Source organism: Pseudoclavibacter helvolus (assembly GCF_049707175.1).
Taxonomy (GTDB): Bacteria; Actinomycetota; Actinomycetes; order Actinomycetales; family Microbacteriaceae; genus Pseudoclavibacter; species Pseudoclavibacter helvolus_A.
Genome location: NZ_JBNAFM010000002.1, coordinates 171,534 through 227,306 on the forward strand (window position 1 = coordinate 171,534; position 55,773 = coordinate 227,306).

The following is a 55,773-nucleotide window of genomic DNA, read 5'->3' on the forward strand; positions in this document are numbered from 1 at the left end:
TCGAGCTCTGGAACAAGTCCTGCAGCTCGGCAACAGTTGCTTCCTTGGTCGCCATGGCACTCCTCTCTCTCTTGCACGTGCATGACGTTTGTCACGCGCGCACCGCAGGCGCATCTTTGATGCACAACACACAAAAAAGCTCCGGCCGCAGGCGGACCGGAGCTGAGGGGATGCGCTTGCGCGCAGAGCAGATCTGCTTCGTTCACCTGCGCGGGACGTTCTTGCGAACCTTCGTTCGTGTACGTTCTCACGCACAACGAAGACCTGCGGTCTTGGGCTTCCGAAAGAGTACATGCTCGCGCGCGGTACGTCAACGCGGGTGTCTCGGCGGTCAGCTCGGGGCGCGGAGCGCGTCGATGAGGAGACGAGAACTCGGGTGCCCTCGCTGACGCTCGACGGCATGGAGCTCGGTGCTCGGCGAGCCGAGGAGCGGCCTCGTGACGAGCCCTGGCATCTGGAAACGTGCCACCGAGGCGGGCAGGATGGAAGCTCCGACTCCGGCCGCGACGAGGCCAAGCACGGTCTCCTGATGGATGACGCTCTGCACGATGCGAGGCACGGCCTGCGCTCCCCCGAGCCAGGTCATGACGTTCGAGACGAACCCGGGCATCAACTCGAACGGAAACAGCACCACGTCTTTGCCGTGGAAGCTCTCCGGGGCGACCGTTGTCGCATCCGCCTGCGCACCTCCGGCAGGGAGGACCGCGACCAGGTCTTCGCTCTCGAGCAGCGTCGTCCGCAGGCCGGGCACGGCGAGCGGGTCACGGAGGATCCCGACGTCGAGCTCCCCCTCGAGGAGGAGGGTGAGCTGTTCAGCGCTCGTGAGCGAGCGAGGCTCGAGGCGGATGCGCGGCCTGCGTTCCTGGAATGCCTGCAGTCCGCGGGGCAGCACGGTGTAGCTCGCCGAGCTCACGAACCCGACGCGCAGCTTGCCAGCTCTGCCTGCTGCGACGTCTTCGAGCTCGGCGACGGCCGCATCCAGATCATCGAGGATCGCGATCGCTCGCTGACGAAACATCCGGCCAGCGGCGGTGAGCGAGACACTGCGGGTCGTGCGCTCGAGCAGGGCGACGCCGAGTTCTTCTTCGAGTTTGCGGACGGCGACCGTGAGGGGCGGCTGCGTCATGTGGAGTTGCTCGGCGGCGCGGCCAAAGTGGAGTTCGTCTGCGACGGCCACGAAGTATCTGAGCTGGCGGAGCTCCATGTTATCCATTCGCGAGGGCTATCAATGGTGAGAGAAATGATATTGGACTCGCTCGCGTATTGGTGCGGTAATCGACTGGGAACACCACCCAACAGCCACGGCAGGGAGCGGATATGACCGACACCATCATCATCGGCGCGGGCCTCGCCGGCGCTTCGGCGGCCTGGCACCTCGCCGAGCGTGGGCACGAGGTGACCCTGCTCGAGCGTACTGTCCCCGCCAACGAGCACGGCAGCTCGCACGGCTCGGCCCGCATCTTCCGCTACGCCTACCCGGAACAGACCTACACCGACCTCGTCGTCAGGTCGAAAGCAGGCTGGGACGAGCTGCAGCGGGTGAGCGGAACCCAGCTCATCCGCCCGACAGGCGCCCTCGATCACGGCGACATCCGCGACCCTGCGGGGCTCGCGACCGTGCTGGAGTCCGCGGGCGTCGATCACGAACTCCTCAGCCCCGCCTCGGCGCAGGAGCGGTGGCCGCAGTTCCGGTTCGAGACCGACGTGCTGTGGCACGCTGGCGCAGGCGTGCTCGACGCAGGCGCAACTGTCGACGCAATGCTGGCCACCGCATCCGCGACGGGCAGGCTCGAGCTGCGCACCGCATGGCCGGTCACACGAGTCGAGCGCACCGCGACCGGGTACCGCGTGCACTCAACGACAGGCGAGGCCGTCGAGGCCGACGGCATCGTCGTCGCTGCCGGAGGGTGGCTCCCGGCCCTCCTCGGGGACCTCTCGCTGCCGGCAGCCTTCCTCGCTCAGTTCCCCAGCCTCGAGGTGCGGCAGGAGCAGGCCTACCACTTCCCCTACCTCGACGAGCGAGACTCAGGAGCAGACGCCGACCCCTGGCCGACGTTCATCTACAAGTCGCAGGCGCTGCAGACCTACGGTCTGCCAGGCGGCCGCGACGCCGACTGGCGCGGTCAGAAGGTCGCCCAGTTCAACGGCGGCAAGATCATCGACTCGGCGCTCGAGCAGGACGGCATCGTGGACGCAGCCAACAGGCGCGCCCTCATGGCCTACGCCGAGACGTTCCTCCCCGGGGTCGATCCGGCCCCCTACGCTGAGACGACCTGCCTCTTCACGACGACACCGACGGAGGACTTCGTCATCGACCGCGTCGACAACCTGGTCGTCCTGTCCGCCTGCTCAGGCCACGGCGGGAAGTTCGCGCCGCTCCTCGGCGAGCTCGCAGCCGACCTGCTCATGGGAACCGGCACGGTGCCCGACGAGTTCCGAGTAGCCGCGACGTCTGGAGCATCCGCGTGACCCCCGTCACCCCCAGCCACGGCCGACCGAGCTCGGTCTCCTCCCTCATGCGAGAGATCGAGCATCTCGGGAGGGACCGCACGCGCGGCGGCTACAGCAGGCCGGTCTACTCCCGCCCCGAGCTCGAGCTCCGCGAGTGGTTCCTCGCCGCAGCCAGAGCCCGCGGGCTCGACATCGAGATCGACCCGAACGGCATCATCTGGGCGTGGTGGGACCGGGCAGACGGCGACCGCACCGGCGCGCTCATCACGGGCAGCCACCTCGACTCGGTGCCCGGTGGCGGCGCGTTCGACGGCCCCCTCGGCGTGACGGCGGCCCTCGCGGCCGTCGATCTGCTGCGGAGCGAGGGGCGCGAACCGAGCGTGGCGGTGGCGATCGCGGTCTTCCCCGAAGAAGAGGGCTCTCGTTTCGGCGTCGCCTGCCTCGGGTCACGACTGCTCACTGGCGCCATCGACCCAGACCGGGCGCGTGCGCTGCGGGATGCGGAGGGCACGACCTTCGCGGAGGCGTCGGCAGCTGCTGGCCTCGACCCTGCGCACCTCGGGGCTGATCCCGCACGTGTCGCGCAGTTCAGCGCCTTCATCGAGCTGCACGTCGAGCAAGGGCGCGGGCTCGTCGATCTCGCCGGCCCAGTCGCCATCGGCTCCTCGATCCTGGGCCACGGCCGTTGGCGTGCGAGCTTCACCGGCCAGGGCAACCACGCGGGCACGACGCTCATGGCCGACCGGCGAGACCCGATGGTCGCAGCGGCCCGACTCATCATCGGCGTCGAGGAGATCGCGCGCTCCGTGCCGCACGCTCGCGCGACGGTCGGCCGACTCGAGCCGGTTCCCGGTGGCACAAACGTCATCGCATCCCGTGTCGACGCCTGGCTCGACGTGCGGCACCCGGACGACGACGTGACGGCATCCCTCGTCGAGCGCATCCGCGCCCGGGCCACCGAGATCGCCGCCGAACAGGGGTGCGAAGCGGCGCTCATCGAGGAGTCGCTCTCCCTGACCGTGACCTTCGACGCGACGCTCAGGAACGAGCTCCAGCTCGCGCTGCCGGATGCGCCCGTGCTCGACACCGGGGCAGGTCACGATGCCGGCGTGCTCGCCGCGCACCTGCCGACCGCCATGCTCTTCATCCGCAACCCGAGCGGCATCTCCCACTCACCCGAGGAGTATGTCGAAGACGTGGATGCGGACCACGGGGCACGCGCGCTCGCCACGGCGATCATGGCCGTCGGCGCGGGGGCAGCCGAGCGACCCTGAGCCGGACACAAACTTCCGGCAGACCGGCGCTTGGTACCGACTCTGTCGGTGGTGTGGGAAAGAATGGGCAGATGGTCATGTTCCGCCCGAGCCACGACGTCGACGAGACGTCCTGGCTCGGCGAACCTCAAGCAGCGCCCAGGTCAGGGCGCCGCGACCGCGAGCTCTACGGTCCCGCAGCGCTCATGGACTACGCGTCCGCGCCCGCCAAGCACGAGCATCCGACGACCGACCCCGCCAGATCCCCGAGACGCCTCGAAGCCCTGCCACGCTTCTACACCTCGGAGACCAGGCCGGCCCCGGCGACGACTCCGCTGTCGGCCAGCGAAGTCGGCGTCTGGCGTGCACACAGCCCGTCGGGCGAGACCAGCTCCATAGAACTGCCCGCGACACCCGAAGTCGAGGCCATGAGCGCGCACCTGCTTCGCGTGCTCGCCGACTCTAACGACCGGGCAGCCTGGCTGAAGGCCCGAGCCGACGGTGTCACGGCGACCGATGCGGCGCGACTCGCGACACCGGCCTCCGTGAAGCAGGTCGTCAAAGACAAGGTCATGGGTACCTCGTTCAGCGGCAACGCCTACACCGACTTCGGGCGACAGCGAGAACCCGAGATCGCCAGATGGGTCATGGAGCGCCACGGCATTCCAGCGAGCGGACTCCTCTTCCACGCCGAAGCCTCGAAGAGCCACCTCGCAACGCCAGACGGACTGCACTGCGACGAAGAGGGCCGCATCCTCCTCGCCGAAATCAAAACCACCAACAAGGTGTGGAAGCGCATCCCTCGCTCGTACCTGCGCCAGATCTGGTGGCAGCAGTACGTGCTCGGCGCCGAACGCACCCTCATGGTGTGGGAGCGGCACCAGGACTTCGTGGTCGTCGACCGCGAGCCCAAGTTCGTCTGGGTCGACCGCGACGAGGCGGAGATCGCGAAGCTCGTGACACTCGCCGACGAAGTGCTCAGAGACGTCGAAAAGTACCGGGGCGAGTTCGCGCACTACGCCACCGGCGCCTACGGCAACACCCACAGCACGAACGACTACACCCAGTCGTTCTACGACGCCGAGACCTACGCGTAGCCAACGCCGCTCCACGACGCGTCGCCCTCGACGGGAGACAATGGGCCCATGACTGACGCCTCAGATCTCCAGCCGACCTCAGACACCATGCGCGCCGCCCTGCTCACGGGCATCGGCGGACCCGAGATGATGCAGCTCGGCGAGACTGCCGTTCCCCTCACCCTCAATTCGGACACGCTCGTGCGGGTCAAAGCAGCTGGCGTGAACCCGATCGACGGAAAGACCCGCTCGGGAGCCGGGGCCGCGAAGGCCATCTCGAGCTTCCCCTCGACCCTCGGCGGCGAGTTCTCCGGAGTCGTCGTCCGCGCCTCCTACGAGCTCGCGCCGTTCCAGCCGGGCGACGAGGTGTACGGAATGCTGCTGTTCCCCCGCTACTCGGGTGCCTACGCCGAGTTCGTCTCGATTCCGTTCATGAGCCTCGCCAAGAAGCCGAAGAACCTGTCGTTCATCGAAGCGGGTGGGGTGCCACTCGCGGTGCTCACCGCCTGGGCCGCCGTCGTGGAAGCCGGAGGCGTCTACACGGGGCAGCGTGTCCTCATCCACGCGGGCGCCGGCGGGGTCGGGCACTTCGCCGTGCAGCTCGCCTCCTACTACGGCGCACACGTCATCACGACCGCCTCCGAACGCAACCACGAGTGGCTCCGCGAGCTCGGTGCCGACCAGGTCATCGACTATCGCAACGAACGCTTCGAAGACGTCATCACCGAGCCCGTCGATGTCGTCATCGACCTCATCGGCAACGTGAAAGACCAGACCGGCACGCGTTCGCTGCGAGTGCTCCGCGACGGGGGCGCCCTCATCAACGTGCCGACCGGCAGCTACCCGGAGCTGTTCGACGAGGCCGCCGCCGAACACCGCGGCATCGTCGCCTCCACCCTCAAGCTCTCACCGGAGGGACGCATCCTGCAGACCATCACGCAGCTCTTCGAGCAGGGCGCCCTGCAGACGCACGTCGATCGCGTCTTCCCCCTCGCCGAGGCCGGTGCCGCTCAGCAGCTCGTCGCCGAAGGCCACGTGCGAGGCAAGGTCGTCCTCGACATCGACGCGTAGGGGGGCCGGCGCGCGCTCCCTCGCCGCTCCCCCGCCTGGCTGCATCCGCATGAGCGAAGCGGCATCCACACGAGAGAAGCAGGTTCGTTGGTCGACGAAGATGCATCTCCCGCATGTTTCCGGCTCCGCGGCGGGTATGAGGGGATGGGAGGGAGCGCGGATGCTGGGGCCAAGACAGAACAAGAACGGCCCAGTCCGAGGACTGGGCCGTTCTTGGTGGCGGATGCGCGCATCCACCTGAGCTATGTAGCTCGCGACAGACTAGATCGCGTTGACGTCCAGCGGGATGCCGGGGCCGAAGGTCGTCGAGACGACAGCCTTCTGGATGTAGCGGCCCTTCGAGCTCGACGGCTTGAGGCGGACGACCTCGTCAAGGGCTGCGCGGAGGTTCTCCCCGAGCTGCTCAGACGAGAACGACGACTTACCGACGATGAAGTGCACGTTGGAGTGCTTGTCGACGCGGAACTCGATCTTTCCGCCCTTGATCTCGGTGACAGCCTTGGCCGGGTCGGTCGTGACCGTTCCGGTCTTCGGGTTCGGCATGAGGCCGCGGGGTCCGAGGACCTTTCCGAGGCGTCCGACCTTGCCCATGAGGTCAGGGGTGGCGACTGCGGAGTCGAAGTCGGTCCAGCCGTCTGCAACGCGAGCGATGAGCTCGTCGCCGCCGACCTCGTCGGCGCCGGCAGCGATGGCTGCCTCAGCCTTGTCACCGGTCGCGAAGACGATGACCTTGGCCGTCTTGCCGGTGCCGTTGGGCAGGCTGACGGTGCCGCGAACCATCTGGTCCGCCTTGCGCGGGTCGACACCCAGGCGAAGCGCGACCTCAACGGTGCTGTTGAACTTGGACGAGCCGGTCTCGCGTGCGAGCTCGACGGCCTCGGCGAGACCGTAGAACTTGTCCTCGCCGATCTTCTCTGCCGCGGCACGGTATGCCTTGGACTTAGCCATGTTGTTCTCCTTCAAGAGTTGCGGTTACGAGCCTGGCCGGCTCTCCCGCGATGTTCAGTACCGCGCCCATGGCGCGACGTGTGGTGTTGGGAGCGGGAAGGACTAGCCCTCGACCGTGATTCCCATGGAGCGAGCCGTGCCAGCGATGATCTTCGACGCCTGGTCGAGGTCGTTCGCGTTGAGGTCGGACTGCTTCTGCTCGGCGATCTCACGGACCTGGGCGGCGGTGAGCTTGCCGACCTTCGCCGTGTGAGGCGTCGGCGAGCCCTTCTTGACGCCGGCAGCCTTCTTGATGAGCTCGGCAGCAGGAGGGGTCTTCAGGATGAAGGTGAACGAACGGTCTTCGTACACGGTGATCTCGACGGGGATCACGTTGCCACGCTGCGACTCGGTAGCCGCGTTGTAGGCCTTGCAGAACTCCATGATGTTGACGCCGTGCTGACCGAGCGCGGGGCCGATAGGAGGAGCCGGGTTAGCGGCGCCAGCCTGAATCTGAAGCTTGATCAGACCCGAGACCTTCTTCTTGGGTGCCATGTCTTTTCCTTCTTTCGATTCGAACTCCGCGCAACTGCGCGGTGCTCTCCCGGTGGCCCGGCGGATCCGGACTCCGGTGGTTTGGGGGCAATCGCCCTGCGGGGGCGAGTGCTAGAGCTTGGTGACCTGGTCGAAGCTGAGCTCGACCGGGGTCTCGCGCTCGAAGAGCGACACGAGCACGGTGAGCTTGCCGCTCTCGGGCTTGATCTCGCTGATCGAACCGGTGAGCCCCTCGAAGGAGCCCTCCTTGATCGTGATGGTCTCGCCGATCTCGAAGTCGATCTCTGCGATGGGCTGACGCTTCTGAGCACCAGCCTGGCCGGAAGCGTTCGCCTTCGCGGGCGCCTCAGCGACTTCAACCAGACTCTTCAGCATCTCAAATGCCTCGTTGAAGCGCAACGGGGTCGGGTTGTGGGCGTTGCCCACGAAGCCCGTCACACCCGGGGTGTGGCGCACAACCGACCAGGAGTCTTCGTTGAGCATGAGGCGCACGAGCACATAGCCCGGAATGCGCACACGGGTGACCATCTTGCGCTGGCCGTTCTTGATCTCGACCACGTCTTCCATGGGGACTTCCACCTGGTAGATGAAGTCGCTCATGTTCATGGACTCGGTGCGCTGGTGCAGGTTCTGCTTCACGCGGCGCTCGAAGCCGGCATAGGTGTGGATGACGTACCACTTGCCCGGCTTGAGGCGCAGTTCGCGCTTGAAGGTCTCGTAGGGGTCAACGTCAGGGTCTTCCTCACGCGCCTCGACCTCTTCGTCTTCGGTCGCGGCAGCTGCTGCTGCCTCTTCCTCGCTCGTGTCGATCTCGAGCACGTCGTTGACGATCGCGTCGACCTCGGGGTCGACGACGTCTGCGCCTTCACCGTCGTCGAGGTCTTCCTCGGTGACGACCTCGTCGGACTCTTCGATCTCGTGGGCCGCTTCGAGCTCTGCGTCGATGTCGCGGTCACCCTCCTGAGCCTCTACGACTTCGGAGTCCTGCTCCAGTGCGGTCTCGTAAAGACCGTTCGGGTCGGCGACGTTCGGGTCTGACACGATTCCTCATCTCGATTCTGTGGTGCTGGGCAACTCGCCCGTTGTCGGTGGAGGCTTGTGAGCCGGAGCGCTGCGGCTATTCCGTCGGAACCGGCGTCGCCGCCGGCTCGCTCGGGAAGAGCGAGCTTCCCTGGCCAAAGACCCACGATGCGCCCCACCCGAACAGCAGGTCGAGCAGCGTGACGAGCGCCATCATGAAGATGACGAAGACGAGCACGACGCCGGTGAACTTGAAGAGCTCGGCGCGGGTCGGGGTGACGACCTTCTTGAGCTCACCCATGACCTGGCGGAAGAAGAGAGCGATACGGCCAACGAGGCCGCGTTTGGGCTCTGAGCCTCGCTTTGACTCTGCGACGTCGGTCGCTTCGTCGGACTTGCTTGGACTCACGCGCTCTCCCTTTCGATGGTTGAGACCTTCGATGGTGGGCCCCGTAGTGGGTGCGTTCAGCACCGAAATGCAGGGCGGACAGGACTCGAACCTGCAACCTGCGGTTTTGGAGACCGCTGCTCTACCAATTGAGCCACCGCCCTTTGCGTGAACACCGGATGCGTGCATCCGTTCACCCTGATACCGTCTGCAGCTGCTCCATAGGGAACAGTTTCAGGCGCGGTTCAGTATGTCGCTTTCGGCAACTAGGAAAGCATACGACAGGTGCGCGCCGGAAGTCCAACGGAGGCGCAACTCGCGGACGGCGACGCCCCCGCGGACCTAGACTCTTGGCCATGGTTTCCGACTCACGTCTCTCTCCTCGCATCGCCGCGATCGCCGAATCTGCAACGCTCAAGGTCGACGCCAAGGCCAAAGCCCTCAAGGCGGCTGGCCGGCCCGTCATCAGCTACGCCGCGGGCGAGCCCGACTTCACCACCCCGCAGCACGTCGTCGAGGCCGCGCTCGTCGCGGTCAGCGACCCGAAGAACCACCGGTACACGCCGGCGGCCGGCCTGCCGGAGCTTCGCGAAGCGATTGCCGAGAAGACGAAGCGAGACTCGGGCTGGGATGTGCCCGCCTCGCAGGTCATCGTCACGAACGGCGGCAAGCAGGCCGTCTACCAGGCGATCAACACGGTCGTCGGCGCGGGCGACGAGGTCCTCCTCCCCGCTCCCTACTGGACCACGTACCCCGAGGTCATCCAGCTCGCTGGCGGCACGACCGTTCCCGTCTTCGCGGGCGCCGACCAGGAGTACAAGGTCACGGTCGACCAACTCGAAGCCGCGCGCACGCCAGCCACGAAGGCGATGCTCTTCGTGTCCCCGTCGAACCCGACAGGTGCTGTCTACTCGGAAGACGAGACGCGCGCCATCGGCGAGTGGGCTGCAGAGCACGGCATCTGGGTCATCGCCGACGAGATCTACCAGAACCTGACCTACGACGGAGTCCGCGCGGTCTCGATCGTCGAGGCTGCCCCCGCGGTCGCCGACCGCACGATCCTTGTCAACGGCGTCGCGAAGTCGTTCGCGATGACCGGATGGCGCGTCGGGTGGATGGTGGGCCCCGTCGACGCCATCAAGGGCGCGGGCAACCTGCAGTCGCACCTGTCCAGCAACGTCAACAACATCGCGCAGCGCGCCGCGGTCGCGGCCCTCACGGGCCCCACCGAGCCAGTGGAGGAGATGCGCCTCGCCTTCGACCGTCGCCGCAAGACGATGGTGGAGGAGCTCAGCAAGGTCAACGGCTTCCGCGTCCCGACACCCGAGGGCGCCTTCTACGTGTACGCCGACGTGCAGCAGCTCATCGGCAAGGAGATCGAGGGGCGCACGATCACCTCATCGCTCGACCTCGCCGACCTCATCCTCGACGTCGCCGAAGTCGCGGTCGTCCCTGGCGAGGCGTTCGGCCCGTCCGGCTACCTGCGCCTCAGCTACGCGCTCGGCGACGAGGCTCTCCTCGAAGGCGTCCAGCGCCTGCAGAAGCTCTTCGCTGGCGTCGAGCTCTAGGCGGGGCGTCAGCGCACAGCAACGAGGCCGGCCCGGGCCTGCCAGCCAAGCCGGCGGGCCCGGGCCGGCCTCTTCGCCGTCGCCGAGGAGCAATGATCCACGGCCGCATCGACGCCGCGCTCGCCCCTACGGTGTCGTGAAGCTGATCTCGGCGACCTTCTGCGAGATGCGGGAATTCGGGTCGTCGAGCTCTCCGCCCCAGGCGTTCGCGAGAATCGTGATCTTCGTGCCCGTGGATGGCATGTAGCGGGTCGCCATCATGCCTTCGGAGCCGTCCGACCAGCGGAGTCGCTGCGCGAGCAGCTCGAGCTCGTACCCGCCTTGACCCTGGATCACGAGGGGAACAGGGTCGCCGACCGGCTCAGGTTTCGCAGTGAACTGCAGCGACGCAGAGTTCAGCTCCGATCGAGTCATGTCCTCGTCGCGATACTCGCTCTGGTGCAGGTTCTCCTGTGCGACCGAGAAGTACGCGCCGGACTGCGGGTCGCTGAGGATGTAGAGGTTCGGCTGCCGCTCGGAGATGTCCTGCTCCCATCCGCCGAGTGGCGGGTTGACGACGGTGATGCCGTTCGGGAAGACCACATCGGTGGTGATCGGGATGTACCCGGGGGCCGCTTCCTGGGGAGCGGCGGGCATGAGCGTGCTCGTCGGGATGGGCGTCGAGGCCGGGCCCTGCGGGTCGGCGCCGCCGACGGGGATCGTCGGGTCGCTCGGTGTGTTGAACGCAGCGAAGAGACCGATGACCAGGGCGATGATGGCGAGGCCGCTCACGCCGATGCCGACGAGGAGGCCGATGGGACGCTTGCGCTGCTTCTGGAGCTCGGGGTCTTCGCCGAGCTCTCGTCGCTTCACCTGTGGGGCCGCCTGCGGTTGGGGGATGTAGCGAGGCGGCGGCACGCCCGGTGGGAGATTCGGCGGCGGCCCCTGCACGAACGGCCTCTGGCCGGGTGCGCCCGGAGGTGGTGGGCCTTGGAGCTGCCCTGGATGCGACGCGTGGCCGGTCACGGGCGCTTGGCCGTGCGGTGCGTGCTGGCCAAAGTTCTGCGCCGGCGGGTACTGTCCCGGCGGCACCACCTGCCCGCCGGCGGGCGGCTGCTGGGGCTGCCGCCGCGGGTCCGGTCCGCCATGCTGACCTGGCGGTGGGGTGATGGGCGGTTGCGTCATGCCTGCGAGAGTACCGCCCGCGTCAGGCAGCTGCCTTGACGCGGGCGGCCCGCGGACGCCCCTGAAGGGTCAGTCGAAGATCCGCCGGATCAGGTTCGTGTCAGCGAGGTCGAGCAGCTCGTCCCCACGACCGGACAGCACGGTGCGGAGCGCGTAGAGGGTGAAGCCCTTCACCTGCTCGGCGGAGATGGTCGGCGGGATCGACAGCTCCTGCCTCGCGGTGACGACGTCGACGAGGGCCGGCCCGTCATGCGCGAATGCCTCGCGAAGCGCGCGCTCGAGATCGTTCGGGTTCTCCACACGCTGCCCGTGGATACCGATCGCCTTCGCGACCTCCGCGAAGTTCGGGTTCTCGAGGTCGGTGCCGTAGTTGACGAAGCCCGCGGCTTTCATCTCGACCTCGACGAAGTTGAGCGACGAGTTGTTGAACACGACGATCTTCACCGGGAGCTTGCTCTGCCGGAGCGTCAACAGCTCGCCGAGCAGCATCGCGAGGCCGCCGTCGCCCGCGAGCGCGACGACCTGCCGCTCCGGGAACGCTGACTGCGCGCCGATGGCCTGCGGCACGGCGTTGGCCATCGTGCCGTGGCTGAACGAGCCGATAAGTCTCCGCTGCCCGTTCATCTCGAGGTAGCGGGCTGCCCACACGACCGGCGAGCCCACATCCGGAATGAACACCGCATCCTGCGTCGCGAGCTCGCTCACGAGTCTGGCGACGTATTGCGGGTGGATGGGGGTGCGCCCGTGGTCGTTGTCGGCGAGCGAGTCCAGCTCCTTGCGGGCCTTTCGGTAGTGCTTCACGGACGCTTCGAGGTGCTTGCTGCTCTTGTTGCCCTCGAGCAGCGGGATGAGCGCGTCGAGCGTGTCTCCGACGTCGCCCACGAGGCCCAGATCGAGCGGTGTCCGCTTACCGAGTTGCTCGCCACGGATGTCGACCTGGATGATCTTCGCCTTCGAGGGGAAGAACTGCTGGTAGGGGAAGTCGGTCCCGAGCATGAGGAGCGCGTCGCAGTCCTCGATGGCACGGTAGCCGGACGAGAAGCCGAGCAGCCCGGTCATGCCCACGTCGTAGGGGTTCTCGTACTCGATGAACTCCTTGCCTCTGAGCGCGTGCACGATCGGCGCCTGGAGCGCCTCGGCTGCGGCGATGAGCTGCGGGTGCGCCCCCTGGGTGCCGGCGCCTCCGAGGATGGTCACCTTCTTGGCGGTGTTGAGGATCGCAGCGGCACGCGCGAGCTCGTCGTCGGTGGGGCGGACGACCGTCTTGGCGGGGAGGATGGGCGCCGACTTGCGCCGCCCGGCGCTCTCCTTGAGGAAGATCTCACCGGGGATCACCACGACCGCGACGCCCCGCTTCTCCACTGCGGCCCGCATGGCGATCTCGAGCACTCGGGGAAGCTGCTCGGGCACCCCGACCATCTCGCAGTACACGCTGCTCTCGCGGAACAGCTCCTGTGGGTGGGTCTCTTGGAAGTAGCCGCTACCGATCTCGGCTGACGGGATGTGCGCGGCGATCGCGAGGACCGGCACGCGGCTGCGGTTGGCGTCGTAGAGGCCGTTGATGAGGTGCAGGTTGCCTGGGCCGCAGCTGCCTGCGCAGACGGCCAGGTTGCCGGTCAGTGCGGCGTCGGCGGATGCGGCGAACGCGGCGGCCTCTTCGTGGCGCACGTGCGACCACTGGACGGCGCCGTTTCGGCGGATGGCGTCGGTGAAACCGTTGAGCGAGTCTCCGGGGAGGCCGTAGACGCGCTCGACACCGGCGTCGTGGAGGATATCGACGATCGTGTCAGCGACTGTAGTCATAGCGTGATCTTCCGCCTCGAATCGGGGAGCAGCTCCGGCAATGCCCAGGAAAGCTCGGAGCGCTCGTGCTAGATCGCGCATCGCCTCGATGTTCACGCCTGTACCGAGGCTGACTGCCTCCCCCGATCGGGGGAGGCGAATCCGCCGATCGGCGTCTGCCGGGCGCCGCCGGCGGGCTGTTCGATAGGAGCATGAGCACAGCACCAGCCATCGAGGTCACCGACCTCGTCAAACGCTACGGGGACCGCGACGTCGTCGACTCGCTCTCCTTAGAGGTCCGCCCCGGTGAGACCTTCGCCCTGCTCGGCCCGAACGGCGCGGGGAAGAGCACCACGATCGAGATACTCGAGGGCTTCCGCACGGCGACGTCAGGCAGCGCGCGGGTGCTCGGGCATGACCCTGCGCGTGGCGATGCCGAATGGCGCGGCCGCATCGGCGTCGTCAGCCAGTCGAGCGCCGACATCGAGCGGTACTCGGCACGCGAGGTGCTGCGGCACTTCGCGAGCCTCTACCGTGAGCCTCGAGCGGTCGACGAGACCATCGAGCGCTGCGGCATCGCTCCGTTCGCGGCTCAACGGGTCGGTCGCCTCTCCGGGGGCCAGAAGCGGCGCGTCGACGTCGCGCTCGGCATCATCGGCAACCCGGAGGTGCTGTTCCTCGACGAGCCGACGACCGGCTTCGACCCGAACGCGCGCCGCGAGTTCTGGGGGCTCATCCAGCAGCTGAAGGCCGAGGGCATGACGATGGTGCTCACCACGCACTACCTCGACGAAGCAGAGCACCTCGGCGATCGCGCCGGCATCATCGCCGCCGGGAAGCTCGTCGAGATCGGCGACATCACCACCATCGGCGGTCCGGCGTCCCGCACACCACGGGTGCGTTGGCAGGAAGCCGACGGGGCGTGGTGCGAGGAGAAGACGGATGCGCCCGCGCAGCTCGTGGCGAGCTTGGCCGACCGCGCCGGCGGGGAGCCCGCAGGGCTCACCGTCACCCGCCCCTCGCTCGAAGACGTGTACCTCGAGATCATCGGCGAGCATCCCACCCCATCGCTGGCCACCCCAGCGGACCCCCCTCACACAGCCCGCGCTGCCGCAGTCGTCGGAGGCACCCCATGACCCAGATCGCCGTTCCCACAGGCGCAGGCACCAAGCACCATCTTCCCGCCGCTTCGGGCGGGCCGACGAAGCCCAGGTCGACGATCGGCAACGGCCTACGACGCATCTCGTTCGAGCTGCGCGGCTACTTCCGCCAGACCGACCAGGTGTTCTTCGTTTTCCTGTTCCCCTTGGTGATGTTCGCCCTCTTCGCGTCGATCTTCGGCGGCGAGACGGTCGTAGACGACCCTCGCTTCGCCGACGTGACGATGTCGCAGTACTACCTCACGGGCATGCTCGCGATGGCGATCCTGCTCTCCGGCATGCAGTTCCTGGGCATCGACATTGCCACGGAGAAACACGAGGGCGGACTCGCCCGCCTCGGCGCCACCCCGCTCAGTCCCGTCTCGTTCTTCATCGGCAAGATCGGGCTCGTGCTCATCACCTGCACGCTTCAGTTGGCCCTCGTCCTCGGCCTCGCCGTGGCGGCCTTCGGCATCGAGCTGCCGGAGTCGCCGGAGCTGTGGCTGCGGTTCGGGTGGCTTTCGCTGCTCGGCATCCTCTGCTTCGCGTCCCTTGGCATCGCGATCTCGGCGATCCCCCGCTCCGCGCGGTCAGCATCCGCCATCGTGCTGCCGCTGGTGCTCGTGCCGCAGTTCCTGTCCGGCATCTACGTGCAGTTCAGCGTGCTGCCGGAGTGGATGCAACAGGTCGCGAATCTCTTCCCGCTCGCCGGGCTCGTGCGAGGGATGCGCAGCGTGTTCCTGCCGGATGACTTCGCGGCCGCGGAGGTGGGAGGCACGTGGGGCCTGGGGGTCGCCGCGATCACGCTCGGCGTCTGGACCGTCATCGGCCTCGTCGCGAGCCTGCTCACGTTCCGCTGGAGCCGCGGGCGGTCGTAGTGCGGCCCCGCACTCAAATGTCGGTGGGGCGCGAGAGGATCGCTGCAACGCGAGAGGATGGGGCGTGATGGACTTCCTGGTTCGAAACGGGCGCTGGTGGCACCTGCTCATCGTGGGCACGGCGCTTGCGAACGCGCTCATCGCGGGCTGGCTCGCCGCCACCGCTCCGACCAGCGGGGAGCGATTGCAGGCCCTGGTCGCGCTTGGCGCGCTGCTCCTGGTCCCAATCGTGTGGCTGCTCTTCGGGGTTCGGTCGCTCGCAGACCGGCGCCGCGGCGTGGCGCTCGTCGCAATCGTCACGACGCTCGTGGCGGTCGCGATCGTGCTCGTCCCGTGGACCGGCTTCGTTCAGACACTGGTGTACCCGCTCGTGTGGTGCGTGTTCCTGAGTCCGAAGCGCAGCATCCTCATCTCGATCGGCATCGCGTTCGGTATCGGTGCGCTGTCGGCGCTCTACAACGGGGTCGAGGCGATTCCCGACATCCTCCCGGGCCAACTCTTCAGCGTCGCCGCCACGTGCGGCATCGGACTGTCGATCTCCTACGCCTGGCGGGTCGCAGACGAACGCCGCGAGCTGCTCGAGCAGCTCACCGCCTCGCAGGAACACGTGCGCGAGCTCTCGCGCCTAAGCGGCGCATCGGTGGAGCGCGAACGCATCTCTCGAGACCTGCACGACACGCTCGCTCAGACGCTCGCGGGCCTCGCGATGCTGGCCGACCGGAGCGCGAAGGAGATCGGCCGCATGCGGGATGACGACGCGGCGGCCGAGCCTGAGGCGCAGGCGGCGCTGCTCGCGCAGGAGGAGCGCGCCGACCTCATCGCGACGCTCGCGCGAGATGCGCTCGCCGAGGCGCGCGGGCTGATTGCCGAGAACGCACCCGTGCGGTCGGCCGACCCGGCGGATGCCGCCGACCCCGCCGCGGTGACGTTCGCCGCCGCGCTCGGACGCCTCGTCGAACGGTTCCGTCGTGAGACTGGCGTGGGCGCCGAGTCGAGCATCGAAGTCGAACCGCGGTCGCTGACACGCGAGAGCGAAGTGGTGCTGCTTCGATGCGCGCAGGAGGCGCTCTCCAACGCCCGACGGCACGCTCACGCCTCGGAGGTGCGTCTCTCTGTGGGTACACACGGCGAGTGGGTCGTGCTTGAAGTCGAGGACAACGGGCTCGGGTTCGCGGTCGACGAGGCGTCGCCGGGCTTCGGCCTCGCGAGTCTGCGCGATCGGGCGAGCGCGATCGGCGGCGACGTGGACATCGCCAGCGAAGCCGGGCGTGGCACGATCGTGACCGTGAAGATTCCGGCGAAGGTGGGGAGCGAGGCATGATCCGCATCCTGGTCGCCGACGACCACCCCATCGTCCGTGCGGGCCTGGTCGGCATCTTCGACGACGAGCCCGACATTGAGGTCGCCGCGGAGGCTGCCGACGGGGCCGAGGCAATCGCACGCGCGATCGCGACGACTCCAGACGTCGCCGTCATGGATCTGCGGATGCCCGGCACCGACGGCGTCGAGGCGGCCCGGCGCATCCTGGAGGCCCTTCCAGAGACTCGGGTGCTGGTCGTCACGACCTACGACAGCGACGACGCGATCATCGGCGCCATCGAGGCGGGCGCGAGCGGCTACCTGCTCAAGACGGCGAGCAGTGCGGAGCTCGTCGAAGCCGTGCGCCGCGTGGCTGCCGGGGAGCTGGCCCTCGCGCCATCGGTCACCGCGAAGCTCGTCGCGCAGACCCGCGCGGCGGGCGCTGCCTCAACCGCGGCTGGGGGCGACGCGTCCGGCACGACGCATCCGCACCCCGGCGCGGGGCCCGCGACCCCCGCGCTGAGCGCACGCGAGCTGCAGGTGCTGCAGCTTGTGGCCGATGGACTGTCGAACCCCGAGATCGCGCTTCGGCTCCGCATCGGCGAGGCGACGGTGAAGACGCACCTCGGCAAGGTCTTCACGAAGCTTGAGGTCAACTCGCGCGTCCGCGCCGTCACGCGCGGCCTCGACCTGGGCCTCCTCTCGCGTAACTGATCACCGAGCCTCCAGACGCCAGCTCTAGGCTGGCAAGATGAAGTCCGCGCGCGCCCTCCCCCTGCTTGCTCTGCCTCTGCTCGCCGTCGCCGCACTCGGGTTGAGCGGATGCGCATCCGACACCCCTCCCACGAGCGTCGCGACGAACAACTACGGCGGACTACCGACGGGCCAACCCGACGACGCCCCGGTCGACATGGAGGGCCCGCTCGTGCAGTGGCTCGACGAGGGCACGTCGATCTCGGTGACCACGTGGGGCAGCTCCGGGTGTCCGGCGATCCTCACCGAGGTCAACGCGGTCGACGCGCAGACGCTCGACCTGCAGTATCTCGACGCCACCGCCTACCCAGACCAGATGTGCACCGCCGACTACGCACCGCACACGAGCGAGATTGACCTACCCGCGGACGTGACTGGAGCGCCGCTCACGGTCACCGTCAGCTTCGACGGCGAAGCACCACGCGCCACCGTCACCCTCGACTGAGCGCCCACCGAATGACCAGCGGCACCTGCGCGTCGTCCGCCGCGCAGGCAGGTTCGCCTCACTCGACAGCGATTGACCCGTCGAACCTCAGTCGCTACAGTCGAGCACAGTCCGAGAGCAGAGAGGAGCACCGATGATGCGTACGTTCACATTCAGCAACCAGCCGTTGGTGATGCTCCCCCTCGGCGGCCACATCTCCTGAGCTCCGTGTCGCGGGTGAAGTCTGTCCCCGCCCACCACGGCCACGCCGCGGCATAGCCGCCGCCGCATCCGTCGACTGCTCGGCAGTCACGTCGCTCACGCCGCGTTCCCGCGGCCCCGCTCCTCCGAGCGCCCCTTCTTGCATGCCTTCTGCTGGAGAGACACCTCTCATGAATCACGTCCTGACCACCCACTCGACCACCGATCCGAGCACCCTGCTCGTGACCATCACCCCAACGTCCACGTCCACCCCAACGGGGAAGCCGTCGCTGCTGCACCGCGTCGAGCTGCGCGTCGCGCTGTGGCTGCTGCTGCGCAGCGCGCGACGTCAAGCAGCGAACGTGGGGCACGCAGAACAGCACCGACGCCGCCACAACGACGCGGAACGCGCCCGCCGCGAGCAGGATGCACTCCGCGCGTGGTGCACACGCTGCATGCACCACTGACGCACAGCCGGTGACACCACCAGCTCCACCGAGACGGAAGCCCCGAAGCACCACTGGTGCTTCGGGGCTTCCGTCTCGGCCCTTCGAACTGGCCCTAGATTGTGAGCCCGACCAGCACCGGTTCGTTGACGAGCCGAACACCAAACTCAGCCTCGACCCGGGCGCGCACGTAGCGGGCGAGCTCGACGATCTGCTCGGCCGTCGCTCCCCCACGGTTCGTGATCGCAAGCGTGTGCTTCGACGAGATCGCCGCGTTCGAGCCGGGCAGCGAGAAGCCCTTCTTCACGCCGGCGTGGTCGATGAGCCACGCCGCGCTGAGCTTCGCGAGCGGCGCCCCGTCTTCGTCCGTGCCCGCGTCAAACTTCGGCATCTCGGGCAGTTCCGCCGCGAACGAGGAGCGGACGATTGGGTTCACGAAGAACGACCCCGACGAGACGGAATCCTGGTCGTGCGGGTTGAGCACCATGCCCTTCGATGCGCGAAGGCGGATGACGGCGTCGCGCACGACGTGCACGGGCATCCGCTCACCCAGTGGCACGCCGAGGGCGCGCGCGAGCTGGTCGTAACGCACCGGCTCGCTCTGCCCTTCCGGCATCTCGACGAGGTCGAGCTCGACGCGGGTCACGATACCGCGGAGCTCGCCCCGCTTGATCGCCGAGGTTCGGTAGCCGAGACCGAGGTCGGCAGCGCTGATCCAGCGCACGTCATCGAGGTCTGCGTCGTAGAACTCGATGCGCGCGAGCACATCGGACAACTCCTGCCCATACGCGCCGATGTTCTGCACGGGAGTTGCGCCGACCGAGCCAGGGATGCCCGCGAGCGCCTCGATGCCGCTCCAGTTGCGGGCGACCGCGTAGTCGACGAGTGCGCTCCACGACTCACCGGCGTCGATGCGCACACGTGCCTGACCGACCTTGTCGACGGGGCCATCGAGCTGGTGGATGCCCTTGGTGACGACGTGGAGCACGGGCTCATCGATGCGCTCGTCGGTCGCGATCGTGTTCGATCCGCCGCCGAGCACGAGCGGCTGCTCGAAGCCCGCGAACAGCTCTTCTGCTGCTGCAATGAGCTCGGTTCTGGTGGCCGGGGCGACAAGATTCGTCGCCTCGCCGCCAACCTGCGTGGTCGTGAGCTCGGAGAGCCTCGTCACGCGGTGGCCTCTGCCGGCAGGGTCGCGGGCGCGTCGCCCTGGAAGTCGGCGCGAACCTGCGACTTGGCAAGCACCGTCTGACCGCCGAAGGACACGACGAGGTCGATTCGCCCGACGCCGTCGTCGCCCGCGAGCTGGCCGATCTTCGCGACGATCGACACCTCGGCACCGCTCTGCGGGTCCACGACGACGGGGCGGGTGAAGCGCACCTGGTAGTCGACGACTCGGCCCGGGTCGCCGAGAGCGTCGACGACGGGCTGCAGCGCGACGCCCATGGTGAGCATCCCGTGCGCGAGCACGCCGGGCAGGCCGACAGCTTCGGCGACGTCGTCGCGGTAGTGGATGGGGTTGAAGTCGCCGGATGCGCCGGCGTAGCGCACGAGGTTGTCGCGGGTGAGCGTCACGGTGCGCTCGGCGATGACGGTACCGGTCTCGAGGCCCGTGAAGTCGGGGCGAGGGAGGACAGCTATGGCAGTCGTGTCGGTCATGCGGTTACTCGCTCTCATCTGGCGTTGCACGGACAACGAGGGTTGCCGACGCGGTCACGACCTGCTCGCCCGCCGCATCCGTCAGCACCGTCTCGGCGCTGATCATGGAGTTGCCGCCGAGCGACTTGACGCTTTTCACCTCGAGGGCAGCGCGCAGTTCGTCGCCGGCGACGATGGGGCGCACGTACGTGAACCGCTCGTCGCCGTGCACGATGTGCGACAGCTCGATCTGCGCCTCGGGATCGGAGAGCAGCAGCTGCAGCCCCGCGTCTTGCAGCACGGCGGGGAAGGTGGCTGGCGCGACGAGGTCGGCGTACCCGGCGGCCTGAGCCGCGGCGACGTCGAAGTGCGTCGGGTGCGAAGCCAGCACGGCCTTCGCGAACGAGCGGATGTGCTCTCGGCCCACGAGGTACGGCTCGGGGAGCTCGTACCGGCGGCCGGCAAGTTCAGGGTTCACAGACACGGCCGCCAGTCTACGGGGCGGCACCGACACGGCGACGATGTCTGCGTGCATCCACGGATGATCTCGTACTCGCGTGGGAACCCGGCGCAAACTCCGGAGCATCCGTGCCCGCGGTCTCGGGATGGAGGCCGAGCCGGGCCGAGCGGCGGGGAGGCGGCGCGAGGACCGCGCCGCGCCGCACGGCCGTGAGATCTTCCTCATGAACGGGTCATGAACGGTTTATGAACGGCGACCAAGGTCGATCTCATGCCGCAGCGACTGGCGCCGCGGCCTGAGGAGGTCGACGAAGATGACACAGGTTCCAGGGCGCATTTTGGTAGCCCCAAGCGGTTTCAAGGAGAGTCTCTCGGCGGAGCAGGTCGCCGATGCCATCGCATCCGGAGTTCGACGGGTACTGCCCGGCGCGGTCATCGACCGCGTGCCGGTGGTGGATGGAGGCGAGGGCTCAGCGAGGACGCTGGCTGCCGCGACTGGTGGTCGGCTCGTCGAGCGCACCGTGACCGGCCCGGTCGGTGAGCCGGTGACCGCGGTGCTCGCGATGCTCGGCGGCGACGCGACGGGCACGGCCGTCGTGGAGGTGGCGGAGGCCGCCGGGTTGCGACTCGTACCTCGCGGCCTGCGGGACCCGGGTGCGACCTCGACGCGTGGCGTGGGCCAGCTCATCCGCGCGGCACTGGATGAGGGTGCCAAGCGCATCCTCGTCGGCTGCGGCGACTCCGGCACCTGCGACGGGGGCGCGGGGGCGTTGCAGGCACTGGGAGCCCGCATCACCGACTCCGACGGTGCCGAGATCGGAGCCGGCGGCAACGCTCTCGCGGATGTTGCGGCGCTCGATCTCTCCGGTCTCGACGGAAGACTCTCGGGGGTCGACGTCTTTGTCGCCTGCAACCCGCACAACCTGCTCACGGGTGCCCGCGGTGTGGCCCGCATCTTCGGTCCCCAGAAGGGCGCAACCCCCGAGCAGGTCGACACCCTCGACGCGGCGCTCGAACGATGGGCGGCCGTGCTGAGCCGCGACGGCGTGCAGCCGAAGTCGTACGACTTTGCCACCGGCAGCTGCACTGGCGCCTCCGGCGGGCTCGGCGCCGGCCTCGCGGGCGGCATCGGCGCGCGCCTCATGCCCCGTTTCGAGGTGATGCTCGATCACGTCGATCTGGATGCCCTCGTCCGACAGGCAGACCTCGTGATCACCGCTGAGGGGTCGATCGACGAGCAGACACCCCACGGCAAGGTGCCCGCCGAGGTCGCGCGGCGCGCGAAGGAGCAGGGCAAGCCGGTGTTTGCACTCGCCGGGACCATCGGCCACCACGCGAGGGACGTGCACGACATCGGCATCGACGCGATCGTCTCGATCGTGCCGCTCCCGCTGACCCTCGAGGAGTCGATCGCCCGCTCACCACAGCTGCTCACCGACGCCGCCGAGCGCTCGATGCGCCTCATGATGATCGGCTGCCAGCTCGGTCAGGTCGAACACCACGAGCCGGTGCCCCTGCTGCGGAGCGTGTCGTGAGCACGCGCATCGCGGCCGAGCCAGCGGAGAAGCCGTCGGTCGCGAACCGGGTGTCGGCCCGCGCGCTGCGAGGCCTCCCGGGCCGCACGCGCTGTGCGATGGTGCTCCTCGCGGCGCTCGCCGCCCTCGCCTGCATCCCGGGTGATCTCCCCGCGGACGCCCGGCTTGCCCTGTTCGCGTTCGCCGCCGCCACGGTGCTGTGGACGCTGACCGACCTGGAGCCCGGCTACGTCGCCCTCGGCGCCGGCCTGCTGGCGTGCATCCCGACCGGACGTCAGGAGGAGTTCTTCGCGGCCCTCGGCAACGACGTCGTGTGGCTCATCGTGGGCGCGTTCATCATCGGCGGTGCCACGGCAGGCTCGGGGCTCGCCGCTCGGCTGACGAGCGCGATCATCGGGCGGGCGAGGTCGGTGCGTGGCCTTCTATGGCTCGTGACGGCCGCCGTCGTTCCTCTCTCCTTCCTCGTCCCGTCGACCTCTGGCCGCGCGGCAGTGCTGCTGCCCGTCTACCGTTCCCTGGCGGAACGGCTCGGCGACCCGCGCGTCTCGAAGGCGCTGGCACTGCTCATGCCGACCGTGGTGCTCGTTTCGACGACGGCAACACTGGTGGGGGCGACCTCGCACCTGGTCGCGGTCGACCTGCTCAGGCAGGCGACCGGCGACACCATCTCGTACGCGCAGTGGGCGCTGTGGGGTGCACCGTTCGGGATCGCCGCCAGCGTCGTGGTGTGTGTGGCCGTGCAAGCAATGTTCCTCCGCCGGGAGGAGCGACGTCGGCCGATCGTCCAGGCGGTGCCGCCCGCAGACGGCGCCCGTTCCCGGCTCACGCGCCCGGAGCGCACGGTGGCGCTTGTCGTGGGGCTGGCCCTCGTCGGCTGGCTGACCGAACCGGTGCACGGGTTCGGCATCGCGACGGTCACCATCATCGCCGCGGTCGTCCTGTGCGCGCCCGGCATTGGCGTGATGCGTTGGAAGGAGGGCGTGGCCTCCGTGTCGTGGCCGCTTGTGCTGTTCGTGGCCGGCGCCCTCGCCCTCGGCGGCGCGCTCGTCGAGACGGGTGCCGGCGACTGGATCGTCTCGAGCCTCTTCTCGCTCAGCGGCATCGACGCGCTCACGTCGACCCTCGCCCTGGTGAGCATCATCGCCGTGCTCTCAGTGACGGCGCACCTCTACGTCACCTCGCACACGGTCAGGGCGATCGCGCTCATTCCGCCGTTCCTGGCGTTGGCGGCGACCACCGACCTGTCGCCGGTCGCGCTCGTGTTCATCGTGAGCATCGGCCTCGACTACTGCCTGACGCTGCCTGTCAGCTCGAAGGCACTGCTCGTGTTCACGGATGCGGATGGCCGTGGCGAGGGCCTCGCACCGCGCGATCTGCTGCGGCTGTCGCTGGTGCTGCTCCCCGCCTACCTGGTGCTGATGGTCGTGACCTACGAGCTGTGGTGGAAGCACACGGGCCTGGCCCTCTAGGCCCGGCCCGTTCATCCATCCTGCGCCAGGAGGCGCGGCTGTCGGGTCAGACTGCGACGAGGCGCGGCTGCGAGGGTGCAGACACCGATGCGGTGACACCCGACCCTGTCGCACGGGCCTCGGCGGCGTTTGAGAAGAGCGCGCGCTGCGTGAAGTCGAGCGAGGCGAGGTCGACACGCGAGATGGTGTCCTCGGGAACCGAGGTCCAGCCTGCCGTGTCGATGCCGGTCGACGAGAAAACCGTGGTGCCGTCGGCGGCGCGGAGCATGCTCAGCCGGTAGTACTCGTCGGTGTGCCCGTTGGGCAGGGTGGATGCGTCGATGCCGTAGCGCGCGAACGTCTCCTCGGTGACGTGGGCGGTGCTTGAGGCGTGGACGACGACGAGCTCATCGCCGGAGAGGATGGTGGCGTTGAGGCTCGATTCGGGGAACTCGCCGCGCAGTACGCGCACGGCAGCGGCCGCCGCGTCTTCGAGGGCGAGCCCGTCGCGGACATTCTGTCGGACGAGGCCGAAGTAAAGCTCGCTGTCGGTGTCGCCCGCGACGGTCGCGCGGATCTCGGGGCGAAGGAGGTCGTCGAAGCGCCATGTTGGGACGATGGAGCCGTTGTGGGCGAAGGCCAGTCCGTCAGCAACGAACGGGTGCGTGTTGACTTTGGTTCGCTTGAAGTCGTCGGTGGCGAGGCGCAGGTGCACGATGCGCGCGTTCGAGGGCGCATCCGCGAGCAGGGTCGAGAGCAGCGGGTCGTTCTGGCCTGGTGTTGAGATGCGAAGTGACTCGATCTCGCGCTCGGTCTCGCCGAAGCCGGCGGCGAGCCACGCGGTGCCCCAGCCATCGTTGTGCACGCTGGTCATGCGCTGGAAGGCGTCGCTGTTCATGTCTCCGATCACCTTCGTGACGGTGGTGTCACGTGGGGCTGCGTAGGCAAGCAGACGGCACATGTGCGAACTCCTTCCAGTGTTGTCGAGCGGCTGTTGTGAGTTGTTCGGAGCCGAGAGGCTCACGAGCATCTGACCATCCTGTGACAGTGGCGTCGCCCGGTCCACCTTCGCGACGCTGTGTGACGGACGATTTCGGTGGCCTACGGCGCGCGGTATCGCGGTGCCTGTCCACTACGAGTGCAATTTCGGGCAGATTCGAGCTCAAACCGTCCGAATGGGCCGACATTGCACTTTCATTGGTCAGGGCTCGGCTCGCTCAGCCCTCGCGAACGCGCGGCGCAGGGCGCTCGCCTTAAGCTCGACCTCGAGGGTCTCCGCCTCTGGGTCGCTGGCGAGCACGATCGCGCCGCCCGCCCCGATCGACCAGCCCCGCGCATCCCGCACGGCCGTGCGGATGACGATACTCAGCTCGGTCGAGCCGTCGGCGCCGAGCATGCCGAGGGCACCCGAGTAGACGCCGCGGTCGCGGCCCTCGATGTCGCGCAGCAGCTCGACGCTGCGCAGCTTCGGCGCGCCGGTCATGGAACCGCCGGGGAACAGCGCGCGTACGACGTCGAGGGGCGCGACGCCCGGTGCCGACCCGCGCACCGTGGTCACGAGCTGATGCACGGTCGCGTACGACTCGACGGCCATGAGGCTGGGCACGTGCACGGACCCCGGCGCGCAGACCCTGCCGAGGTCGTTGCGCAGCAGGTCGACGATCATGAGGTTCTCGGCGAACACCTTCGGGTCATTCGCGAGCTCGCGCGCGGCGGAGGCGTCGAGGAGCGGGTCGGATGCGCGCGCCGCGGTGCCCTTGATGGGCTTCGTCTCATAGTCCCCGGCGGGGGTGCCGCGCAGGAATCGCTCGGGCGATGCGCTGACGACCGCGCCCCCGTCGAACTCGAGCAGTGCCGCGTAGGGCGCGGGGTCGGTGGCGCGGAGTTCGAGGAACAGCGCCAGGGCGTCTGGGTCGGCGTCTGGCCTGAACTCGTTCGTGAGGCACAGCTCGTAGGAGTCGCCAGCGAGGAGCCGCTCGCGGCACTGCGCGATGTCGGCGGCGTACTGCTCGCGTGACGTGTGCCAGGTGCCGTCGACGAGGCCGGATGCGCGGCTCGTGTCGGGCCGACCACCACGAGGGGTGCGCGCGTCGCCGCTCAGGGCGTCGCGGACCTCGGCCGCAAAGCCGTCGGCGGCCGCTTCCGCGAGCGCGGAGTCTGAGGCGGTCACGGCGACGGTGACCGCCCCGGTCGCCCGATCGACGAGCACGAACCGCCTCGGGTCGAGCCACCAGGCGTCGGGCAGCGTGCGCTCGCCGCCGGTGGCGGCGTGCGTCGGCGGCTCGACGCCGAGCATCCGCACCCCGAGTTCGTAGCCGAAGTAGCCGAGCAACCCGCCCCGGAACGCGAGCCCCTCGCCGCCCACCGGGCACATCCCTTCGACCGCCCGGCGCACGGCCTCGAAGCTGTCGTCACCGAACAGCCGTAGCACTCGGGCTGGCTCGCTGGTCGAGTGCCCGTCGGAGACAGGCGCGTCGTCGGCGAGAATGCTCCACTGTGCTTGCCTGCCTGTCTCGTCCGGCACGTCAACCCAGACGCTCGCGGCAGCCTGCCGGAGCAGGTCGCGATAGATGCGCGTCGCCGCGGACTCGGCGGCCACGCGCCCGTCGGCCTGCGGGCCGCACACGTCGCGGCTCGCGACGAAGAAAGCCGCGGCGTCGGCAACTGGCGACGCTGCGGGCACCTCGCCGAGGCGCTGGGTTCTCGGCCCCGCGCCGGCGCGACCCTCCGAGCCCCCTGCATCCGCCGCATCCACCGCCGCCACGAAGTTCGCAACGACCTGCCGCCCGTGCTCGCTCGCGATCGATTCCGGGTGGAACTGCACGCCCCACGCGGGCCGCCCCTCGACCTCGAGTCCCTGCACGACCCCGTCTTCGCTGCGCGCGGTGACGCGGAGGCCGGCGGGCAGCGGTTCCCGAACGGCGAGCGAGTGGTAGCGAGTGACCAGGGTGCCATGCGGGATTCCGGCGAAGGGGCCGGTGCCGTCGTGCTCGAGCGGGGAGCGCCAGCCGTGTTTCGCCTCGGGCGCGGCACCGACCTCACCCCCGAAGTGGAGGGCGATGCCCTGGTGCCCGAGGCAGACCCCGAGGACGGGAATGGTCGAGGCTGGCGCGAGTGCCGCATCCAGCACCCTGGCCGAGCCGCCGAAGTCGACCGGGTTGGCCGGATGCCCGGGGCCGGGTGAGACGACGATCCCCGCGACGAGGCCGGCGGAGATCCAGCTGAGGCAGCCGTCGATCGCGCCAGGGTCGCCGGCGTCGACGACCCGCACCTCGTGTGTGCTGAGCTCGAGCAGCAGCTGCACGAGGTTGTAGGTGTAGGAGTCCCGGTTGTCGACGACGACGATCACGCGGGACGCCCGTCCGGCGACGGCCCGTCGAGCAGCGGCACCGCGCTCGCGGCTTCAAGGCGCGGCCGCCACCGGCGCACGCGCGCCACGTCGAGGCCGAGGCGCGTGCCGTTGAGCATCGACACGGGGCTGATGCCGTGGAGCGTGTTGAGATACCAGAGCTCGTCCCAACCACGGTCGGCGGATGCGGCGAGCGGGTCGGCGAGCAGCTCGCCTTCGACTCGCGGCACCCCGGCCGTGGCGAGCAGCTGCTCGAGCACACCGAGCGTTGTGCCTGGCACACGACGCCCCGTGGGTGGGATGACGAGGGTCTCGCCGAGCCAACCCACCACTGATCCATGTGCCGCCTCGGTGATTGAGCCGCGTTCATCGACGAGGAGCGCATCCGCCGCGCCTTCCTCGTGTGCGCTCATGCGGAGCGTCGCGAGGTAGGGGAAGTCCGGCCCCTTGAGCGTGGGCCAACGGCGTTCATCGAGGCGCGTCACGAGCTTGGTCAGGGGCCTCGCTTCGGGGGCGGGCCGCACGGTGAGCTCGACGAGCACTCGGTCGCCGTCGAGGTGGGCGGAGAGTCGCGGGAACCACTCGTCGGCGAGCGGCATGCTCTCGGACACGTCGGCCCAGATGCGCGACCAGTCGGCGTCGACGGGGTTGGTACCTGCTGAGTTGCCGGCCCAGGCGAGCGGATGCGCGGCAACCGCTTCACCGAACAGCGCTGTGACAGAGCGCTCGAAGCGCTCCCGGTGGGCGGCGTAGGCGACGACTCGGCCAGACTCGACGCGCCACGACTCGACGACGCTCACGGCTGCATTCGAGTTGTCCGCGGCATCCTCGTCGCGTCCACCTGCATCTAGACCCTGCATCGCCCCATTCTGCCCCAGGTGCCATGCGGGGCATCACTACGGTAGTGCCTCGGCCGCGACGCGTGCACGCGTTTCGTCCGATCGCTCCTCCCCGCTACCCGGGTGGCGGAGAATGCTGGCATGAGCACCCCAAGCACACCAAACACCCCAACGAGCGTCGTCTTCGTCTGCAAGAAGAACGGCGGCAAGTCGCAGCTGGCCGCCGCCCTCCTTCGAGCGATCGGCGATGAGTCGATTTCCGTGACCTCTGCGGGGACGTCGCCGGGTGGCTCGCTCAACGCCGAGTCGGTGGAGTCGCTCGCCGAGCTCGGCATCGACGTGGGCGACGAGCACCCGAAGCCGCTCACGCAGGCGATGCTCGACGCCGCCGACCTCGTAGTGCTGCTCGGCGACGAGGCGCAGCTGCCGGAGGGCGTCACTGCGCCTGTCGAGCAGTGGATCACCGACGAGCCGTCAACGCGGGGCATCGTCGGCATGGAGCGGATGCGGCTCGTGCGCGACGACATCCGCGCCCGCGTCGCGGAGCTGCACTCGCGGCTCCGCGACGCGTGACGGACGGGCCGCCGCGGACGGTTCAGGCGAGCCGTGCTTTCGGATCCCTCCAGCTCCTAGAGAATTCTCGTCGAAAAGGAGGATTCGACACCCCTGATTCGGGTTCGCATGACTAGCACATGGAGTTCTAACGGAGCGAAACCGCTCCCGACCGGATTGAAGCTCGGTTTACCCCATTTGAGACCGGAGAATCGAGGTAAATTACTCGCGTGCAAAGGATCAAAAGAGACAGGACACCCAAGGCGCCTCTCCTCCAGAACGCCAAGCATCTGGCAAGAGTCAACTGGTTTCTCAGCGAACAAGCCGGAACGCACCCGGTTTCAGATCAAGACGAAACTCGCATTGCGCATCTTGCTTGGCACACTCGAGAATTAGATCTATCCTTCGTCGGTCTATCACTTGGAACTGGCACTCTCACCCTTCCTATAGCCGTCATGACGATCACAGACGCCCCCCTTGTCCTCGTCCTTGCATTTGTCGCCCTTGCAATCCTCTTGGTGGCAACCGGCGTAGGTGTGGCGCGAGACTCGTGTACAGCCACGGCTGCGTGCGCCGTAATGGAGCATCGCCGGACGACTGTCTCTGTATCTACTTATCACGACCAGAGACTAGAGAAACTCCTGACCGACGCTTCAAAATCAACACGCATGCAATCGGTCGTGATGGTCACAGTCGGTATTGCTTTTCTGGCAAAAGCGGCGAGTCGACGGCACCGTTAGGTTTTCGGATCACCGACGAGCCGTCAACGCGGGGCATCGTCGGCATGGAGCGGATGCGGCTCGTGCGCGACGACATCCGCGCCCGCGTCGCGGAGCTGCACTCGCGGCTCCGCGACGCGTGACGGACGGGCCGCCCGTTCCCCGATCAGCCGACTGCAGCGGCGTCGCCCGAGAAGCTCGCGAGCCTCGCCACGCGCCTGGCGAGGATGTCGGTCTCCACGTTCACCCGGTTGCCCACGGCAAGCGCTCCGAGCGTCGTCCCGCTGAGCGTCTCAGGGATGAGCGACACCTCGAACCAGTTGCGGTCGCCCGCCGTGGCACCTGGCCCGTCCGCGCCGACGGCGCTGACCGTGAGCGAGACGCCGTCCACTGCCACCGAGCCCTTGTCGACGAGCAGCCTGGCGTGCGCTGGGTCGACGGCGAAGCGGATGCGACGCCACGCGTCGAACCGTTCAACCTCGAGCACCTCGCTGGTCGTGTCGACGTGCCCCTGCACGATGTGCCCGCCGAGCCGGTCGCCGACGCGCATGGCGCGCTCGAGGTTCACGGCGTCGCCTTCCGACCGGTCCCCGAGGGCGGAGGCGCGCAGCGTCTCCCCCATGACGTCGGCCGTAAAGCTGTCGCCGTGCAGCTTGGCGACGGTGAGGCACACGCCGTCGACGCAGATGGAATCGCCGACCCGGGCGTCGCTCACGCTCAGGGGGCCTCGGACCGTAAGCCGCGGATCCGAGTCATGCCTGACGATGCCAGTGATCTGCCCGAGCTCCTCGATAATGCCCGTGAACACGGTCACGCACCTCCCTGCTGAGATGGGCTCGTCTGCTGGGACGGACTCGTCTGCTGGGACGGACTCGTCTGCTGGGACGGGAAGGCGAAGTCGCGGAGGGCCGAGGCCGTGGCGATCGAGGCGAGCGCCGCATCCGCCCCCTTGTCCTCGAAGCTGCCAGGCAGCCCGATGCGCGCTTGCACCTGCTCCTCGGTGTCGCAGGTGAGCACGCCGAAGCCGATGGGGATGCCCGTACGGACGGCGACGTCGGTGAGCCCGTGTGTCGCGGCCGAGCACACGTACTCGAAGTGCGGGGTGCCGCCGCGGATGACGACGCCGAGGGCGACGATCGCGTCGGGCTTGCTCACCGCGATCCGGCTCGCGGCGACGGGCAGCTCGAACGAGCCCGGAACCCGCACGAGCTCGACGTCGGTGACGCCCGACGATGCGAGCGCCCGGTTGGCACCGTCGACCAGCGCCGCCATCGCGGTCTCGTGCCACCGCGCCGCGACGATCACGACCCGCATTCCGGTGCCGTCTGCCTGCACCGCTGGTGCTCCCTGTCCGCTCATCGTCGTGCCCTTCTCGTCAGCGCCTCAGCGGCGCGCGTGCTGGTGTTGTTGTGGTTCTTCAGCGGTGCGTCGGCCGCCGGGAAGCCGGGGAACTGCCGTCGGAACTCGACGATGTCGTCGACGTGCAGCAGCGCGAGGCCGGTGTCGTCCGCGAGCTCAGTGGCCTCGCCGAACGAGAGCATCTCGCCGTTGTCGCGGACCAGCTCGGCGATCACGCCAACCTCGCCGGTACCAGCGAGGCGCATGAGGTCGACAGCCGCCTCGGTATGCCCTGGCCGCTCGAGCACGCCGCCGTCGACGGCGCGCAGCGGCAGCACGTGCCCGGGGCGGATCAGGTCGCGCGGGGATCCGTCGGCGGCCGCGAGCGCCCGCACGGTCGTCGCTCGATCGCTCGCCGAGATCCCCGTGGTGACGCCAATGGCCGCGTCGACGGTGACCGTGTAGGCGGTGCCGCGGGCGTCCTCGCTGCGTTCGACCATGATGGGCAGCTCGAGATGGTCCGCGAGCCTGGCGGGCAGAGGCGCACACAGGAGCCCAGATGAGTGCCGAATGACCCAGCCGATCCACTCGGGCGTTGCCCTGTTCGCGGCGAGGATCGCATCGACCTCGTTCTCGCGCGAAGAGGCATCGGCGACCAGCACGGGTCGTCCGGCGCGCAGGGCCTCGAGCGCGTGGAACAGCGCGGCGCTCATGCCGCCACCCCGAACGTCGCGGCTGCGGCCGGCTGCTCTGCAGCGCCAGGTCCGCGAACGAGGCGGATGAACGTGTCCTGACCGAGCGGATGCACGGCCTGGGTCACCCAGCGGCGTGCGTCGCGCAGGCTCCCGATGTCGAGTGAGGAGACCGAGTTTGCGCCGTCTCCCAGCAGGATGGGTGCGAGGTAGGCGTCGATCTCGTCGACGAGTCCCGCGCGTAGGAAGGCCGCCGAGATGGACGGGCCGCCCTCGACGATCAGGTGGCGGACGCCGCGGTCCGCCAGTGCGTCAATGGCACGGGCAGGGTCTCGGGTTTCGAGGTGCACGAACAGCTCAGGTGTTGCCCGAACGGCGGCGCCGGCGGCGACCTCCCGCAGGCCCATGACCGCGCGGAGCGGCTGCGCGCCGAGGTCGGCGGCGGGTCCACGGACGGAGAGCGACGGATCGTCCGCCCGCTGCGTGCCCGTCCCGACGAGGATCGCGCAGGCCTCGCTGCGCCGTCCGTGCGCGTGCGCCCTGGCCTGCTCCGACGTGATCCACTGGCTCGACCCGTCCGCGGCGGCGACCTTGCCGTCGAGCGTGGACGCGAGCTTGAGCGTCACGAACGGCCGTCGCTCCGTGACGTTGGTGAGCCAGACACGCACGAGACCCTCGCCCGCAGCGGCGAGCACGCCTTCGACCACGCGCACGCCAGCGGCGCGCAGCCGCGCCGCTCCCCCGGATGCGACCGGGTTCGGGTCGGCGACCGCGAACACGACCTCCGCCACGCCCGCCGCGAGCAGCGCGTCGGCGCAGGAGGGTGTCCTGCCGGTGTGGGCGCACGGTTCGAGGGTGACGACGGCCGTCGCGCCCCGCGCATCCTCGCCTGATGCACGCGCATCGGCGAGCGCGGCCGCCTCGGCGTGCGGAGTTCCTGCGCCGCGGTGGAACCCGCGACCGAGGATGCGGCGGGGCCCACCACCCGCAGCGGGCGGCGCGAGGAGCACGCAGCCGACCCGTGGGTTGGGGTCTCGGGCAGGCCCTTCGGCCGCGAGGGAAAGCGCCACTTGCATGGCGGCGTCGACAGTGTCGACGCGGTTGGGGTGTTGGATCGGCATCGCCGGTGACCTCCGCGTATCGCGTGCCACGGGGCCATGTCCCGGTGCCGGCGCAGCCGGGGATTCCGGCAGCCGACGCCAACGGAAGCCCTCGTCGAAACGAGCGCCTCCCATGCACCTACCATCCGGACTTTCACCGTCGGTCCTGGAATTTCACCAAGTCAACCGCTCGCGGACGAGCGGGTCGCGGACTCTCACCGCCGGTTCGGACTTTCACCGACCCCGGAGCATGTTGCACGGCGAGCCTAAACGAGCGCCCTGCGCGATGACAGAGTGTGACGCCGCAGAACGCTGCCGCTCGGGGCGACCGGTGAGGTCGGGCCTACGCGACGACCTCCCGCAGCCCGATCGCGAGGTGCACATCCTGCCGCTGCCCGCCGGAGTGCACCAGACCAACACCATCAGCGTCGACCGTCAGCTGCGTGCGGTGACTGCGGAGCGCGGCGACAACCGCCGCCCGATGCCGCTCGAGCTCGTACCATTCGAGGTCGCCGATCTCGGCCGCGAGATCGCGCTCACTCTGCTCGACGAGCTCCGCGAAGCGCACGCCGGCGCCCCGCGCCGCAGCGAGGCTCGCTTCGCGCGCCCGAACGTGATCGGGGTGCCCGTACCCGCCCGTCGCGTCGTAGCTGATGACCAGGTCTGGGCCGTCGTGCGCGATGACGGCGGCGAGGTCGCCGATGACCTCCTCGACCGGTGCGACGCTCAGCGCGCGCAGGTTGGTCTCATCGGCGGGCCCCGCAAGCCCCGGCCGCAGCCAGCGCATCCCGGAGTCGCGGTACTCGCGCGGCTCGAGGCCCTCCGCCCGGGCCGGCGCGGTTCCGAGCCAGCGGTGCTCATCGATGCCGAGCGCATCCAGCGAACCGCGCAGCTCGCGCTCGCGCACTGCCGCAAGCTCCGCGACGGACGTGTCGGCGGCGAGCACGCCCTCGACGATCTCGCCGAGCTCGCCGCGCGTGCAGGTCACCAGGGTGACGCGAGCGCCGCGCTCGTGCAGCTCGCGGAGCAGGGCTCCGCCGGCCAGGGCTTCGTCGTCTGGATGCGCATGCACGACAAGTGCGTGGCGCACCGAGTCGAGCAGACTCGACCTCGCCTCAGGCACGAGCCGAGCCCGCTTCCCGCTCGGCGAGGAGCTCGCGGAACACGGCCAGCAGCCCCTCAGCGCTGAGGTCCCACGAGTGGGCCAGCGCGTGCTCGCGGGCGGCGGCGCTCATGCGCTCAGCGAGTGCGGGATCGCGCAGGATGCTCGCGATGGCCGCGGCCCAGTCGGCCGGTTCGCGAGACTCGAGCAGCGTGCCGGTGACGCCGTCGACGACGGCCTCGCGCAGCCCGCCTGCCGCGGCGGCGACGACGGGCACGCCGGACGCCGCCGCCTCGAGCGCGACCAGGCCGTACGTCTCGGAGTGCGAAGGAATCAACACCACGTCGACGGCCCGAAGCTGCGCCGCGAGAGCGTGCCTGCTGAGCGAGCCGATGTACTGCACGTGCCCGCCGAGCCCGTGCAGATCGACCGCGGCGTGCAGCTTCGCCTCGTAGTCGCGTCCGTCTTGGTCCGGCGGGGCCGCGCCCACGAGCACGTAGTCGGGGCGGACGTCGTCGTGGATGTCGGCGATCGCGTCGAGTGCCAGGTCGAAGCCCTTGAGCGGATGCAGGCGCCCGGCCGACAGGGCGCGCTTGGGTCGCGGCTCGCGTGCGGCTGGCTCGGCCCGCGCGTCCCAGGCCGGGAAGAACAGGTCGGCATCGACGCCCGGGGGCACGATGTGCGTGATCTCGGGGTTGCCGCCGAGTCGCGAGAGGACCGTCTCCCGCTCGGCCTTGCTCACGACGACGATCGCGTCGACGGACTTCGCGAGCATCGCCTCGCCCGCAAGACGACCAGGCGACTCGGCGCGTTCCCCGTCGGCGAGCGGCGTCGAGCTGTCGGCAGCGATGGAGTGGAAGCTCTGCACGAGGGGAATCCCCAGCTCGCGCGCGACCGGGAGCGCGGCGACGCCGGAGAACCAGTGCTGCGCGTGCAGCACGTCGACGGACAGTTCGCTCAGAAGTCGCGCGAGCGCATCCCGGAACTCATCGATAACGTATTCGTGCTCGCCCTTCGCGATGAGCCGAGCGGGGCCCGCGTCAAGGTTGTGGAGCCGCAGGTTCTCGCCGAGCGACGCGGTGGGGGGCGAATCGGGGTCACTGCGCCTCGTGACGAGTTCGACCTGATGTCCGCGGGCGGCGAGCGCCTGGGCCTGTGCCAGTACGACGACGTTCATGCCGCCCGCGTCCTTCGTGCCCGGCTCGTCGAGGGGGGAGGTGTGGAGCACGACAAACGCGATGCGGAGGGGGCGCTCATCGGGGAGGACGTCAGGCATGCCTCTGACCGTAGAGCTAGCGGCCGCAGTTCGCCATTCGGGATGCGCCGGGTTACGTGTCGTCGTCGCCACCATGCGACGTCCAGATGCGCCTCTGTAGCCTTCCACCTCATGAGCCGCCCACTCCCCTTCGACGTCGCTCCCTGGAGCCTCGGCCTTTCCGACCTCGATGTCGACGACGATCAGCTCGCGCACCTCGAATCGGTGTTCGCGCTGTCGAACGGGCACATTGGCTGGCGAGCGAACTTGGACGAAGGCGAACCGCACGCGGTGCTCGGCACCTACGTCAACGGGGTCTTCGAGGACCACCCGATGCCGTACGCCGAGGACGGGTACGGCTACCCGGAGACGGGGCAGAGCGTCGTGAACGTGCAGAACGGCCAGGTGCTTCGCCTCTTCGTGGACGACGAGCCGCTGGACCTCCGTCGTGGCACGGTCATCTGCCACGAGCAGCGCCTCGATTTCCGGGCGGGGACGCTGCGACGCGACGTGGAGTGGACGTCGCCCGCGGGACGCACGGTGAAGATCACGAGCATCCGCTTGGTCTCGCTCACTCACCGCTCAATCGCGGCCGTGCGATACGAGGTTCAGGCCGTCGGCGGTGCGATGCACGTGAGCGTGCAGTCGGAGATTGTGGCGAACGAGCACATGCCGGATGTGCATCCCGACGAGAGGGTCAACGATCAGCTCGACGAGCCCTTCGAGGGGCTCGGCCATCACGCGCTCGGCAACGCCGCGACGCTCGTGCATCGCACGCTTCGCAGCGGCATCAGCATTGCCGTGACCATGGACAACGTCGTGACGGGCACGGGAGTCGAAACCCCGAGCGTCGAGACGGAGACCTCGCAGGACCTCGCTCGCACGACAGTGAGCGTGCGCCTGGCCGACGGTGAAGCCGTGGCGGTCACAAAGTACGTCGGCCACGAGTTCTCCTCATCTCTGTCACCGGAAGCGCTGCGGGACCGGGCGGAAGGGGCCGTCGACGACGCCCGCCGCGCCGGCTGGGAGCAGGTGCTCGCCGACCAGCGCGCCCACCTCGACGACTTCTGGGCGTGCGCAGATGTCGAGATCGACGGGTCTCCTCGTCTGCAGCAAGCCGCGCGCTTCGCGCTCTTCCACGTCTATCAGTCGGCGGCGAGGCTCGAGGTGCGCTCCGTGCCGGGCAAGGGGCTCACGGGCGCTGGGTACCAGGGGCACACGTTCTGGGACTTCGAGGGGTACGTGCTCCCGGTGCTCTCGGCGACCGCGCCGGCCGCCGCCGAGCAGGCACTGCGCTGGCGGCACTCGACCTTGGACTACGCGCGCGAACGCGCGAAGCAGCTGAGCCTCGAGGGAGCAGCCTTCGCGTGGCGCACCATCGACGGGCGCGAGAGCTCCGGGTATTGGCCGGCGAGCACCGCCGCCTTCCACGTCAATGCCGACATCGCGGCCGCCATGGTGCACCACATCCGCACCACCGGCGACGAGCGTTTCGAACGCGAGGTCGCCGTGGACGTCCTCGTGGAGACGGCCCGCCTGTGGTGTTCGCTCGGACGCTGGGACGACGACGGCGGCTTCCACGTTGATGGCGTCACCGGACCGGACGAGTATTCCGCGCTCGTCGACGACAACACGTACACGAACCTGATGGCGCGGCTCAACCTGCGCGCTGCGGCGGCGGTCGCTGAACGTCACCACGCGGAGGCTGCGGCGCTGGGCGTCGACGACGACGAGATCACGCGATGGGTCGGCACCGCAGACGCCATCGTCGTGCCGTTCGACGAGCGTCGCGGCGTGCATCCGCACGCGGCCGGGTCGACCGACCTGGAAGCATGGGATTTCCCTGCCACCGCCGCCAACCAGTACCCGCTGCAGGAGCACTTCCCCTACTTCCAGCTGTACCGCAAGCAGGTCATCAAGCAGGCTGACCTCGTGCTCGCCCTGTACTTCGCGCACGACACGTTCACCCACGAGCAGAAGAAGCGCGCGTTCGAGTACTCGGAAGGGCTGACGGTGCGCGACTCCTCGCTGTCGGCATCGGTCCAGTCGATCCTGGCCGCCGAGGTCGGCCACCTGCAGCTCGCGGCCGACTACCTGGCAGAGGCCGCGACGCTCGACCTCGACGACCTGCGCGACAACACGTCGCAGGGCCTGCACCTCGCCTCACTCGCCGGGATCTGGACGGCCGTCACCGCTGGACTCGGCGGGCTCCGCGAGAGCGACGCGGGGCTCAAGTTCGCGCCTCGCCTCCCCGAGCAGCTCACGCGCATCCGGTTCGGGATGCTCGTACAGGGGCGACGACTGCACGTCGAGATCCGTCCCGAGTCGACGACCTACCTGCTGAGCGCCGGCGACCCGCTGCGCGTGCGTCACTTCGATGCGGAGCTCGAACTGACGGCTGGCCACGCGGTCACGGCCGACACCCCGTCGCTGGCCGCCCCTGGCCCCGCCCCAGCGCAGCCGGAGCATCGTGCTCCGCGACCATTCGCGGAGGCCATGCGGGAACAGTGACCGCCGTCGGCGTCACTCCTCGATAGCGCCTCCGAGGCCGCGCAGGTGCTCGCGGAAGCCGATGCCACGCTCGGCGCGCGCACGCAGGTAGTCGCCGAAGTGCACCTGCTGGCGCAGCGACGTCCCCTCGTGCATGAGGCCCGCCTGGCGGCGTTCGGTGTCACGGATGCTCGCAGCGAGTTCAGCGAGCTCGGCGGCACGGCCGAGCGGCACGAAGATGGCGCCGTCGTCGGCGGCGAGCACGACGTCGTCGCGCGTGACGATGTGCTTGCCGACCCGGGCTTGGACAAGCGCATCAACGGGACTCGTGCGCACCTCGAGCGGGCCGGTCGGTGAGGCGCCGAGGCTCAGCACCGGAAGCCCGATGCTGCGCAGCTCCGGCGTGTCCCGGTGCAGGCCCCAGATGACGATGCCGCTCAGGCCCGCCTTCGCCGCCTCGAGCGCGACGAGGTCTCCAACGCACGCCTCGTCGAGGTTGCCGCCGTCATCGACGACGAGCACGTCGCCAGGTTCCGCGCCCTCCATGGCCTCGAGAAACACGTCGACACTTCCCGTGTGCTGCGCCGGCAGCACACGGCCGACAGCATGCGTCCCAGGGAAGACTGGCCGCATCGACGAGGGCGCGACACGCACGGGAAGGCCGAGGCGGATGCACGCATCCGCAACGTGCGGGGTCGTGAGGTCCGCGAAGGGGGCAAGTGGGTCGTTCATCGGTGCTCTTCCTGTGATCGTTCGGAGCCTGGCAGGTCCGCGCCGTTCGTCGCGGCCTATCGCCGGTAGTTCGGCTTCGGCAGCTCGACACGGTCGGGGTTCAGCAGCACCCAGGCCACGGCAAGCTCGGTGAGTACGTCCACCGCTGCTTCGTCGTAGCTCCCGCCCGCCAGACTCGCGACCGCCTCGTCGGCCCTTGCGAGGTCGTCGGAGCCGAGGGCGCTGCCGGAGCGCACGTGCACCCGGTACGCCTCGAGCATCCGGTCGAAGTCCTTGTCCCAGTTGCCGCCGCCGTTGCCGAGGAGCTCGTTGCCGACCCGGCCGGCGATGCGCACGACTTCACCCTGCACGCTCTCAGCCGGTCCGCCTCCCGGCACGAGCATCTTCCACAGCTCGCTGAACTGGGCCTTCCAACCGTCAGTGGTCACAGTGATGGGCTCGCCCGGCGCCAGCACGCGCGGTGGCACCGACGGCTCGACGCCCAGGAGCTCGAACAGCTCGTGAAGCTGCGCCAACGTCGCCTCGGAGCCCTTGCCACGAGCGATGAGGCCTTGCAGCTCCGACATCGTCTGGCGCAGGTATTTCGGGGTGTCCCCGGAGACGGTCGCGCCGCGGGCGACGAAGATGCGAGCGACCTCGAGCGCGCGGGGTGCGTGGTAGTCCTTCATGCGCGTCATCGCCCGGTCGAGTGCGGTCTCTGCTCGAGAACCGAACGTCTGCAGCGGGTCGGCTCCCGCGTCGAACAGCAGCTGGAGGCCGTCGGTGTTCATGTACTCCGCGGCGGACGCCAGCGGCGAGGAGTGGCCCGTGATGTTGGGGTCGGCGCCGTGCTCGAGCAGCACCTCGACGACGTCGAGCTTCGTGTTCCACTTCGAGTGGTGGGTGAGGGCAGTGTTGCCGAACCGGTCGGTCAGGTTGGGGTCTGCCCCGTGCTCGAGCAGCCAGCGGGCGCCGTCGGCGTCGAGCCGGTCGCTCATGAGCGCCGATTCCTTGTTGAAGTCGCGGCCGAGGGCGTTCACCTCGACTTTCGCGAAGATCTCCTCGAGCTCGGCGATCGTGTAGGTGTCGCCGCGACGGAACTCCTTCGGCAGGGTGGTGCGCTTCTTCGGCATGCTCGTCTCCTCGGCGTCTTCGGTCAGAGTCGCTTGATCGGCATCGTGAGGCCATGCAGGGCGGGTGGATGCGTGCCGCCGGCCACCTCGGGCAGCTCGCCGCCGCTTGTCCTGGGCTTGCCGTCGGGGGCCCTGCGCGGGCGTTCGCCAAGGTCGCCCTCCGCCGCTCGCCGCTGGCTGAGCGCCTCAAGGACGCGCTCGCGTTTGAGTGCCGACTCCGCTTTCGAGAGCGCGGCCATGACGGTGAACAGCATCGACCCCGTCGGCGTCGACGTGTCGACGTCGACCCCGTCGAGGTCAAGCACCCGCAGTGCGATTCCCTCGGCGCGCAGCTCGGCGGCCAGCGTCAGCAGATCGCCGGTCGAGCGTCCCAGCCGGTCGAGGGTCGGGACGACCAACGTGTCGCCGTTGCCAAGCGCCTGCAGCGCTGCGTCGAGCGCGGGCAGGGATGCGTGCCCGCCGTTCTCAGGCCGGTCGACGTGCAGGTTCTCCGGGGTCACGCCGGCTGCGCGAAGGTCGATTTCCTGCTGATCAGTGCCCTGCTGTCGGGTCGAGACTCGGGCGTAGCCGATGAGTCTTGCCACGGTGCTCCTGTCGCCGAACCAACGTCGAGACCGCGACTCTACCAATCGTGCTCCACCGCACGACTCCGACAGCACCGCGTAGCGTTGAGCGTGTCTTCCCGGCCGACGCATCCATCACCAGGAGCCCAGCATGCCCACAGTTCTCCTCACCGGCTTCGAACCTTTTGGCGGCGACACCAGCAACCCGTCGTGGGCGGCCGTGCAGGACGTGCGCGACACCTGGGTCGGCGAAGCCGAGCTCCACGTGCGTCAGCTGCCGGTGGACTTTGCGCGAGTGGATGACGCGCTGCGAGCAGCGCTCGCCGAGGTGAACCCCGACGTGGTGGTCTGCGTCGGCCTCGCCGGCGGCTCCGCGTCGCTCGCGGTCGAGCGGGTGGCCATCAACGTCGATGACGCCCGCATCCCAGACAACGGCGGCTTCCAGCCCATCGACGAGCCGGTCGTCGACGGCGGCCCGGCCGCGTACTTCAGCACGCTCCCCATCAAGGCGGCCGTCGAGGCCGTCCGCGCGGCGGGCATCCCCGCAGCGGTCTCGCAGACCGCGGGCACCTACACGTGCAACCACGTCTTCTATCTGCTCATGCACGAGCTCCAACAGCGGCCAGGTGCGCGGGGCGGCTTTGTGCACATCCCCTACTCTTCGCTGGAGGCGGCCGGAACGGACCGCCCGCACTTGCGTCTCGAGCAGCTCACGTCCGGCCTCACCGCCGTGGTCGAGGCCACGCTCTCGAACCAGACCGACGTCAAGGTCGGCGGCGGCACCCTCGACTGAAACGGCACGCGCCGCTGCAGCCTTCCGTGCGCGCGTACACGAATCGTTCGCCTGAATGCGCGAGCATGCGAACGTGACGGCGACGCGCATCCGCTCCGTGCCTCGCCCCTGACCCTCCGGAGGTACGCATGGCCATCGACCAACCCCAGGATCTGCGCGAATACATCGAGCACCTGCGCACACTCGGCTACTCGGTGCGTGACGGCCACACGCACGACCCGGACCTCATCGACCCCCAAGGCAACCCCGTCTACACGTGGCAGGAGGGGTACCCGTACGAGGAACGTCTCAGCCGTGAGGAATACGAGAGCGAGAAGTACCGCCTGCAGGTCGAACTGCTGAAATGCCAGTACTGGATGGAGGACAACGACCGGCGCGCCGTGATCCTCTTCGAAGGCCGAGACGCCGCGGGAAAGGGCGGCACCATCAAGCGCTTCACGGAGCACCTCAACCCGCGCAAAGCGCGCGTCGTCGCCCTCGCGAAGCCCAGCGACCGCGAGCGCGGGCAGTGGTTCTTCCAGCGGTACATCCAGCACCTCCCCACCGACGGCGAGCTCGTGCTCTTCGACCGCTCCTGGTACAACCGCTCCGGCGTTGAACGCGTCATGGGGTTCTGCACCGATGACGAGCACGCCCAGTTCATGCAGCAGGCGCCGGCATTCGAGAAGATGCTGGTCGACTCCGGCATTCACGTCACCAAGTTCTGGTTCTCGGTGTCGCGCACCGAACAGCGCACACGCTTCGCGATCCGCCAGCTCGACCCGGTGCGGCGCTGGAAGCTCTCCCCCATGGACCTCGCCTCCCTCGACCGGTGGGAGGACTACACGGCCGCGAAGGAGGAGACCTTCCGCCTCACCGACAAGAAGCACGCGCCGTGGACCATCATCCGCTCCAACGACAAGAAGCGGGCGCGCCTCAACGCGATGCGCTTCTGGCTCGGCCAGTTCGACTACGAGGGCAAGGACCACGACGTCGTCACGAAGCCCGACCCGCTGCTCGTCATGCGCGGCAAGCAGGAGACGGCGGACGAGTAAGGGGCGCCGGGGTCAGCGGCGCCCCCTGGGCTCAGCCGCCGAGCGTCGCCGCGAACGGGTCGCGCGTGTGGTCGACGAGCGGAACCGCCTCGACGGTGCTCTCGATCGCGACGACCCTGCCAGCAGCCGCCGACTCCTCGATGGCGAGCATGATGTCGAGCACGTGCAGCGCGAGCTCGCCGGTCGCGACGTGCGGAGCTCCCTCGCGGATGCCCCTGGCCATGTCGAGCGCACCGTAGCCGCGACCCGTGACCGTGCCCTCCTCCGCGTAGTCCTCCCACGTCGGCTCGAGCGTCTCCGAGTACTCCTGCGGGTGGCGCGCGACTCGCGTCGCGCCGTCGGCGTGGTTCGGGTCCGGAGTCAGCAGCATGCCGCCCTCGCCGATGATCTCGACGGTGCCCATCTCAGCGAGCGGCGAGTCGTTGCTGAAGGTGAGCTGCGCGCTCGCCCCGCTCTCGAACGTGACCAGCGCATCCACATGCGTGAGCACCTCCACCGGGAACGACTGGCCTGCGTTGGGGCCGAGCTTGACGGTGCGGCTCGCTTTCGCCGTCGAGCCCGTCGCGTAGACCTTCGAGGCCGGCCCGAACGCGCTCACGAGTGTGGTCACGTAGTACGGGCCCATGTCGAGCAGCGGGCCGCCACCCCTCGCGAAGAGGAAGGCCGGGTTCGGGTGGAACAGGTCAGGGCCCGAGTAGCGCATCATCGTGCGGGCCGTGAGCGGTGTGCCGACGACGCCGGCGGCGAGGTGCCGGAGGGCGGTCTGGATGCCCGGGTTCAGCACCGTGTCCGGCGCCACGCCCACGCGCAGGCCGGCCGCGTCCGCCGCGTCAAGGAGCGCCCTCGCCTCCTCGCGGTTGATGCCGATGGGCTTCTCGATCCACACGTGCTTGCCCGCCGCAATCGCGTCGAGCGCAACCGGCACGTGCGCGGCCGGGATGGTGAGGTTGATGACGATCTCGACGTCGTCGTTCGCGAGCACCGACGCGGGCGATCCCGAGAACGGAACCCCGTAGGCCGCCGCTTTCTCGGCCGCGAGCGCCTCATTGAGGTCACCGAGCGCGACGACCTTGACGTCGGGGAAACGCGTCAGGTTGTCGAGATAGGCGTTGCTGATCATGCCCGTGCCGATGATACCGATGCCGACTGGGCCCGAGTTCTGGCTGGCACCACGCCCGGGAGCGGCACCCGAGTGCTGCGCGTCGCTCATGCGCCCTGCTCCTGTTGCTGCTGGAAGCGCTGCAGGTAGGTGAAGCTCTCGGCGATGGCGCCGAAGATGTCGCCGGCGAAGTGATCGAACTCGATGACCGCGAACTCGGCAGAGGGCGTCGCCTCCAGCGCCGCAGCCAGCGGGATGCTCCCCTGGCCGGCCGGCAGCTGCCCGAGCCCCGCGGGCTCGAACGGCGCATCCGTCACAAACGGATTGTCGACCTGCGGGCCGTCCTTGATGTGCAGCGCCTTTACCCGGTCGCCCAGCCGACGAAGCAGCTCCGGCGCATCCACACCCCCGATGTGCGCCCAGTACACGTCGACTTCGAGCACCACCTCGTCGTCGAGCAGCCCCGCGAAGTACTCGAGGGCCGAGACACCATCGATGCTGTTGCTGAGCTCCCACGCGTGATTGTGGTAGCCGACGCGGAGGCCGTGATCGGCGGCGACCTTCGCTGCCTCGTTGAGGGCGGCGGCCGTCTCCTCGACGGCTTCGCGAGTCGACCAGTCGAAGACGGCAGGGTCGATGACGTACTCCATGCCGAGCGTTTTGGCCGCCGCAAACGTCTCAGCGTGGCTCGGCACCGGCGTCGTCACGCCCTCGCGCGTGTCCTCCTTGGCGACCAGCATCGCGTGCCCCGTCGGCGCTGCGATGCCGTGGCGCGTGAACGCGGCCGCCAGCTCGTCGGCACGGTCGACGAAGGCGAACGCCTCAACGTTGCGCAGACCGATGTCGCTGAGGCGCGCGAGCGTTCCGTCGAGGTCGGCCTCGAGGTGCGAGTTGACGCTGTAGAGCTGGAGTGAGGTGGCCGGATGCGGCACGCGCGCGTGCGGGGAGGGCGCTTCTGGTCGAGTGGTTGGCACGGTGACTCCTGTGTCGGTTGGCGTCCGCCACATCGCGTCCGCTCTCCCCTCAGACGCTACTAGAAAATTTCCAGTTGGCAACTTTCAGGTTTGAGTGAACGCGTCACTCCGCCCCGAGCCGCTCCAGCAGGCCGAGCGTCGCCGCGACATCGATACTCGGGTCCAGCAGCCACCGCACCTGCAGGCCGTCAGACGCAGCCATGATCAGATCCACCAGCATCGCCGCATCTGCGCGCTTCCCCTCAGGAAGCGCCGCGAGCTGGCCGCCGAGCTCCACCGCCAGCTCGACCCTGGCCTTCGCGAAGCGCTCCGTGAAGAACGCCCGCGCCGGGCCATCTCCGACCTCGACCGACTTCGCGAGCATCTCCGTGAACAGCGACACCATCCCCGGGAATTGCACGTTGAACTCAGCACTCAACCGCATCCGCTGCACCAGCGACACGGGAACAGGCATCCGCTCGTCATTGACCCGGTCATGCTCACGGATCACCGCGACCAGCAGACCCTCCCGCGACCCGAAGTAATGGGTGAGCATGCCATGCGAGACCCCGAGAGCCTCACCAATCGCGCGGAGGGACGCCCCGCTCGCGCCGGTCTCGCGGAGCGTGCCATACGCGCGCTCCAAGATCTCGCGCTTCCGCTCGACACCCTTCGCGTACCGTCCCCGTGCTCCGTCTGCTGCCACGCCCTGCATCGTAGCCGGGGCGAGGCCAACGAGGTCTTCGGAGGGTGGCACGGCGGAGTGGGCGCGGCGGAGTGGGCGCGGCGCTTTCGCTACCTGCCCGGTAGCACCGGCTAGGCGTCCTCCGCAGGGCGCGCCTCGTGGTCGCGGGCGCCGTGCGTGCGCCGGTCCTCCTTCATCGCAGCCTCGGCGAGGTGCCGTCGACCACCGACGAGCCGCTCCCGCACCTCCCGCTCGGCAGCGCGGAACGGCTCCCAGTACGTCTCGTCATAGTCTTCGACGACCTGGAACGTCCACCGCCCCTCGATTACGTTCCGGCCGACGAGCTCCTCGTCGAGACGATCGGCAATCTCCGCGTGGCCCGCATCCCGCAGCGCCTCGGACGCCTCCCCAAGTGCAAGATCGGCGGCACCCGTCAGCCGGTGGAACCCGTACAGCAGCCCCCGCGCCTGATCGACCATTTCGAGCGCCTCCGTGACCTTCCCCACGGCCGCGACCGTCGCCTCATCGACACCCGCAGGTGACTGATGCTCCACCCCGGGCCGTTCCCGCGGATCGTCGTCCGTGAAGTTCACGTCGTTGCGTTCGCTCATGCGCCGTTGCTCTCGCTCATGCACCGATTGTGTCGGGCGAGCCTGGGCGACCCATGGAGCCTTCACCGCGGTGCACCGGCGACCGCCTTGACCGCCGTTCTCCCACAATCCGCAGCGCGGACCGCCCCACCCTCAGCATTGGGCCCACCCCGACCCGGGCGGAAGGCAAGTCCACCCCGACCGAAGTGGAACGTAAGTCCACCGGCCCAAAATTGGCCCGGGCGCCCAACACCGTCGCCGCCCTACCGTGACGAGACCAGCGCCGCCGAACGCGTCGCATCCGCGGGCGCGGGCACATCGGCCGCCAGGTCCGCATCCGCATCCGCATCCGCATCCGCAATCCGCAATGAAAGGCACCGCCCGTGACCGCCTCGCGCCCCTTCGCCCAAGTCGACGTGTTCTCGCAGACCCCCTACCTCGGCAACCCCGTCGCCGTCATCCTCGACGCTGAGGGCCTCACAACCGACGACATGGAACGCATCGCGCGCTGGACGAATCTGTCAGAGACCACGTTCATCCTCCCTCCGACCGACACCAACGCCGACTACCGACTGCGGATCTTCACGCCAGGAGGCGAGCTGCCGTTCGCCGGCCACCCCACCCTCGGCTCAGCCCACGCCTGGCTCGAACGCGGAGGCGAACCCCAAAGCGAAGGCCGCCTCATCCAGGAGTGCGGCGCGGGCCTCGTCGAGGTGCGCAACGACGACGGGCACCTGTCGTTCGCGGCCCCTGCGACCCTGCGCAGCGGACCCCTCGAAGCTGACCTGCTGGAACGCATCGTCTCGGCCTACGGCATCACCCGCGACCAGATCATCGACCACCAGTGGATCGACAACGGGCCCGGCTGGGCAATCGTGCAGCTCGCATCCGCGCAACAGGTGCTCGACCTCAACCCCGACTTCGCGCAACTGGCCGGGATCATGGTCGGCGCCGTCGGCGCATACCCGCCAGGCTCGCCCCACGCGTTCGAGCTGCGCAGCTTCGCGCCCGCGATCGGCGTCGACGAAGACCCAGTCTGCGGCAGCATGAACGCCTCGACAGCCCAGTGGATGCAGCGCACCGGTGTCGCGCCCGGCGCGAGCTGGCGCGTCTCCCAGGGCACGCGTCTCGGCCGCGCCGGCGACATCACTGTGACCATCGACGACGCAGGCGCCGTCTGGGTTGGCGGCCGCACCACGACCCTCTTCACGGGGACCGCCTTCGCGTAGCCCGGCGCGTCCCCGCCCGCGCCGCGCATCCCCCACCGCAGCGCGCTGCGCGCATCCCTCGCCTCGGCGCACATCCCTCGCCTCGGCTCGGCGAGTCCGCCAGGTCGCTGCGCGCGTACACCGTCGCGAGATGCCCCAAAGGGTCGCCACAACCCACCCCAAAACAACCATCTGCGGCATCTCGCGACCCCGCAGCCACGGACTCAGACGCAGCACAAGCCCCGTCGCCACCCGCCAACAACCCCAAAACCCCGCGAGATGCCCCAAAGGGTCGCCACCACACACCCCAAAACAACCATTTCCGGCATCTCGCGACCCCGGAAGCAGAGATCGAGGAAGCGAGAGAGTGGAGAGTCGACAGAGCGAGAAGACACCAGAGCGAAGGTCAGTTGAGCGAGCGGTCAAATGAGCGAGGAAGCGACAGAGCGGGGAGGCGACAGAGCGGGGAGTCATCAGATCACGGGGCCGCGAGGACCCGGGGTCGTGACGTCGACGCGCAGCTCGCATCCTCGCCGCGGAGCACTTCGTCGCACGCTTCACCACAACGGCAGATCCTTCCCATTGGCAGCAAGCGCACACCTAATGGCGACAGGTCACACCCAGCGCCGGCAGATCACGCCCAGTGGCGGGGCCGCGACAGCGAGTCCGGGAGTTGCGTGGACTGGTCACCGAACGCGGCCGCAAGCTGCGTCTGCGTGAGATGCAGCACGTGCCGCAGGTCGGCACCGTGCAACTCAGCATCGCGAAGGTCGGCTCCCAGGAGGTCCGCCCACCGCAGATCCGCGCCGCGAAGCTTCGCGGCGATCAGCAACGAGCCACGCAGCTCGACAGCCCGGAGGTCAGCGCCAGAGAAGTCACTGCCAAGGTAAGCGCCTCGCGGCTCGACCCGGGACCAGACGCCGGATGCGCGTCGCCGCGGCGCGTGCATCCGCCGCACTGCCTGGCTCACCGAGCCGAGCAGTTCCCCCGCCGCTGGTCGACTCGATTCGACGGCGGCCCGCAGCACCGACACGTCCGCGGACGCGGCGTGCGTGTCGACCTGCTCTGAGAGCGCGTCGATGCGACGAAGCAGCGAACGGTCTGAGGTGCGCCGCCTCGCCTCGCTGAGCAGCCACAGCACCTCATGCAGCTGCCGCACCAGCGGGAACACGGCAAACATCGCCTCGCGCAGCTCGTCGCCGTCGCGCCAGTCGCCGCCGCTGAACGTCTGCTGCGTGACGCGCTGGCCTGCACCGTGGCACTCGAAGACCGTGCACCCCCGGTAGCCGCGTTCGAGGAGCACCGAGTGGATGCTGCAGCCGAGATTCGCGTCGAGGTTGCGGCAGGGTTTCCCCGCCGGTTTCTCGTGCGCGAAGTCGTCGCCCCGGGAGAACCCGAGGGCGGTGCAGCACAGCGCCACGCAGTTCGCGCAGTCGCTCTCGAATCGAGCGCCCTCACGGTGCGCCACGGGCGTGGCGGCGATCGGCGTCGGCGTGACTGGCCGGTGCCGCAGATCGCCGTTCGAGTCCTGCCCCTGCATGGTCCGCTCAGACTACATTCGCGGCCAGAGAGGGACCCTCCCGGGCTCCGGGAGGGGCGGCGGGGCGAGACCGCGAAGGGGACGGATGCGCGCATCCCCACCGACCCCGGAGGACGTTCTGCGAGGGTACTCACAGCACGGCCTCGCCTTCCGACCTCGGAGCCGCGGCCCAGACCCTCGCACCGCAACCCCGAGGAACACATGGCCCAGCCACACACCGACACCGCAAGCATCCCCGCAACCGTGGCACGCGCGCGCGCCGCCTTCAACGCGGGAACCACGAAACCACTCGCCTGGCGCGAACAACAGCTCCGCGCCCTCATCGCCCTCCTCCGCGACAACGAACGCGAGCTGCAGGCTGCCCTCTCAGCAGACCTCAGCAAGCCGGCCGCGGAAGCGTTCATCACCGAAATCGGCTTCACGATCTCGAACACGACTCACACCCTCAAGCACCTGCGCTCCTGGCTGAAACCCAAGACGGTGCGCGCATCCACCATGCTGCTGCCAGCGCGCGCCTGGACGATGCTCGAACCCCTCGGCACGACCCTCATCATCTCGCCATGGAACTACCCCGTGCAGCTTGCCCTCGAACCCCTCGCCGGCGCCATCGCTGCGGGAAACGCGGCCGTCCTGAAGCCCAGCGAGATCGCCCCCGCCACGAGCGAGACGATCACGAGACTCATCCGCTCGTACCTGGATCCGGACGCGATCCAGGTCGTCGAAGGCGGCGTCCCAGAGACAACCGCGCTCCTCGCGGAACGCTTCGACCACATCTTCTACACCGGCAACGGCACCGTGGGCCGCATCGTCGCGCGCGCCGCCGCCGAGAACCTCACCCCCACGACACTCGAGCTCGGCGGCAAATCCCCCGCCTACATCGACGACACCGCCAGCCTCGCGGAAGTCGCTCGACGCCTCGCCTGGGGCAAGTTCACGAACGCCGGCCAGACCTGCGTCGCCCCCGACTACGTGCTCACCCTGCCGCACCTGGTCGAGCCTCTGGTCGCGGAACTCCGCGACGCCATCCACGAGCAGCTCGGCCCAGACCCCCAGTCGAGCAGCAGCTACGGACGCATCATCAACACACGACAGTTCGACCGACTCGCGAGCCTCATCGCCGGCGCCGAGCCCACACGCGGAAACGACGCGGGCCGCGAGACCGACACGGCCCGCGACACGGACTCCGCCACGCGCGTCCGCCGACCCGCAGCGCACGCGGCGAGCACCGACGACCGCAGCCCGGCGAGCCCGGCGAGCCCGGCGAGCCCGGCGAGCCCGGCGAGCAATGGCCGCATCGCCATCGGCGGCAGCCATGATCGAGACGCACGCTACGTAGCCCCAACCGTGCTCGTCGACGTGCCCAGGGACGCGGAAATCATGCAGGAGGAGATCTTCGGCCCCATCCTGCCGATCATCGAGGTGGCTGACGCACGCGACGCGACCGAATTCATCCGATCAGGCGACAAGCCCCTCGCCCTCTACGTCTTCACCAACGACGACAGCGTTCGGCGCGAATTTCTTCGCAACACGAGCTCCGGTGGAGTCGGCATCAACGTGCCCGTCGCGCAACTCAGCACGCCGGCCCTGCCGTTCGGTGGCGTCGGTGAAAGCGGCATGGGCTCGTACCACGGTGAGCAGTCGGTGCGCACGTTCAGCCACCAGCGCTCGGTGCTCTCGAAGCCGTTACGCCCAGACACCATGGGCATGGTCTACGCGCCCGTCACCCCGCGTGCCCTGCGCCTGATCAAGCGCTTCATGGGGTGATGCCACTGCACCGACCGTCCGCTGGAAAAGTTCGGCGCACCGAACATTGTTCTTCTAGTCGCCGTAGCGCTATGCTCAGGTCATGCTGACCCCCGTGCTGCACGCAGCCCGAAGGAAGGCCACCCGCATCGCCGCGGCCGGCCTCGCCATCATCGTGCTCGCATCCCTCACCGCCTGCTCGCCCCCCACCGACGACGACGACCGGCCCGTCGTGCTCACGACCTTCACCGTGCTCGCCGACATCGCCAGACACGTCGCAGGCGACGAGCTGCGCGTCGAATCGATCACCAAGGCCGGAGCCGAGATCCACGGCTACGAGCCCACCCCGCTCGACATCGCCAAAGCCTCTGAAGCCGACCTCATCCTCGACAACGGCATGAACCTCGAAGCCTGGTTCGAACAGTTCGTCGCAGGCATGGACGTACCCCACGTCGTCGTCAGCGACGGCATCGAAGAAGTACCCATCGCCGGCGACGCCTACGCGGGCCTCCCCAACCCACACGCCTGGATGTCACCCCTCAACGTGCAGCTCTACGTCGACAACATGGCCACCGCATTCACCGACCTCGCCCCGGAAAGCGCCGACGTGTTCCAACAGAACGCGACCGCATACAAAGCTGAACTGCAAAGCGTGCACGACGAGCTCATCGCCGCCATCGAACCGCTGCCCGCCTCCCAGCGAGCGCTCGTCACCTGCGAAGGCGCCTTCTCCTACCTCGCCCGCGACGCCGGACTCGACGAGGTCTACATCTGGCCCGTCAACGCCGAGCAACAAGCCACCCCGCAGCAGATCGCGGGCGTCATCGACCACGTGCGCGACAACGACGTCCCCGCAGTGTTCTGCGAATCGACCGTCTCCGACGCCCCCATGCGACAAGTCGTCGACGCAACCGACGCCGTCTTCGGTGGCACCCTCTACGTCGACTCGCTCAGCGAAGCCGACGGCCCCGTGCCCAGCTACCTCGACCTCATCCGCCACGACGTCGACACGATCGTCGCCGGCCTCACCGGACAGACAGGCAGCGGATCGTGAGCGCCGCATCCACACCCGCATCGACCCCCACCGCGGCCCCCGCCATCGAGGTCGACCGCCTCACCGTCCACTACGGCGAAGTGCTTGCCCTCGACGGCGCCAGCCTCGCCATCTCGTCTGGCCGCGTCTGCGGGCTCATCGGCATGAACGGCTCAGGCAAGTCGACACTCTTCAAGTCGATCATGGGGGTTGTGCGACCCGACTCGGGCACGGTTCGCATCCTCGGCACATCGTCAGCGGATGCACGCAAGCGGGGCAGCGTCAGCTACGTCCCGCAGAGCGAGCAGGTCGACTGGGACTTCCCCCTCTCGGTGCGCGACGTCGTCATGACCGGACGCTACGGCCACCTCGGGATCACCAGGCGGCCGCGGGCGCGCGACCACGCGGCCGTCGACGCGGCCTTAGAGCGCGTCGAACTCACCGACCTCGCGGGTCGCCAGATCGGGCAGCTCTCAGGCGGACAGCGCAAGCGCGCCTTCGTGGCCCGGGGCATCGCGCAGGAAGCGCAGGTGCTGCTGCTCGACGAACCCTTCGCCGGAGTCGACACCCGATCGCAGTCGACCATGACACGACTCCTCCGCGAGCTCGCCGAACAGGGAGTCTGCATCCTCGTCGCCACCCACGACCTCGGGTCGCTGCCAGAACTCGCCGACGAAGCCGTGCTCTTCAACCGACGCGTGCTGCTGCACGGCAGCCCCGAAGAAGTCATCAAGCCAGACAATCTGGCCCTCGCCTTCGGCATCGACACCGGCAAGGGAGCCGCCGCATGACACGCGTATCCAACGCCAGAGTTGTGGAAACGTGCAGCTCCCCGCCGGCGCGACGGCGATCTTCCACAACTGTGCCTCACGAAATCTGCACGCACGGCCAGCCCCGGGCTGGAGAACGCCCATGAACCTCGTCGATCTCCTGCTCGAACCGCTCGGCTACGAGTTCATGGTGCGGGCCCTCATCACCACCGTCATCACCGCCGTCGTCTGCGCACTCCTCAGCTGCTGGCTCGTACTCATCGGCTGGTCGCTCATGGGTGACGCCGTCTCACACGCTGTGCTGCCCGGGGTCGTGCTCGCCTACATCGTCGGCGCCCCCTTCGCGCTCGGGGCCCTCGTGTTCGGGCTGCTCGCCGTAGGTCTCATCGGCGTCATCCGCGACACCAGCAGGGTGAAAGAGGACGCCGCGATCGGCATCGTCTTCACCACGCTCTTCGCCTTCGGGCTGGTGCTCATCTCGGTCACCCCAAGCCAGACCGACCTCAGCCACATCCTCTTCGGCAACCTGCTCGGCGTCAGCGTCGCCGACCTCGCACAGATCGGAGCGCTCGCGGCGATCGTCGTGGTCGTGCTGCTCGTCAAACGACGCGATTTCACGCTCGTCGCGTTCGACTCCACGCACGCACACGCCATCGGCCTCAACCCGCGAGTTCTCCGCGGCGCACTCCTTGGCCTGCTCGCGTTGACCGCCGTCGTCGCACTGCAGACCGTCGGCGTCATCCTCGTCGTCGCGATGCTCATCATCCCCGGCGCGACCGCGACCGTGCTCACCCGCAGTTTCGCGCGCATGCTCGTCATCGCGCCCATCGTGTCCGTGGTCTGCTCAGCTCTCGGGCTCTACGCCAGCTACTACCTCGATGCTGCTTCCGGCGGCATGATCGTGCTCGCTCAGGGCGTCGCGTTCCTCCTCGCGTACCTCCTCTCACCCACACAGGGTCTTGTCACGTCGCGCCTTCTCGCCCGCCGCCGCGCAGAGGCCGCCTGAAGCGCCGCGCACAGCACCACCCGGGCCAGTCGGTGCGGGAGGAAGACTGGCCTGCCGCCCGTTCGCTCTGGGTGAGCGACTCGATGTGGAGCCCTTCGCTCGCAATCACAGTGACGTGAGCGAGATTTCAGCACCGCCGCTGCCAGAACGTGACGCCACGTCACTCTGACTGTCACAGCACCGCCGACACATCGACAGGTCACTCTGCGTGCGGGGCGCGCGCGGCTCAAACCCTCTCGGCAACATCGGCGCGAGCTCCAGCCCCCTGAAACCTCGCGCACGACGCCCGCGGCTCGCAATCACAGTGACGTGAGTGGGATTTCAGCACCGCCGCGGCCAGAACGTGACGCCACGTCACTCTGACTGTCGCAGCGGCTCCGACATTCACCGCCGCGTCACTCTGACCAGCGAATTGGCAGCACGGGCCGCGGCCACCGTCGCGGTCGTCGTCGTGACCGTCCGACGGATCTACGGCCAGGACGCCCGACGATCGGGGCCGAGCGTTTGGTCCAGCGCAGATTCGGGGCTGGGGCGAACCCGGGCGCCGAAGCCGACACGACGCAAGACCGGGATGGACACGGGGACGCAGCGGACTCCGCCACCGAGAGCCGCGACCAGCGCCGTGGGATCAGAACCTGAATTGTGCGCGCGTGGTGGTTGCGCCGCGACAGGAACCTGGGTTCGCCGCCTACGCCTCGGTGACCCACACGGCGCGGGCAGCTACGGGGCCGAGCGCAAAGGGCCCTGTCACGTCTGGCGCCGAGTCCGTGCGAGCTGCCCCCGAAGACCGATCGCTAGCGGGCAGTTCATCGCCGGCCGCTGCACTCCGACCCCGGTCCGCGACGGTGAGCAGCATCGACTCGGAATACGGGTCGCTTTCCCCGATCTCGAGCTGCGCCCCGACAGTGAGCCCCTTTGCGGCGAAGTACTTGAGGAGTTCCGGGTCCGAGTCGGAGATGCGCTCCACCACGACTCGCACGCCGGCGTCGAGGCTGCTCAGCAGCACAGCCTGAGGGATGCGCAGCTCGCCGTCGGCAGAGGGAATGGGGTCGCCGTGCGGGTCTCGGTCAGGGTGTCCGAGCAGGCTGTCGATTCGCTCGACCATGAGGTCTGACACCGAGTGCTCGAGGTTCTCGGCTTCGTCGTGCACCTCGTCCCAACCGTATTTGAGCACCTCGACGAGGAACGTCTCGAGCAGCCGGTGCCGGCGAATCATGGTGAGCGCGTGCGCCCGCCCCTCTTCGGTCAGCGAGATGCTTCCGTAGCGCGCGTGCTCGAGAAGCCCTTGATCCGCGAGCTTGCGAATGCCTTCCGAGACCGTCGACAGTCGAAGCTGCAGGCGCTCGGCGACGATCGTGGCCGTGACGGGCGCATCGGACCACTCTTGGAGGCTCCAGACCACCTTGAGGTAGTTCTGCGCGCTCACCGAGAGTTCTGACACCGACATGCTGACAAGCCTACGGGCACCCTCTGCAGTGACCACGGATGGAGGAGCGCCACACTGCACCAACTCAACCCCGCACGCCCCGACCCGGCCTTCCCGCACCGACAAGTCCTTGGCCCGACCAGCCCGCCCCTACGGCGCCCCCAATCGACCGCAACCGCGGGATGCGCCCGGGCTCGGATGCGCCCGGGCTTAGCCGCCGTCGGACCCCGTGCGCAGCGTTCAGGCGGTCCAGCGGTCGCCGAACCGGCTGCGGCCGGCCAGCATGGTCCGAACGGTGCTGCTCAGCGGCGGATACTCGGTCGCGATGCGTCGCATGAGCTGCGCGTCGTCTGCTCCGCTTTCCGGGGCTTCGTCGCCGCCCCGTTCGAGCGCTTCGGAGCGCATGAGCAACACCACAAGCTCATCGACCGTCGGCAACTCCTGCATGAAACGCCATGGGTCTTCTCCCCGGCGGGCGCGCGCGTAGATCATCGTTTCGCGCTCGTCCTGCGCCTCGGCGCGGAGGACCTCCAGGCTGGCTCGCCTGGTGAGTTCGTAGCGCTCGGTTTCCACTCGACGAGCCTACGCGCCCCTTCGTCTTCCCGCAGGGTGTTGTGGAAGGCGCGCACCAAACGCGCGCGGCCCAACGCGCTCGCGCACTGCGTGAGAGTGTTCTCACCTGCCAGGATGTAGACCCCTGCACCGCAGATAATCGGTGGATGCGGGTGACCACGTCGGGCAAGGATCAGCGGGAGGTGCGTCCGCGCGCGTCGGTGCGGGTGCGCATTCTGGCGTCGATCCTGCTGGTCACGTTGCTCGGCATGGTCGCAGCCGGCGCGACCAGCTACGTTGCCGCGCGCGAGCGTGTGCTCGGCGGAGTCGACGAGCGGCTCGTCACGGTCGCGGAGAACGTGCGCGGTCTTGTCAGCGGCCAAGAGCTCGCGGCGCCGACCACTCCGGATTCGGCGACCCCGACCCCCACCCCAACTTCGACCACCCCCACAAACTCGGCCGCCCCGTCGGCGCCCTCCACCGCCCCGGCGCGCACGTTCGCGAGCACCACTGAGGCACTGGAGTTGGTTATGCAGCGCCTCGTCCCGGAACGCAACGAGGGCGCCCTCGGCCTCATCGACGGCGTTCCGGCGTTCGTCCCGTCGACCGCGACGCCGTTCTCGCTCGCCGACAGCCCCGCCCTTGTCGCGCGTGCTGTCGCCGAGACGGCGGACGGTTCCGTGCGCATGGGCACCTTCGTCGAAGGCCCCCTCGCCCTCAGGTACGTCGCCGTCCCGTTTACGGTGGGTGACGGGCAGAGCACCGCGCTGTACCTCGCCGCTTACGACCTGCGCGCGGAACTCGCCGACACGAACAGCACCTTCCAGACCTACTCGCTGGTCGCCGTCGTGGCCCTCGGCATCATCGGCCTCGTCGGCTGGTTCGTGGCCGGGCGTCTGCTCCGGCCGCTCCGGGAGTTGCGGGAGACTGCGGCGTCGATCACGGGCAGCAACCGCTCGGCTCGCATCCCCGTCGTCGGGAACGATGACGTGTCGGCGCTCACGGCGACGTTCAACGGCATGCTCGATCGGCTCGACGGCTCGCTCACCGCGCAGCGCCAGCTTCTCGACGACGTGCGGCACGAGCTGAAGACTCCGATCACGATCGTGCGGGGACACTTCGAGATTCTCGACCCGGACGACCCTGCGGAGACCCGCGAGACCGTCGCACTCGCCCTCGACGAGCTCGACCGCATGAGCGAGCTCATCGACGACATTGAGGCGCTGGCAGTGAGCGAGCAGCAGGGTCTCTTGGCCCTCGCGCCGTGCGATCTGCTTGAGCTGACCGAGCAGGTGCACGCGAAGGCGAGCGCCCTCTCCGACCACGACTGGGTGCTCGAGCGTGCTGCGCCGGTCGTCGTGGAGGTTGACGCGCGCCGTATCACGCAGGCGTGGTTGCAGCTCGCCGACAATGCGGCGAAGTACTCGCCGGCGGGTTCACGAGTCGGAATCGGCAGCCTCATGGATGCGCGCGGCGAGCTGCGCCTGTGGGTGCGCGATAAGGGCGTCGGCATTCCCACGTCGGCGCAGGATCGCATCTTCGACCGCTTTGGGCGGGCCGAGACCGGCCGCAGCCAGACCGAGTCTGGCCTGGGGCTGTCGATCGTGCAGTCCATCGCGCGCGGCCACGGCGGCCGCGTCGAGCTCGAGAGCGAGCCGGGGGTTGGTTCGCGGTTCACGATCGTGCTTCCGGCCGCCGCGGGTTGGCCCACTGGCAGCGATGCGGCGATGGATGTGGATGCACGCACGAACGCGCACGCGCACGCGCACCGGCCCTCGGGCCCTGGCACCGCCGCGCACACGGGCGCGGGCCCCACGCAAGTCCCGGGCCCCCTCCCAACCCCGGACGTCACCGCGAACACGCCCGCCAATGCGACGCCGGACGACCGGCCCGGCGCGGCGCACAGCGGGACCGCGCCGCTTTCAGACCCGACCCACGACCCCCAGCGGGAGGACATCGCATGAGCAGCATCCTGGTTGTCGAAGACGAGGCGCGCATCGCCTCGTTCGTCGAGAAGGGCCTG

Annotated in this window: 54 protein-coding genes, 1 tRNA gene, 1 pseudogene and 1 riboswitch (2 of these 57 running past the window's edge); of the genes and pseudogenes, 25 read left to right on the plus strand and 31 right to left on the minus strand. The window is 68.9% G+C overall.

The window, feature by feature from the left end; translation table 11 throughout:
• Positions 1-55, minus strand: the 5' portion of a protein-coding gene (rplJ, locus tag ACPYN9_RS02445; RefSeq protein ID WP_424463597.1) for a 50S ribosomal protein L10. It extends 461 nt beyond the left edge of the window; only the first 55 of its 516 coding nucleotides appear in the window; it begins with the start codon at positions 53-55; the stop codon falls past the left edge of the window.
• Between the two features lie 276 nt (positions 56-331).
• Positions 332-1,213 (minus strand): LysR family transcriptional regulator, encoded by an 882-nt coding sequence (locus tag ACPYN9_RS02450; protein ID WP_424463598.1) that lies wholly within the window; start codon positions 1,211-1,213, stop codon positions 332-334.
• A gap of 104 nt (positions 1,214-1,317) precedes the next feature.
• Between ACPYN9_RS02450 and ACPYN9_RS02455 the strand changes: the two genes are divergently transcribed.
• The 4 genes from ACPYN9_RS02455 (at position 1,318) to ACPYN9_RS02470 (ending at position 5,851) form a co-directional block, all read left to right on the plus strand.
• Complete coding sequence (locus tag ACPYN9_RS02455) at positions 1,318-2,469, plus strand: FAD-dependent oxidoreductase (RefSeq protein WP_424463599.1); 1,152 nt, start codon at positions 1,318-1,320, stop codon at positions 2,467-2,469.
• Positions 2,466-3,725: an allantoate amidohydrolase gene (locus tag ACPYN9_RS02460; protein WP_424463601.1), complete on the plus strand. Its 1,260-nt coding sequence runs from the start codon at positions 2,466-2,468 to the stop codon at positions 3,723-3,725. The genes ACPYN9_RS02455 and ACPYN9_RS02460 overlap by 4 nt, the downstream gene beginning before the upstream one ends.
• A 71-nt stretch (positions 3,726-3,796) precedes the next feature.
• Positions 3,797-4,801 (plus strand): YqaJ viral recombinase family protein, encoded by a 1,005-nt coding sequence (locus ACPYN9_RS02465; protein WP_424463603.1) that lies wholly within the window; start codon positions 3,797-3,799, stop codon positions 4,799-4,801.
• Positions 4,802-4,849: 48 nt separating this feature from the next.
• Complete coding sequence (locus ACPYN9_RS02470; protein ID WP_424463605.1) at positions 4,850-5,851, plus strand: NADP-dependent oxidoreductase; 1,002 nt, start codon at positions 4,850-4,852, stop codon at positions 5,849-5,851.
• Between the two features lie 261 nt (positions 5,852-6,112).
• Here the strand turns inward: ACPYN9_RS02470 and rplA are convergent, their stop codons facing one another.
• From rplA to ACPYN9_RS02495, 5 genes are all read right to left on the minus strand, one after another.
• On the minus strand, positions 6,113-6,799 hold the full coding sequence (gene rplA, locus ACPYN9_RS02475; RefSeq protein ID WP_424463607.1) for a 50S ribosomal protein L1: 687 nt from the start codon (positions 6,797-6,799) through the stop codon (positions 6,113-6,115).
• A gap of 102 nt (positions 6,800-6,901) precedes the next feature.
• On the minus strand, positions 6,902-7,333 hold the full coding sequence (rplK, locus tag ACPYN9_RS02480; protein ID WP_424463609.1) for a 50S ribosomal protein L11: 432 nt from the start codon (positions 7,331-7,333) through the stop codon (positions 6,902-6,904).
• A gap of 111 nt (positions 7,334-7,444) precedes the next feature.
• A complete protein-coding gene (nusG, locus tag ACPYN9_RS02485; RefSeq protein WP_424463611.1) occupies positions 7,445-8,374 on the minus strand; it encodes a transcription termination/antitermination protein NusG in 930 nt (309 codons plus the stop codon).
• A 76-nt stretch (positions 8,375-8,450) separates the two neighbouring features.
• Entirely contained in the window at positions 8,451-8,762 is a 312-nt protein-coding gene (gene secE, locus ACPYN9_RS02490; RefSeq protein ID WP_104285874.1) for a preprotein translocase subunit SecE, read from the minus strand.
• 70 nt (positions 8,763-8,832) lie between these two features.
• Positions 8,833-8,905 (minus strand) — tRNA-Trp (locus tag ACPYN9_RS02495).
• A 192-nt stretch (positions 8,906-9,097) separates the two neighbouring features.
• On the opposite strand from ACPYN9_RS02495, the gene ACPYN9_RS02500 reads away from it, so the two are divergent.
• Entirely contained in the window at positions 9,098-10,309 is a 1,212-nt protein-coding gene (locus tag ACPYN9_RS02500) for a pyridoxal phosphate-dependent aminotransferase (RefSeq protein ID WP_424463612.1), read from the plus strand.
• 126 nt (positions 10,310-10,435) lie between these two features.
• On the opposite strand, the gene ACPYN9_RS02505 is transcribed toward ACPYN9_RS02500, so the two are convergent.
• Entirely contained in the window at positions 10,436-11,473 is a 1,038-nt protein-coding gene (locus ACPYN9_RS02505; protein ID WP_424463614.1) for a hypothetical protein, read from the minus strand.
• Positions 11,474-11,542: 69 nt separating this feature from the next.
• Complete coding sequence (gene poxB, locus ACPYN9_RS02510) at positions 11,543-13,276, minus strand: ubiquinone-dependent pyruvate dehydrogenase (RefSeq protein WP_424463616.1); 1,734 nt, start codon at positions 13,274-13,276, stop codon at positions 11,543-11,545.
• 191 nt (positions 13,277-13,467) lie between these two features.
• Here poxB and ACPYN9_RS02515 point away from each other — a divergent pair, with 191 nt between their 5' ends.
• The 6 genes from ACPYN9_RS02515 to ACPYN9_RS02540 all read left to right on the plus strand — a co-directional run bounded on the left by ACPYN9_RS02515 (position 13,468) and on the right by ACPYN9_RS02540 (position 18,416).
• Positions 13,468-14,391, plus strand: a complete 924-nt coding sequence (locus ACPYN9_RS02515; protein ID WP_424463618.1) for an ABC transporter ATP-binding protein — start codon at positions 13,468-13,470, stop codon at positions 14,389-14,391.
• Entirely contained in the window at positions 14,388-15,272 is an 885-nt protein-coding gene (locus ACPYN9_RS02520) for an ABC transporter permease (RefSeq protein ID WP_424463620.1), read from the plus strand. The genes ACPYN9_RS02515 and ACPYN9_RS02520 overlap by 4 nt, the downstream gene beginning before the upstream one ends.
• A 67-nt stretch (positions 15,273-15,339) precedes the next feature.
• Positions 15,340-16,593, plus strand: a complete 1,254-nt coding sequence (locus ACPYN9_RS02525; RefSeq protein ID WP_424463738.1) for a sensor histidine kinase — start codon at positions 15,340-15,342, stop codon at positions 16,591-16,593.
• Positions 16,590-17,285: a response regulator gene (locus ACPYN9_RS02530; protein WP_424463621.1), complete on the plus strand. Its 696-nt coding sequence runs from the start codon at positions 16,590-16,592 to the stop codon at positions 17,283-17,285. Before ACPYN9_RS02525 ends, ACPYN9_RS02530 begins: the two co-directional genes overlap by 4 nt.
• A gap of 37 nt (positions 17,286-17,322) precedes the next feature.
• The gene (locus ACPYN9_RS02535) at positions 17,323-17,769 is read left to right on the plus strand and encodes a hypothetical protein (RefSeq protein WP_424463623.1); all 447 of its coding nucleotides are present in this window, start codon (positions 17,323-17,325) and stop codon (positions 17,767-17,769) included.
• Between the two features lie 371 nt (positions 17,770-18,140).
• Complete coding sequence (locus ACPYN9_RS02540; protein ID WP_424463624.1) at positions 18,141-18,416, plus strand: hypothetical protein; 276 nt, start codon at positions 18,141-18,143, stop codon at positions 18,414-18,416.
• Between the two features lie 94 nt (positions 18,417-18,510).
• On the opposite strand, the gene ACPYN9_RS02545 is transcribed toward ACPYN9_RS02540, so the two are convergent.
• Genes ACPYN9_RS02545 through ACPYN9_RS02555 form a run of 3 tightly spaced genes read right to left on the minus strand, consistent with a single transcriptional unit; the run spans position 18,511 to position 20,511 of the window.
• Entirely contained in the window at positions 18,511-19,566 is a 1,056-nt protein-coding gene (locus ACPYN9_RS02545; RefSeq protein WP_424463625.1) for a UDP-N-acetylmuramate dehydrogenase, read from the minus strand.
• Complete coding sequence (locus ACPYN9_RS02550; RefSeq protein ID WP_424463627.1) at positions 19,563-20,054, minus strand: MaoC/PaaZ C-terminal domain-containing protein; 492 nt, start codon at positions 20,052-20,054, stop codon at positions 19,563-19,565. Before ACPYN9_RS02550 ends, ACPYN9_RS02545 begins: the two co-directional genes overlap by 4 nt.
• 4 nt (positions 20,055-20,058) lie before the next feature.
• On the minus strand, positions 20,059-20,511 hold the full coding sequence (locus ACPYN9_RS02555; RefSeq protein ID WP_424463739.1) for an FAS1-like dehydratase domain-containing protein: 453 nt from the start codon (positions 20,509-20,511) through the stop codon (positions 20,059-20,061).
• Positions 20,512-20,806: 295 nt separating this feature from the next.
• Here ACPYN9_RS02555 and ACPYN9_RS02560 point away from each other — a divergent pair, with 295 nt between their 5' ends.
• Both ACPYN9_RS02560 and ACPYN9_RS02565 read left to right on the plus strand, forming a co-directional pair.
• Positions 20,807-22,027, plus strand: coding sequence for a glycerate kinase (locus ACPYN9_RS02560; protein WP_424463629.1), 1,221 nt, complete (start codon positions 20,807-20,809; stop codon positions 22,025-22,027).
• Entirely contained in the window at positions 22,024-23,496 is a 1,473-nt protein-coding gene (locus ACPYN9_RS02565) for an SLC13 family permease (protein ID WP_424463630.1), read from the plus strand. Before ACPYN9_RS02560 ends, ACPYN9_RS02565 begins: the two co-directional genes overlap by 4 nt.
• Before the next feature lie 46 nt (positions 23,497-23,542).
• On the opposite strand, the gene ACPYN9_RS02570 is transcribed toward ACPYN9_RS02565, so the two are convergent.
• From ACPYN9_RS02570 to ACPYN9_RS02580, 3 genes are all read right to left on the minus strand, one after another.
• Positions 23,543-24,436 (minus strand): class II glutamine amidotransferase, encoded by an 894-nt coding sequence (locus ACPYN9_RS02570; protein ID WP_424463632.1) that lies wholly within the window; start codon positions 24,434-24,436, stop codon positions 23,543-23,545.
• 240 nt (positions 24,437-24,676) lie between these two features.
• Complete coding sequence (locus ACPYN9_RS02575) at positions 24,677-26,824, minus strand: chorismate-binding protein (protein WP_424463634.1); 2,148 nt, start codon at positions 26,822-26,824, stop codon at positions 24,677-24,679.
• A complete protein-coding gene (locus ACPYN9_RS02580) occupies positions 26,821-27,684 on the minus strand; it encodes an aminotransferase class IV (protein WP_424463636.1) in 864 nt (287 codons plus the stop codon). The genes ACPYN9_RS02575 and ACPYN9_RS02580 overlap by 4 nt, the downstream gene beginning before the upstream one ends.
• A 120-nt stretch (positions 27,685-27,804) precedes the next feature.
• On the opposite strand from ACPYN9_RS02580, the gene ACPYN9_RS02585 reads away from it, so the two are divergent.
• Both ACPYN9_RS02585 and ACPYN9_RS02590 read left to right on the plus strand, forming a co-directional pair.
• Positions 27,805-28,236: a low molecular weight phosphatase family protein gene (locus tag ACPYN9_RS02585; protein ID WP_424463638.1), complete on the plus strand. Its 432-nt coding sequence runs from the start codon at positions 27,805-27,807 to the stop codon at positions 28,234-28,236.
• A 727-nt stretch (positions 28,237-28,963) separates the two neighbouring features.
• Positions 28,964-29,077, plus strand: a pseudogene (locus ACPYN9_RS02590) (low molecular weight phosphatase family protein); the annotation flags it as partial.
• Between the two features lie 23 nt (positions 29,078-29,100).
• Here ACPYN9_RS02590 and ACPYN9_RS02595 read toward each other — a convergent pair.
• From ACPYN9_RS02595 to ACPYN9_RS02620, 6 genes are all read right to left on the minus strand, one after another.
• The gene (locus ACPYN9_RS02595) at positions 29,101-29,742 is read right to left on the minus strand and encodes a riboflavin synthase (protein WP_424463741.1); all 642 of its coding nucleotides are present in this window, start codon (positions 29,740-29,742) and stop codon (positions 29,101-29,103) included.
• Positions 29,743-29,744: 2 nt separating this feature from the next.
• A complete protein-coding gene (gene ribH, locus ACPYN9_RS02600; RefSeq protein ID WP_424463639.1) occupies positions 29,745-30,293 on the minus strand; it encodes a 6,7-dimethyl-8-ribityllumazine synthase in 549 nt (182 codons plus the stop codon).
• Positions 30,290-30,985: a 3,4-dihydroxy-2-butanone-4-phosphate synthase gene (gene ribB, locus ACPYN9_RS02605; protein ID WP_424463641.1), complete on the minus strand. Its 696-nt coding sequence runs from the start codon at positions 30,983-30,985 to the stop codon at positions 30,290-30,292. Before ribB ends, ribH begins: the two co-directional genes overlap by 4 nt.
• A complete protein-coding gene (ribD, locus tag ACPYN9_RS02610; protein ID WP_424463643.1) occupies positions 30,982-32,085 on the minus strand; it encodes a bifunctional diaminohydroxyphosphoribosylaminopyrimidine deaminase/5-amino-6-(5-phosphoribosylamino)uracil reductase RibD in 1,104 nt (367 codons plus the stop codon). The genes ribB and ribD overlap by 4 nt, the downstream gene beginning before the upstream one ends.
• Before the next feature lie 109 nt (positions 32,086-32,194).
• Positions 32,195-32,319: riboswitch (FMN riboswitch) on the minus strand.
• 88 nt (positions 32,320-32,407) lie between these two features.
• Positions 32,408-33,187 carry a PIG-L deacetylase family protein gene (locus tag ACPYN9_RS02615; protein WP_424463645.1) on the minus strand — a complete coding sequence of 260 codons (780 nt, stop codon included), beginning with the start codon at positions 33,185-33,187 and terminating at the stop codon, positions 32,408-32,410.
• Entirely contained in the window at positions 33,180-34,442 is a 1,263-nt protein-coding gene (locus ACPYN9_RS02620) for a glycosyltransferase (protein WP_424463647.1), read from the minus strand. Before ACPYN9_RS02620 ends, ACPYN9_RS02615 begins: the two co-directional genes overlap by 8 nt.
• Positions 34,443-34,553: 111 nt before the next feature.
• On the opposite strand from ACPYN9_RS02620, the gene ACPYN9_RS02625 reads away from it, so the two are divergent.
• Positions 34,554-36,932 (plus strand): glycoside hydrolase family 65 protein, encoded by a 2,379-nt coding sequence (locus ACPYN9_RS02625; protein ID WP_424463648.1) that lies wholly within the window; start codon positions 34,554-34,556, stop codon positions 36,930-36,932.
• 12 nt (positions 36,933-36,944) lie between these two features.
• On the opposite strand, the gene ACPYN9_RS02630 is transcribed toward ACPYN9_RS02625, so the two are convergent.
• Genes ACPYN9_RS02630 through ACPYN9_RS02640 form a run of 3 tightly spaced genes read right to left on the minus strand, consistent with a single transcriptional unit; the run spans position 36,945 to position 39,339 of the window.
• Positions 36,945-37,643, minus strand: a complete 699-nt coding sequence (locus ACPYN9_RS02630) for an RraA family protein (RefSeq protein ID WP_424463650.1) — start codon at positions 37,641-37,643, stop codon at positions 36,945-36,947.
• Between the two features lie 56 nt (positions 37,644-37,699).
• Entirely contained in the window at positions 37,700-38,755 is a 1,056-nt protein-coding gene (locus ACPYN9_RS02635; RefSeq protein WP_424463652.1) for an ankyrin repeat domain-containing protein, read from the minus strand.
• A gap of 23 nt (positions 38,756-38,778) precedes the next feature.
• Positions 38,779-39,339, minus strand: coding sequence for a recombinase family protein (locus tag ACPYN9_RS02640; RefSeq protein ID WP_424463654.1), 561 nt, complete (start codon positions 39,337-39,339; stop codon positions 38,779-38,781).
• Positions 39,340-39,469: 130 nt separating this feature from the next.
• Between ACPYN9_RS02640 and pcp the strand changes: the two genes are divergently transcribed.
• Together pcp and ppk2 are read left to right on the plus strand one after the other, a co-directional pair.
• Positions 39,470-40,111 carry a pyroglutamyl-peptidase I gene (gene pcp, locus ACPYN9_RS02645; RefSeq protein WP_424463656.1) on the plus strand — a complete coding sequence of 214 codons (642 nt, stop codon included), beginning with the start codon at positions 39,470-39,472 and terminating at the stop codon, positions 40,109-40,111.
• Positions 40,112-40,239: 128 nt separating this feature from the next.
• Positions 40,240-41,145, plus strand: a complete 906-nt coding sequence (gene ppk2, locus ACPYN9_RS02650; protein ID WP_424463658.1) for a polyphosphate kinase 2 — start codon at positions 40,240-40,242, stop codon at positions 41,143-41,145.
• 31 nt (positions 41,146-41,176) lie between these two features.
• Here the strand turns inward: ppk2 and ACPYN9_RS02655 are convergent, their stop codons facing one another.
• The 4 genes from ACPYN9_RS02655 to ACPYN9_RS02670 all read right to left on the minus strand — a co-directional run bounded on the left by ACPYN9_RS02655 (position 41,177) and on the right by ACPYN9_RS02670 (position 44,493).
• Positions 41,177-42,355 carry a Gfo/Idh/MocA family protein gene (locus ACPYN9_RS02655; protein WP_424463659.1) on the minus strand — a complete coding sequence of 393 codons (1,179 nt, stop codon included), beginning with the start codon at positions 42,353-42,355 and terminating at the stop codon, positions 41,177-41,179.
• Positions 42,352-43,218, minus strand: a complete 867-nt coding sequence (locus ACPYN9_RS02660) for a sugar phosphate isomerase/epimerase family protein (RefSeq protein WP_424463661.1) — start codon at positions 43,216-43,218, stop codon at positions 42,352-42,354. The genes ACPYN9_RS02655 and ACPYN9_RS02660 overlap by 4 nt, the downstream gene beginning before the upstream one ends.
• Before the next feature lie 103 nt (positions 43,219-43,321).
• Positions 43,322-43,903, minus strand: coding sequence for a TetR/AcrR family transcriptional regulator (locus tag ACPYN9_RS02665; RefSeq protein ID WP_424463663.1), 582 nt, complete (start codon positions 43,901-43,903; stop codon positions 43,322-43,324).
• Positions 43,904-44,013: 110 nt separating this feature from the next.
• The gene (locus ACPYN9_RS02670; protein ID WP_424463665.1) at positions 44,014-44,493 is read right to left on the minus strand and encodes a hypothetical protein; all 480 of its coding nucleotides are present in this window, start codon (positions 44,491-44,493) and stop codon (positions 44,014-44,016) included.
• Between the two features lie 362 nt (positions 44,494-44,855).
• Between ACPYN9_RS02670 and ACPYN9_RS02675 the strand changes: the two genes are divergently transcribed.
• Positions 44,856-45,701, plus strand: coding sequence for a PhzF family phenazine biosynthesis protein (locus ACPYN9_RS02675; protein WP_424463667.1), 846 nt, complete (start codon positions 44,856-44,858; stop codon positions 45,699-45,701).
• A 613-nt stretch (positions 45,702-46,314) separates the two neighbouring features.
• Here ACPYN9_RS02675 and ACPYN9_RS02680 read toward each other — a convergent pair.
• Positions 46,315-47,220 (minus strand): pentapeptide repeat-containing protein, encoded by a 906-nt coding sequence (locus ACPYN9_RS02680; protein WP_424463668.1) that lies wholly within the window; start codon positions 47,218-47,220, stop codon positions 46,315-46,317.
• A gap of 201 nt (positions 47,221-47,421) precedes the next feature.
• Here ACPYN9_RS02680 and ACPYN9_RS02685 point away from each other — a divergent pair, with 201 nt between their 5' ends.
• The 4 genes from ACPYN9_RS02685 to ACPYN9_RS02700 all read left to right on the plus strand — a co-directional run bounded on the left by ACPYN9_RS02685 (position 47,422) and on the right by ACPYN9_RS02700 (position 51,772).
• Entirely contained in the window at positions 47,422-48,984 is a 1,563-nt protein-coding gene (locus tag ACPYN9_RS02685; protein ID WP_424463670.1) for an aldehyde dehydrogenase family protein, read from the plus strand.
• 82 nt (positions 48,985-49,066) lie between these two features.
• Complete coding sequence (locus tag ACPYN9_RS02690) at positions 49,067-50,017, plus strand: metal ABC transporter substrate-binding protein (protein ID WP_424463672.1); 951 nt, start codon at positions 49,067-49,069, stop codon at positions 50,015-50,017.
• Positions 50,014-50,787 carry a metal ABC transporter ATP-binding protein gene (locus ACPYN9_RS02695; protein WP_424463673.1) on the plus strand — a complete coding sequence of 258 codons (774 nt, stop codon included), beginning with the start codon at positions 50,014-50,016 and terminating at the stop codon, positions 50,785-50,787. Before ACPYN9_RS02690 ends, ACPYN9_RS02695 begins: the two co-directional genes overlap by 4 nt.
• Before the next feature lie 121 nt (positions 50,788-50,908).
• Positions 50,909-51,772, plus strand: a complete 864-nt coding sequence (locus tag ACPYN9_RS02700) for a metal ABC transporter permease (RefSeq protein ID WP_424463675.1) — start codon at positions 50,909-50,911, stop codon at positions 51,770-51,772.
• Positions 51,773-52,460: 688 nt separating this feature from the next.
• Here the strand turns inward: ACPYN9_RS02700 and ACPYN9_RS02705 are convergent.
• Positions 52,461-53,219: a metal-dependent transcriptional regulator gene (locus tag ACPYN9_RS02705; protein ID WP_424463676.1), complete on the minus strand. Its 759-nt coding sequence runs from the start codon at positions 53,217-53,219 to the stop codon at positions 52,461-52,463.
• Positions 53,220-53,438: 219 nt separating this feature from the next.
• Positions 53,439-53,771, minus strand: coding sequence for a tryptophan synthase subunit alpha (locus ACPYN9_RS02710; protein ID WP_424463678.1), 333 nt, complete (start codon positions 53,769-53,771; stop codon positions 53,439-53,441).
• A 146-nt stretch (positions 53,772-53,917) separates the two neighbouring features.
• On the opposite strand from ACPYN9_RS02710, the gene ACPYN9_RS02715 reads away from it, so the two are divergent.
• Together ACPYN9_RS02715 and ACPYN9_RS02720 are read left to right on the plus strand one after the other, a co-directional pair.
• The gene (locus ACPYN9_RS02715) at positions 53,918-55,714 is read left to right on the plus strand and encodes a sensor histidine kinase (RefSeq protein ID WP_424463679.1); all 1,797 of its coding nucleotides are present in this window, start codon (positions 53,918-53,920) and stop codon (positions 55,712-55,714) included.
• Positions 55,711-55,773 carry the 5' end (the start) of a response regulator transcription factor gene (locus ACPYN9_RS02720; protein WP_424463681.1) on the plus strand. The gene runs 594 nt beyond the window's last position, so only the first 63 of its 657 coding nucleotides appear in the window; it begins with the start codon at positions 55,711-55,713; the stop codon falls past the right edge of the window. The genes ACPYN9_RS02715 and ACPYN9_RS02720 overlap by 4 nt, the downstream gene beginning before the upstream one ends.

Bases quoted from the DNA above. Each gene is read 5' to 3' on its own strand.
- ACPYN9_RS02450 (WP_424463598.1), bottom strand. From the start codon at position 1,213: ATGGATAACATGGAGCTCCGCCAGCTCAGATACTTCGTGGCCGTCGCA.
- ACPYN9_RS02455 (WP_424463599.1), top strand. From the start codon at position 1,318: ATGACCGACACCATCATCATCGGCGCGGGCCTCGCCGGCGCTTCGGCG.
- ACPYN9_RS02465 (WP_424463603.1), top strand. From the start codon at position 3,797: ATGGTCATGTTCCGCCCGAGCCACGACGTCGACGAGACGTCCTGGCTC.
- ACPYN9_RS02470 (WP_424463605.1), top strand. From the start codon at position 4,850: ATGACTGACGCCTCAGATCTCCAGCCGACCTCAGACACCATGCGCGCC.
- rplA (WP_424463607.1), bottom strand. From the start codon at position 6,799: ATGGCTAAGTCCAAGGCATACCGTGCCGCGGCAGAGAAGATCGGCGAG.
- rplK (WP_424463609.1), bottom strand. From the start codon at position 7,333: ATGGCACCCAAGAAGAAGGTCTCGGGTCTGATCAAGCTTCAGATTCAG.
- ACPYN9_RS02500 (WP_424463612.1), top strand. From the start codon at position 9,098: ATGGTTTCCGACTCACGTCTCTCTCCTCGCATCGCCGCGATCGCCGAA.
- ACPYN9_RS02505 (WP_424463614.1), bottom strand. From the start codon at position 11,473: ATGACGCAACCGCCCATCACCCCACCGCCAGGTCAGCATGGCGGACCG.
- poxB (WP_424463616.1), bottom strand. From the start codon at position 13,276: ATGACTACAGTCGCTGACACGATCGTCGATATCCTCCACGACGCCGGT.
- ACPYN9_RS02515 (WP_424463618.1), top strand. From the start codon at position 13,468: ATGAGCACAGCACCAGCCATCGAGGTCACCGACCTCGTCAAACGCTAC.
- ACPYN9_RS02520 (WP_424463620.1), top strand. From the start codon at position 14,388: ATGACCCAGATCGCCGTTCCCACAGGCGCAGGCACCAAGCACCATCTT.
- ACPYN9_RS02525 (WP_424463738.1), top strand. From the start codon at position 15,340: ATGGACTTCCTGGTTCGAAACGGGCGCTGGTGGCACCTGCTCATCGTG.
- ACPYN9_RS02530 (WP_424463621.1), top strand. From the start codon at position 16,590: ATGATCCGCATCCTGGTCGCCGACGACCACCCCATCGTCCGTGCGGGC.
- ACPYN9_RS02535 (WP_424463623.1), top strand. From the start codon at position 17,323: ATGAAGTCCGCGCGCGCCCTCCCCCTGCTTGCTCTGCCTCTGCTCGCC.
- ACPYN9_RS02540 (WP_424463624.1), top strand. From the start codon at position 18,141: ATGAATCACGTCCTGACCACCCACTCGACCACCGATCCGAGCACCCTG.
- ACPYN9_RS02550 (WP_424463627.1), bottom strand. From the start codon at position 20,054: ATGACCGACACGACTGCCATAGCTGTCCTCCCTCGCCCCGACTTCACG.
- ACPYN9_RS02560 (WP_424463629.1), top strand. From the start codon at position 20,807: ATGACACAGGTTCCAGGGCGCATTTTGGTAGCCCCAAGCGGTTTCAAG.
- ACPYN9_RS02570 (WP_424463632.1), bottom strand. From the start codon at position 24,436: ATGTGCCGTCTGCTTGCCTACGCAGCCCCACGTGACACCACCGTCACG.
- ACPYN9_RS02580 (WP_424463636.1), bottom strand. From the start codon at position 27,684: ATGCAGGGTCTAGATGCAGGTGGACGCGACGAGGATGCCGCGGACAAC.
- ACPYN9_RS02585 (WP_424463638.1), top strand. From the start codon at position 27,805: ATGAGCACCCCAAGCACACCAAACACCCCAACGAGCGTCGTCTTCGTC.
- ribH (WP_424463639.1), bottom strand. From the start codon at position 30,293: ATGAGCGGACAGGGAGCACCAGCGGTGCAGGCAGACGGCACCGGAATG.
- ribB (WP_424463641.1), bottom strand. From the start codon at position 30,985: ATGAGCGCCGCGCTGTTCCACGCGCTCGAGGCCCTGCGCGCCGGACGA.
- ribD (WP_424463643.1), bottom strand. From the start codon at position 32,085: ATGCCGATCCAACACCCCAACCGCGTCGACACTGTCGACGCCGCCATG.
- ACPYN9_RS02620 (WP_424463647.1), bottom strand. From the start codon at position 34,442: ATGCCTGACGTCCTCCCCGATGAGCGCCCCCTCCGCATCGCGTTTGTC.
- ACPYN9_RS02625 (WP_424463648.1), top strand. From the start codon at position 34,554: ATGAGCCGCCCACTCCCCTTCGACGTCGCTCCCTGGAGCCTCGGCCTT.
- ACPYN9_RS02630 (WP_424463650.1), bottom strand. From the start codon at position 37,643: ATGAACGACCCACTTGCCCCCTTCGCGGACCTCACGACCCCGCACGTT.
- ACPYN9_RS02635 (WP_424463652.1), bottom strand. From the start codon at position 38,755: ATGCCGAAGAAGCGCACCACCCTGCCGAAGGAGTTCCGTCGCGGCGAC.
- pcp (WP_424463656.1), top strand. From the start codon at position 39,470: ATGCCCACAGTTCTCCTCACCGGCTTCGAACCTTTTGGCGGCGACACC.
- ppk2 (WP_424463658.1), top strand. From the start codon at position 40,240: ATGGCCATCGACCAACCCCAGGATCTGCGCGAATACATCGAGCACCTG.
- ACPYN9_RS02655 (WP_424463659.1), bottom strand. From the start codon at position 42,355: ATGAGCGACGCGCAGCACTCGGGTGCCGCTCCCGGGCGTGGTGCCAGC.
- ACPYN9_RS02670 (WP_424463665.1), bottom strand. From the start codon at position 44,493: ATGAGCGAACGCAACGACGTGAACTTCACGGACGACGATCCGCGGGAA.
- ACPYN9_RS02680 (WP_424463668.1), bottom strand. From the start codon at position 47,220: ATGCAGGGGCAGGACTCGAACGGCGATCTGCGGCACCGGCCAGTCACG.
- ACPYN9_RS02685 (WP_424463670.1), top strand. From the start codon at position 47,422: ATGGCCCAGCCACACACCGACACCGCAAGCATCCCCGCAACCGTGGCA.
- ACPYN9_RS02690 (WP_424463672.1), top strand. From the start codon at position 49,067: ATGCTGACCCCCGTGCTGCACGCAGCCCGAAGGAAGGCCACCCGCATC.
- ACPYN9_RS02700 (WP_424463675.1), top strand. From the start codon at position 50,909: ATGAACCTCGTCGATCTCCTGCTCGAACCGCTCGGCTACGAGTTCATG.
- ACPYN9_RS02705 (WP_424463676.1), bottom strand. From the start codon at position 53,219: ATGTCGGTGTCAGAACTCTCGGTGAGCGCGCAGAACTACCTCAAGGTG.
- ACPYN9_RS02715 (WP_424463679.1), top strand. From the start codon at position 53,918: ATGCGGGTGACCACGTCGGGCAAGGATCAGCGGGAGGTGCGTCCGCGC.